52 protein-coding genes and 1 other RNA gene (2 of these 53 only partly in view) are annotated in these 57,671 nt (G+C 35.3%); 13 read left to right on the top strand and 40 right to left on the bottom strand.

Annotation, left to right across the window (positions count from 1 at the left end; all coding sequences use genetic code 11):
* Nucleotides 1-1,188, bottom strand: partial view of a protein translocase subunit SecDF gene (gene secDF, locus RM706_RS13625; protein WP_311352478.1) — the beginning only. 1,782 nt of this gene lie to the left of the window's left edge; 1,188 of the gene's 2,970 nt are visible here — the first part of the coding sequence; its start codon is at nucleotides 1,186-1,188; its stop codon lies off the left edge, out of view.
* Between the two features lie 207 nt (nucleotides 1,189-1,395).
* Entirely contained in the window at nucleotides 1,396-2,322 is a 927-nt protein-coding gene (mdh, locus tag RM706_RS13620; RefSeq protein ID WP_311352476.1) for a malate dehydrogenase, read from the bottom strand.
* Between the two features lie 237 nt (nucleotides 2,323-2,559).
* Between mdh and RM706_RS13615 the strand changes: the two genes are divergently transcribed.
* Complete coding sequence (locus RM706_RS13615) at nucleotides 2,560-2,931, top strand: hypothetical protein (RefSeq protein ID WP_311352474.1); 372 nt, start codon at nucleotides 2,560-2,562, stop codon at nucleotides 2,929-2,931.
* Nucleotides 2,932-3,010: 79 nt separating this feature from the next.
* On the opposite strand, the gene RM706_RS13610 is transcribed toward RM706_RS13615, so the two are convergent.
* The 3 genes from RM706_RS13610 to asnB all read right to left on the bottom strand — a co-directional run bounded on the left by RM706_RS13610 (nucleotide 3,011) and on the right by asnB (nucleotide 7,993).
* Entirely contained in the window at nucleotides 3,011-4,021 is a 1,011-nt protein-coding gene (locus tag RM706_RS13610; protein WP_311352472.1) for a DUF6588 family protein, read from the bottom strand.
* 84 nt (nucleotides 4,022-4,105) lie between these two features.
* Nucleotides 4,106-6,046 (bottom strand): DNA topoisomerase (ATP-hydrolyzing) subunit B, encoded by a 1,941-nt coding sequence (gene gyrB / locus RM706_RS13605; protein ID WP_311352470.1) that lies wholly within the window; start codon nucleotides 6,044-6,046, stop codon nucleotides 4,106-4,108.
* 276 nt (nucleotides 6,047-6,322) lie between these two features.
* The gene (gene asnB, locus RM706_RS13600) at nucleotides 6,323-7,993 is read right to left on the bottom strand and encodes an asparagine synthase B (RefSeq protein ID WP_311352467.1); all 1,671 of its coding nucleotides are present in this window, start codon (nucleotides 7,991-7,993) and stop codon (nucleotides 6,323-6,325) included.
* Nucleotides 7,994-8,234: 241 nt separating this feature from the next.
* On the opposite strand from asnB, the gene RM706_RS13595 reads away from it, so the two are divergent.
* Entirely contained in the window at nucleotides 8,235-8,774 is a 540-nt protein-coding gene (locus RM706_RS13595; RefSeq protein ID WP_311352465.1) for a DUF2911 domain-containing protein, read from the top strand.
* A 135-nt stretch (nucleotides 8,775-8,909) separates the two neighbouring features.
* Here RM706_RS13595 and RM706_RS13590 read toward each other — a convergent pair whose 3' ends face one another.
* Genes RM706_RS13590 through RM706_RS13580 form a run of 3 tightly spaced genes read right to left on the bottom strand, consistent with a single transcriptional unit; the run spans nucleotide 8,910 to nucleotide 13,028 of the window.
* Nucleotides 8,910-10,739 carry a DUF885 domain-containing protein gene (locus RM706_RS13590; protein ID WP_311352463.1) on the bottom strand — a complete coding sequence of 610 codons (1,830 nt, stop codon included), beginning with the start codon at nucleotides 10,737-10,739 and terminating at the stop codon, nucleotides 8,910-8,912.
* Nucleotides 10,740-10,789: 50 nt separating this feature from the next.
* Nucleotides 10,790-11,878: an OmpA family protein gene (locus tag RM706_RS13585; RefSeq protein ID WP_311352461.1), complete on the bottom strand. Its 1,089-nt coding sequence runs from the start codon at nucleotides 11,876-11,878 to the stop codon at nucleotides 10,790-10,792.
* A gap of 58 nt (nucleotides 11,879-11,936) precedes the next feature.
* Nucleotides 11,937-13,028: an OmpA family protein gene (locus tag RM706_RS13580; protein ID WP_311352459.1), complete on the bottom strand. Its 1,092-nt coding sequence runs from the start codon at nucleotides 13,026-13,028 to the stop codon at nucleotides 11,937-11,939.
* Nucleotides 13,029-13,177: 149 nt separating this feature from the next.
* Here RM706_RS13580 and RM706_RS13575 point away from each other — a divergent pair, with 149 nt between their 5' ends.
* Entirely contained in the window at nucleotides 13,178-13,603 is a 426-nt protein-coding gene (locus RM706_RS13575; protein WP_311352457.1) for a carboxypeptidase-like regulatory domain-containing protein, read from the top strand.
* Nucleotides 13,604-13,607: 4 nt separating this feature from the next.
* Here the strand turns inward: RM706_RS13575 and RM706_RS13570 are convergent, their stop codons facing one another.
* The 3 genes from RM706_RS13570 to RM706_RS13560 all read right to left on the bottom strand — a co-directional run bounded on the left by RM706_RS13570 (nucleotide 13,608) and on the right by RM706_RS13560 (nucleotide 19,540).
* A complete protein-coding gene (locus tag RM706_RS13570) occupies nucleotides 13,608-14,690 on the bottom strand; it encodes an OmpA family protein (protein ID WP_311352455.1) in 1,083 nt (360 codons plus the stop codon).
* A 67-nt stretch (nucleotides 14,691-14,757) separates the two neighbouring features.
* A complete protein-coding gene (locus RM706_RS13565) occupies nucleotides 14,758-16,506 on the bottom strand; it encodes a TonB-dependent receptor (RefSeq protein ID WP_311352453.1) in 1,749 nt (582 codons plus the stop codon).
* A 10-nt stretch (nucleotides 16,507-16,516) separates the two neighbouring features.
* Complete coding sequence (locus RM706_RS13560; RefSeq protein WP_311352451.1) at nucleotides 16,517-19,540, bottom strand: tetratricopeptide repeat protein; 3,024 nt, start codon at nucleotides 19,538-19,540, stop codon at nucleotides 16,517-16,519.
* 144 nt (nucleotides 19,541-19,684) lie between these two features.
* Here RM706_RS13560 and RM706_RS13555 point away from each other — a divergent pair, with 144 nt between their 5' ends.
* From RM706_RS13555 to ppgK, 3 genes are all read left to right on the top strand, one after another.
* Nucleotides 19,685-20,368: a cell division ATP-binding protein FtsE gene (locus RM706_RS13555; RefSeq protein ID WP_311352449.1), complete on the top strand. Its 684-nt coding sequence runs from the start codon at nucleotides 19,685-19,687 to the stop codon at nucleotides 20,366-20,368.
* A gap of 8 nt (nucleotides 20,369-20,376) precedes the next feature.
* Nucleotides 20,377-20,808 carry a hypothetical protein gene (locus RM706_RS13550; protein ID WP_311352447.1) on the top strand — a complete coding sequence of 144 codons (432 nt, stop codon included), beginning with the start codon at nucleotides 20,377-20,379 and terminating at the stop codon, nucleotides 20,806-20,808.
* Nucleotides 20,809-20,893: 85 nt separating this feature from the next.
* Nucleotides 20,894-21,652, top strand: coding sequence for a polyphosphate--glucose phosphotransferase (ppgK, locus tag RM706_RS13545; RefSeq protein ID WP_311352446.1), 759 nt, complete (start codon nucleotides 20,894-20,896; stop codon nucleotides 21,650-21,652).
* Nucleotides 21,653-21,730: 78 nt separating this feature from the next.
* Here the strand turns inward: ppgK and typA are convergent, their stop codons facing one another.
* Both typA and RM706_RS13535 read right to left on the bottom strand, forming a co-directional pair.
* Nucleotides 21,731-23,530, bottom strand: coding sequence for a translational GTPase TypA (typA, locus tag RM706_RS13540; protein ID WP_311352444.1), 1,800 nt, complete (start codon nucleotides 23,528-23,530; stop codon nucleotides 21,731-21,733).
* Nucleotides 23,531-23,627: 97 nt separating this feature from the next.
* The gene (locus RM706_RS13535; protein WP_311352442.1) at nucleotides 23,628-24,185 is read right to left on the bottom strand and encodes a hypothetical protein; all 558 of its coding nucleotides are present in this window, start codon (nucleotides 24,183-24,185) and stop codon (nucleotides 23,628-23,630) included.
* Between the two features lie 71 nt (nucleotides 24,186-24,256).
* Between RM706_RS13535 and kdsA the strand changes: the two genes are divergently transcribed.
* Complete coding sequence (gene kdsA / locus RM706_RS13530) at nucleotides 24,257-25,075, top strand: 3-deoxy-8-phosphooctulonate synthase (protein WP_311352440.1); 819 nt, start codon at nucleotides 24,257-24,259, stop codon at nucleotides 25,073-25,075.
* Here kdsA and RM706_RS13525 read toward each other — a convergent pair.
* The 3 genes from RM706_RS13525 to RM706_RS13515 all read right to left on the bottom strand — a co-directional run bounded on the left by RM706_RS13525 (nucleotide 25,072) and on the right by RM706_RS13515 (nucleotide 27,134).
* Complete coding sequence (locus RM706_RS13525; protein WP_311352437.1) at nucleotides 25,072-25,443, bottom strand: DUF1801 domain-containing protein; 372 nt, start codon at nucleotides 25,441-25,443, stop codon at nucleotides 25,072-25,074. The genes kdsA and RM706_RS13525 overlap by 4 nt on opposite strands.
* Nucleotides 25,444-25,572: 129 nt before the next feature.
* The gene (locus tag RM706_RS13520) at nucleotides 25,573-25,851 is read right to left on the bottom strand and encodes a hypothetical protein (protein ID WP_311352435.1); all 279 of its coding nucleotides are present in this window, start codon (nucleotides 25,849-25,851) and stop codon (nucleotides 25,573-25,575) included.
* An 86-nt stretch (nucleotides 25,852-25,937) separates the two neighbouring features.
* Nucleotides 25,938-27,134, bottom strand: a complete 1,197-nt coding sequence (locus RM706_RS13515; RefSeq protein WP_311352433.1) for an NAD(P)-dependent oxidoreductase — start codon at nucleotides 27,132-27,134, stop codon at nucleotides 25,938-25,940.
* Nucleotides 27,135-27,329: 195 nt separating this feature from the next.
* Here RM706_RS13515 and ssrA point away from each other — a divergent pair.
* Together ssrA and RM706_RS13505 are read left to right on the top strand one after the other, a co-directional pair.
* Nucleotides 27,330-27,728: a transfer-messenger RNA gene (gene ssrA, locus RM706_RS13510) on the top strand.
* 234 nt (nucleotides 27,729-27,962) lie between these two features.
* A complete protein-coding gene (locus RM706_RS13505) occupies nucleotides 27,963-29,213 on the top strand; it encodes a site-specific integrase (protein WP_311352431.1) in 1,251 nt (416 codons plus the stop codon).
* 9 nt (nucleotides 29,214-29,222) lie between these two features.
* On the opposite strand, the gene RM706_RS13500 is transcribed toward RM706_RS13505, so the two are convergent.
* From RM706_RS13500 to RM706_RS13435, 14 genes are all read right to left on the bottom strand, one after another.
* Entirely contained in the window at nucleotides 29,223-29,573 is a 351-nt protein-coding gene (locus RM706_RS13500) for a hypothetical protein (RefSeq protein WP_311352429.1), read from the bottom strand.
* A 278-nt stretch (nucleotides 29,574-29,851) separates the two neighbouring features.
* Nucleotides 29,852-30,469, bottom strand: coding sequence for a hypothetical protein (locus RM706_RS13495; protein WP_311352427.1), 618 nt, complete (start codon nucleotides 30,467-30,469; stop codon nucleotides 29,852-29,854).
* Nucleotides 30,470-30,796: 327 nt separating this feature from the next.
* Entirely contained in the window at nucleotides 30,797-31,237 is a 441-nt protein-coding gene (locus RM706_RS13490) for a hypothetical protein (protein WP_311352425.1), read from the bottom strand.
* Between the two features lie 20 nt (nucleotides 31,238-31,257).
* Nucleotides 31,258-31,908, bottom strand: coding sequence for a hypothetical protein (locus RM706_RS13485; protein WP_311352424.1), 651 nt, complete (start codon nucleotides 31,906-31,908; stop codon nucleotides 31,258-31,260).
* Nucleotides 31,909-31,923: 15 nt separating this feature from the next.
* Nucleotides 31,924-32,304 carry a hypothetical protein gene (locus tag RM706_RS13480; protein WP_311352422.1) on the bottom strand — a complete coding sequence of 127 codons (381 nt, stop codon included), beginning with the start codon at nucleotides 32,302-32,304 and terminating at the stop codon, nucleotides 31,924-31,926.
* A gap of 36 nt (nucleotides 32,305-32,340) precedes the next feature.
* Nucleotides 32,341-33,195: a BatD family protein gene (locus tag RM706_RS13475; protein WP_311352420.1), complete on the bottom strand. Its 855-nt coding sequence runs from the start codon at nucleotides 33,193-33,195 to the stop codon at nucleotides 32,341-32,343.
* Between the two features lie 30 nt (nucleotides 33,196-33,225).
* Nucleotides 33,226-33,414 carry a hypothetical protein gene (locus tag RM706_RS13470; protein ID WP_311352418.1) on the bottom strand — a complete coding sequence of 63 codons (189 nt, stop codon included), beginning with the start codon at nucleotides 33,412-33,414 and terminating at the stop codon, nucleotides 33,226-33,228.
* Between the two features lie 421 nt (nucleotides 33,415-33,835).
* Nucleotides 33,836-34,087 carry a hypothetical protein gene (locus RM706_RS13465; protein ID WP_311352416.1) on the bottom strand — a complete coding sequence of 84 codons (252 nt, stop codon included), beginning with the start codon at nucleotides 34,085-34,087 and terminating at the stop codon, nucleotides 33,836-33,838.
* A gap of 175 nt (nucleotides 34,088-34,262) precedes the next feature.
* A complete protein-coding gene (locus RM706_RS13460) occupies nucleotides 34,263-35,075 on the bottom strand; it encodes a hypothetical protein (RefSeq protein ID WP_311352414.1) in 813 nt (270 codons plus the stop codon).
* 68 nt (nucleotides 35,076-35,143) lie between these two features.
* The gene (locus tag RM706_RS13455) at nucleotides 35,144-35,707 is read right to left on the bottom strand and encodes a hypothetical protein (RefSeq protein ID WP_311352412.1); all 564 of its coding nucleotides are present in this window, start codon (nucleotides 35,705-35,707) and stop codon (nucleotides 35,144-35,146) included.
* Between the two features lie 89 nt (nucleotides 35,708-35,796).
* On the bottom strand, nucleotides 35,797-36,456 hold the full coding sequence (locus RM706_RS13450) for a DUF4304 domain-containing protein (RefSeq protein WP_311352410.1): 660 nt from the start codon (nucleotides 36,454-36,456) through the stop codon (nucleotides 35,797-35,799).
* Nucleotides 36,457-36,478: 22 nt separating this feature from the next.
* The gene (locus RM706_RS13445) at nucleotides 36,479-37,234 is read right to left on the bottom strand and encodes a glycoside hydrolase family 25 protein (protein WP_311352408.1); all 756 of its coding nucleotides are present in this window, start codon (nucleotides 37,232-37,234) and stop codon (nucleotides 36,479-36,481) included.
* A 129-nt stretch (nucleotides 37,235-37,363) separates the two neighbouring features.
* On the bottom strand, nucleotides 37,364-38,230 hold the full coding sequence (locus RM706_RS13440) for a hypothetical protein (RefSeq protein WP_311352406.1): 867 nt from the start codon (nucleotides 38,228-38,230) through the stop codon (nucleotides 37,364-37,366).
* Between the two features lie 38 nt (nucleotides 38,231-38,268).
* Nucleotides 38,269-38,892, bottom strand: coding sequence for a recombinase family protein (locus RM706_RS13435; protein ID WP_311352404.1), 624 nt, complete (start codon nucleotides 38,890-38,892; stop codon nucleotides 38,269-38,271).
* A 267-nt stretch (nucleotides 38,893-39,159) separates the two neighbouring features.
* Between RM706_RS13435 and RM706_RS13430 the strand changes: the two genes are divergently transcribed.
* The 4 genes from RM706_RS13430 to RM706_RS13415 all read left to right on the top strand — a co-directional run bounded on the left by RM706_RS13430 (nucleotide 39,160) and on the right by RM706_RS13415 (nucleotide 42,263).
* Nucleotides 39,160-39,504 (top strand): hypothetical protein, encoded by a 345-nt coding sequence (locus tag RM706_RS13430; protein ID WP_311352402.1) that lies wholly within the window; start codon nucleotides 39,160-39,162, stop codon nucleotides 39,502-39,504.
* A 1,247-nt stretch (nucleotides 39,505-40,751) separates the two neighbouring features.
* Nucleotides 40,752-40,979: a helix-turn-helix domain-containing protein gene (locus RM706_RS13425; RefSeq protein WP_311352400.1), complete on the top strand. Its 228-nt coding sequence runs from the start codon at nucleotides 40,752-40,754 to the stop codon at nucleotides 40,977-40,979.
* Complete coding sequence (locus RM706_RS13420; RefSeq protein ID WP_311352398.1) at nucleotides 40,976-41,311, top strand: HipA N-terminal domain-containing protein; 336 nt, start codon at nucleotides 40,976-40,978, stop codon at nucleotides 41,309-41,311. Before RM706_RS13425 ends, RM706_RS13420 begins: the two co-directional genes overlap by 4 nt.
* Nucleotides 41,301-42,263, top strand: a complete 963-nt coding sequence (locus RM706_RS13415; protein ID WP_311352396.1) for a HipA domain-containing protein — start codon at nucleotides 41,301-41,303, stop codon at nucleotides 42,261-42,263. The genes RM706_RS13420 and RM706_RS13415 overlap by 11 nt, the downstream gene beginning before the upstream one ends.
* A gap of 158 nt (nucleotides 42,264-42,421) precedes the next feature.
* Here the strand turns inward: RM706_RS13415 and RM706_RS13410 are convergent, their stop codons facing one another.
* From RM706_RS13410 to RM706_RS13365, 10 genes are all read right to left on the bottom strand, one after another.
* Nucleotides 42,422-42,991 carry a hypothetical protein gene (locus tag RM706_RS13410; RefSeq protein ID WP_311352394.1) on the bottom strand — a complete coding sequence of 190 codons (570 nt, stop codon included), beginning with the start codon at nucleotides 42,989-42,991 and terminating at the stop codon, nucleotides 42,422-42,424.
* Nucleotides 42,945-43,769, bottom strand: coding sequence for a hypothetical protein (locus tag RM706_RS13405; RefSeq protein WP_311352392.1), 825 nt, complete (start codon nucleotides 43,767-43,769; stop codon nucleotides 42,945-42,947). The genes RM706_RS13410 and RM706_RS13405 overlap by 47 nt, the downstream gene beginning before the upstream one ends.
* Nucleotides 43,766-47,698: a hypothetical protein gene (locus tag RM706_RS13400; protein WP_311352391.1), complete on the bottom strand. Its 3,933-nt coding sequence runs from the start codon at nucleotides 47,696-47,698 to the stop codon at nucleotides 43,766-43,768. Before RM706_RS13400 ends, RM706_RS13405 begins: the two co-directional genes overlap by 4 nt.
* Nucleotides 47,698-50,118: a hypothetical protein gene (locus tag RM706_RS13395; RefSeq protein ID WP_311352389.1), complete on the bottom strand. Its 2,421-nt coding sequence runs from the start codon at nucleotides 50,116-50,118 to the stop codon at nucleotides 47,698-47,700. The genes RM706_RS13400 and RM706_RS13395 overlap by 1 nt, the downstream gene beginning before the upstream one ends.
* A 193-nt stretch (nucleotides 50,119-50,311) precedes the next feature.
* Nucleotides 50,312-50,941: a hypothetical protein gene (locus RM706_RS13390; RefSeq protein ID WP_311352388.1), complete on the bottom strand. Its 630-nt coding sequence runs from the start codon at nucleotides 50,939-50,941 to the stop codon at nucleotides 50,312-50,314.
* 85 nt (nucleotides 50,942-51,026) lie between these two features.
* Entirely contained in the window at nucleotides 51,027-52,316 is a 1,290-nt protein-coding gene (locus tag RM706_RS13385; RefSeq protein ID WP_311352386.1) for a trypsin-like serine peptidase, read from the bottom strand.
* A gap of 4 nt (nucleotides 52,317-52,320) precedes the next feature.
* On the bottom strand, nucleotides 52,321-55,548 hold the full coding sequence (locus RM706_RS13380) for a hypothetical protein (RefSeq protein WP_311352384.1): 3,228 nt from the start codon (nucleotides 55,546-55,548) through the stop codon (nucleotides 52,321-52,323).
* A gap of 86 nt (nucleotides 55,549-55,634) precedes the next feature.
* Nucleotides 55,635-56,648, bottom strand: a complete 1,014-nt coding sequence (locus RM706_RS13375) for a hypothetical protein (protein ID WP_311352382.1) — start codon at nucleotides 56,646-56,648, stop codon at nucleotides 55,635-55,637.
* Nucleotides 56,649-57,033: 385 nt separating this feature from the next.
* Entirely contained in the window at nucleotides 57,034-57,381 is a 348-nt protein-coding gene (locus RM706_RS13370; RefSeq protein WP_311352380.1) for a hypothetical protein, read from the bottom strand.
* A gap of 1 nt (nucleotide 57,382) precedes the next feature.
* Nucleotides 57,383-57,671 carry the 3' portion of a hypothetical protein gene (locus RM706_RS13365; protein WP_311352378.1) on the bottom strand. 11 nt of this gene lie beyond the right edge of the window, so 289 of the gene's 300 nt are visible here — the last part of the coding sequence; its start codon lies beyond the right edge, outside the window; the stop codon is at nucleotides 57,383-57,385.

The raw sequence follows: 57,671 nt of genomic DNA, 5'->3' as shown, positions 1-57,671 counted from the left end.
CGGGTCAATTTCAGAAGCAGCATCAATGATGACATCGCCGCTCATTGCAGGTATCTTATCACGATTAGACTTAAGGGCAAATAAACCAACCAATTCAGAGTCACTGTCACGACTTAACCTTTCCCATGCAAACTTTACAAATTGCACATCAGTAGGCAAAAGTCTTCTAATCTCCGGCATTCTAAGGTACGAACCCACTTCTGCTGTATCGTTAACTGCCACCTGGGCAATTGCATTGTTACCTGCTGGTAACAGTTTACTTAACAGCGGATTTGATTCAGAAGCTAAGTCAAGTGAGTCTTTTGCTACATCAGAAAGCAACGAATCTATCTCTGATTCAGCAGAAGCCAAAGTGTCTTTGACCTCTTCCTTAGGTTCTAAAATATCGCGAAGACGTTCATTGGCACTAAATATAAATTGTGAAATACTCGGGCTAGTTTGAGGGTAGGTTTCCCAAAACTCTAATTGTGCAGTACTAGACAACAATTCTTGTGCTCGTCCTATATCTCTTGCCCCTGGAAGCTCAACCAAAATACGACCAGAGTTTCCTTCTCGTTGAATATTAGGTTGGGTAACCCCAAAACCATCAATACGTTCACGAAGTACTTCAAACGCTGATTCAATAGATTCATCAATCTTCGTTCTGATAATTGGTTTTACCTGATCATCTGACATTTGAAAATTAATAACATCGCTTAAGGTCTTATTCGCAAAAATGTCGGGTGACCCTAACTTGGTATTACCTTTTATATCATCGAAAGCATCAAAAAACAACTCCAAATAAGTGTCATCACTATTTTTAGAAGCTTCATCAGCATCTGCTAAGGCCTTATTAAAAATAGGGTTCTTCGTATTGTCGGCAAGACCCTTTAGAATGTCTTTCACCGAAATTTGAAGGGTAACGTTGATTCCCCCCTTAAGGTCAAGACCTTTGTTCAATTCCCACTTTTTAGCATCTTCATAGCTAGTATAGCCCAATATGGGGTTACCACCAACAGAATCTAAATACGACGTCTCTAAAGCCTCCCGCTTAGTCACATAATCTTCTTCAGCTTCCGAAATTTGATTTACGGCAAATTTTTCTGCATCATTTTCAATCTTCCCCGAAATGAATGTGAAGGATAATTGATAGATACTTACCAAACCAAAAAGGAGGGCAAATAGCTTTATAAGTCCTTTATTTTGCATTGTTTACTAAATTTTTAGAATTTTTCTCAAACAGCGTGCAAATATATCATTTCAAATAGGATTTGACAATAGAATATCTGCAATTATACTAAAGGGTAGGAAAAATAAAAATGCCATTTCGAGCCCAGTGAGTGAAAAATCTATCTTGAACATAGGTTTTTCATATAAAATCACTTTCGAAATGGCATTAAGATTATAACTATATGCCTAAAGATCTAAAAGACCGTTGGTCTTGGAAACACCTTCGGCACTTTCTTTCATTTTTGCTTTTTCAGCATCGCTAAGCTCGATATCAACTATCTTCTCAATCCCATTTTTTCCCAATACTACTGGCACTCCAATACAAAGATTATTCAGACCATATTCCCCTTCTAAATAAGTTGAACATGGAAAAATTTTCTTTTGGTCGCATGCAATGGACTGAACAAGTCCAGACACGGCAGCTCCAGGGGCGTACCACGCACTAGTGCCCAGTAATTTGGTCAACGTAGCTCCTCCAACTTTAGTGTCTTCAACTACTTGCTGCATACGGTCATTGCTTAAAAACTCAGATACCTTAACACTATTTCTAGCTGCATGGCTGATTAACGGCACCATACCTTTATCACTATGACCACCTATCACCATTCCATCAACGTCTGAAATAGGCGCACCTATGGCTTCAGCTAAACGATATTTAAAACGGGCACTATCTAATGCACCGCCCATACCTATTATCTTATGCTTTGGTAAATTGGTTGTTTTATGAACCAAATAGGTCATCGTATCCATAGGATTACTCACTACAATAAGAATTGCATTCGGAGAATGCTCCAATAAGCTCTTTGAAACTGTTTTCACAATACCTGCATTAATACCTATAAGTTCTTCTCGGGTCATTCCCGGTTTTCGAGGAATTCCAGAAGTAATTACAGCAATATCACTGTTTGCAGTTTTATAATAATCGCTGGTACTGCCTGTAATTTTAGTATCAAACCCATTTAATGATGCGGTCTGCATTAAGTCCATGGCCTTACCTTCGGCGTAGCCTTCTTTGATGTCCAACAAAACAACTTCAGAAGCAAAATCTTTAATAGCAATATATTCTGCACAGCTTGCCCCAACTGCTCCAGCCCCAACTACGGTTACTTTCATGTTATAGTATTTTTATAATTTTTATAAGAAGCCCAAAAATAATGATTTTTTAAGGCATTGTTTTATGAAAAATATCATATTTCAGGCAGATATAATTACATCAAAAAGTTGTCAAATGTTAAAAAATAGTGGTGTTCAACGAAGAAATCGACATTAAATGGTAATACATCGATTTTTTACAATAGCACCTTTATCAACACCGTTGTACATATCCCAAACCTTACGAATTACCTACTTATGAAAAAGTTCTTTTCATTGCTGGCTATTGTTACCCTGATTTCAGTAAGTAACTGTACCCGAATACCTGAAAATAATGATCCTGTTCTTGGAATATGGTCAAAGACCCAAATCAACTCGCTTGAGGGCAAGCAAGAATCCACTCAAAAGGAAGAATGGATTTTTAATGATGCCTACTTAGGACGTTACCATTTTTATTTAGGAGAATCCCTAACTTTTTATACTGACTTTCGTTGGTCTTCTGATGCAGGAGTATATTCAATTACTTATAATGAAGAAGAACTTCAAGATACAGAAGTGATTATGAATATATCTGAAGAGCACGAACAATTGGAGTTCGCTGATGGAGGGGTATTCGCTATAAGAGAATAGTTTAAAAATAGTGGTACTATATGAAAATAAAAAGCCTTGCTAATTAGCAAGGCTTTTTTTGTTGTTTATATAATTACATCTATCTAAAACCGAAGTTAATACCAGCTGTTAGTGTACTAAATTCAGCTATATTGTAATCTACGTTAATCCTAAAAAAGCTCAACTTAATCTTGGTACCCACATTTGCCGTAATACCGCTTACATCATTTGTGATTGAAAAAGGATCATTGTATACTATTGGAATCCCTGAGACCGTTGCAACTTCATATCTGCCTAAAAGGTCTGTCTCAGATTTACCTACGATATAACCCAGACCTCCGTAAAAGTTGATTACAGGAATTTTTCGCGTGGAAACAACTGCACTAAAATTCCAAGTACTGATGTTAGCATCTATTCTCTGATTTTCACCAGCTATCGCTTCTGTATCTGTAAAATCATATTCTCCATTCAGATTTGTATAACCGATTACAGCAGATATTGCCACCGGTAATAATTTATCTGCAGGAAGCATTTTGGTAAAGTCATATTGAAGTCCTGCTCCGAATAATCCAATCTGCACATCATCAGTATTGATCTTCGGTAAGAATCTAGCCTTGACCTCTAATCCTTTTATTAAGCCCACGCTTGCTTGAATATAACCGGTCGGTATAAAACTGATATCATCTGCCAAGCCAGTTGGCAATTCAAACTGCTCACTTACCAATTGCCCTTCAATATTGGCATTTACATTAACTATTACACCATCTATGTCACCCAAGGCAGTTGAAACTTGCCTTGAAGTACTGCCGTCATCAAAGGTTAAATTTTCATAATCGGCAGTATCTAAAATAAAAGCTTTTTTATCATTCTTATTTTTAAACCCAGTGATGTTTCCAACAATAGACACTTCAAATCCACCTAAAGGTTTTGCGTCAGCAGAATTATACCACCCATTAGATACACTATAAATTCCTGCCTCTGTCACCGGTGCCAAATAACTGTTTGCAAAGCGTTCAGCATCATTTAAACCGGCAACTAAAAGATCATTTAAATTTTGTGCGCTTGCCATAACCGAGCATAACAAAAACGCCATACATAACTTAATTCTCATATTGTACTAATTTTCTTTAAAACTAAAAAACCCGCTTTGTAAGAGCGAGTTTTTGTTGTGAAATTAAAGTTATGTATGATGAACCTACACATCAATGTTGGCATAGACCGCGTTTTTTTCGATAAACTCTCTTCTTGGAGGCACTTCATCACCCATTAACATAGAGAAAATACGATCCGTTTCGGTCGCATTATCAATTGTCACTTGTCTTAATGTTCTGAACTCAGGATTCATTGTAGTATCCCATAATTGCTCAGCGTTCATTTCACCCAAACCTTTATAGCGTTGAATGCCTGCGGCACCACCCATTGACTCAATAATATCGTCTCGTTCTTTATCGTCCCAAGCATATCGCTTTTTAGCGCCCTTCTTAACCAAATACAAAGGAGGTGTTGCAATATAAACATGTCCACCCTCTATCAATTCGCGCATATACCTAAAGAAAAAGGTAAGAATCAAAGTTTCAATATGACTACCATCTACATCGGCATCACACATAATAACTACCTTATGATAACGAAGTTTATCAAGATTCAAGGCCTTACTATCTTCTTCGGTGCCTATGGTTACACCAAGAGCTGTGTAGATATTCTTTATCTCTTCATTCTCAAAAACCTTATGCTGCATAGCTTTTTCTACGTTCAAAATTTTACCTCGCAGGGGTAGAATCGCTTGAAACATTCTATCTCGACCTTGCTTTGCTGTACCGCCTGCAGAATCACCCTCAACTAAGAATACTTCGCATTTTGTAGGATCTTGTTCAGAGCAATCAGAAAGTTTTCCGGGTAAACCACCAACGCTCATCGGGTTTTTACGCTGCACCATTTCACGCGCCTTAGCAGCAGCATGGCGCGCTTGGGCCGCAAGTTTCACTTTCTCTACGATTTGTTTGGCATCATCTGGATGCTCCTCTAAGTAATCAGTAAGCATTTCGGACACAGCTTGACTCACAGCACTTGTAGCTTCTCTATTTCCAAGCTTTGTTTTCGTCTGTCCTTCAAATTGTGGTTCTGCAACTTTAACTGAAACTATTGCGGTTAGTCCTTCGCGGAAATCATCTCCAGAAATTTCAAACTTCAACTTATCAAGCATTCCTGAATTATCAGCATACTTTTTTAAGGTACCTGTCAAACCTCTTCTAAACCCAGATAAATGTGTACCCCCTTCATGAGTATTGATATTATTTACATAAGAATGTAAATTTTCAGAATACCCAGTGTTGTAAATCATCGCAACTTCAACAGGAATTCCATTTTTCTCTCCTTCCATCGAGATTACGGTCTGAATAAGCGGATCCCTAGTTCCATCTAAAAAACGGATAAATTCTTTTAATCCTTCTTCAGAATGAAAGGTCTCAGAAATAAACTCTCCTTTTTCATCTTTATTTCTCTTATCGGTCAAGGTTATGGTAATACCTTTGTTCAAATACGAAAGCTCTCGCATTCTATTGGCCAAGGTATCGTAATTGTACTCCGTAGTTTGGGTAAAGATGGTATCATCAGGCGTAAAAGTCACTACAGTACCTGTTTCTTTACTCTCCCCAACACTTTTTACAGGATATTGGGTTTTTCCCCTTTCATATTCTTGCTCCCAAACTTTACCTTCTCTAAAAACCGTAGCCTTAAGATGGCTTGAGAGTGCATTTACACAAGAAACACCAACACCATGTAGACCGCCTGAAACTTTATAAGAATCCTTATCAAACTTGCCCCCTGCTCCAATTTTGGTCATTACCACTTCAAGAGCAGAAACTCCTTCTTTTTGGTGCATGCCAACAGGTATACCACGACCATTATCTTTTGTCGTTATGGAGTTGTCCTCGTTGATAATAACATCAATGGTATCGCAATACCCGCCCATAGCCTCATCGATAGAATTATCGACAACTTCATAAACTAAGTGATGCAACCCTCTTGTACCAACGTCACCAATGTACATTGAAGGGCGCATACGCACATGTTCCATACCCTCAAGGGCCTGAATACTATCAGCAGAATATTGATTTTTTTTAGCTTCCTCGCTCATATTTCTAACTAAATTATTTTGAAAATTTCAAATCTTACAAATATAAGCACTAGCTAGTGAAATTAGGGGTTTGAAGCACTTTATCCCCTTAAGTTATTAACAGGAGGTTGTGGAAAAGGTAAGCGTCATTTCTAAGCAACAAACAACTTGATTTAAACCGCCGGATTTTTCAAAAATTGAACTTCATTAAACTAGAGAAGCACCTATAAAGGTGCCTCTCACGGACTAATTAAAATGAATAAAAAATGCCTACCTATTTAAAAATAAGAACAAGCATTACTTTACATAGGCATCATCATGAACGTTCGCTACTGCCCTACCTGAAGGGTCGTTCATATTCTTAAATGCCTCGTCCCATTCTAATGCGATTTTTGTACTACAAGCCACTGAGGGCTCTTGTGGAACACTTAATGCTGCTGCATCTGACGGAAAGTGTTCTTCAAAAATAGAACGGTAATAATATTCTTCCTTACTTGTTGGAGTCTGTATTGGAAATCTAAAATTTGCGCTTTTTAGTTGTTCACTTGTCACAGCTTCATCAACTACTTCTTTTAAGGTATCTATCCAACTGTATCCAACCCCATCTGAAAATTGTTCTTTTTGTCTCCAAGCAACACTTTCTGGCAAGTAAGACTCAAACGCTTTACGTACGACCCATTTCTCCATACGTTCACCATTTATCATCTTATCTTTTGGGTTAACGCGCATCGCCACATCCATAAATTCTTTATCTAAGAATGGAACACGACCTTCGATTCCCCAAGCTGCCAATGACTTGTTTGCACGCAAGCAATCATACATATGAAGTTTATCTAATTTGCGCACTGTTTCTTCATGAAAATCCTTCGGGCTTGGTGCCTTATGAAAATATAAATACCCTCCAAACAATTCATCTGCCCCTTCTCCAGACAAGACCATCTTTATTCCCATTGATTTGATGACTCGAGCCATCAAATACATGGGCGTAGATGCTCGAATGGTAGTGATATCATACGTTTCTAAATTATAGATGACATCCCTGATAGCATCTAGACCTTCTTGTATGGTAAACTTAATTTCGTGGTGTACTGTGCCAATATGGTCAGCAACCTTTTGAGCTGCAGCTAAATCTGGCGAACCTTCCAATCCCACAGAAAAAGAATGTAATTGGGGCCACCAGGCATCTTTTGTATCACCAGATTCTATTCTTTTTTGTGAATACTTCTTTGCAATCGCAGAAGTTACCGAAGAATCCAATCCACCCGAAAGCAATACACCATAGGGAACATCTGACATTAATTGACGTTTTACCGCAGCTTCTAGCGCATCATGAATCTCGTCAATACTGGTCTGGTTTTCTTTTACTGCTTCATACTCCATCCAATCACGTTGGTACCAGCGCACAAATTCACCGGTAGAACTATGCAAATAATGCCCGGGAGGAAACAATTCAATTTTGGTACAAGTACCTTCCAATGCCTTCAATTCTGAAGCCACATAAAAGGTTCCGTTTTTGTCCCATCCTATGTAAAGTGGAATGATACCCATATGGTCACGGGCTATGAAGTACTCATCTTTTTCACTATCATAAATCGAAAAACCAAATATCCCGTTAAGCTCATCTATAAAATCAACACCTTTTTCTTGGTATAGTGCCAAAATTACTTCGCAATCAGACTGCGTTTTAAACTCATAAGAGCCTTTAAACTGTGTTCGAAGCTCACTGTGATTATATATTTCTCCATTTGCGGCCAATATTAATTTTCCATCAGGACTCAACAACGGCTGCTTACCCGAAGCTGGGTCAACAATTGCCAATCGTTCATGAGCCAAAATGGCTTTTTGACTAGCATAAATTCCACTCCAATCTGGACCACGATGTCTTACTTTCTTAGACATTTCCAATAATTGTGGTCTGAGTACCTCCGTACTTTCTTTTACATCAAACGCACATACAATTCCGCACATATCTTTTCTTTAATAACAATTATGAAACAAAAATGAATAATAAATATCAATAACTAAACAAAATATTCTTTATTGATTACATATTTAAATTTTTACATTCATTATTTTAAATATCTAAAACCTTTTTGTTATAAAATCATATAAATGATGAGAATATTGAAAGTTGGGCAAATTTTAACGACTCTTTAAAAATGTAGCGTACTTATACGAGCTACTTTTGAGTTCAACTAAAATTTGAAAAATGAAAAGAGTATTATTACCTGTATTATTTGCTTTTGCATTGGTTTTTACTACTGAAGCAACTGCCCAAAAATTTAGCGGAATGGATAAAAGTCCTGCTGATATAGCTTCTTTTCCATCTAGCTATAAAGAGTCAAGCAAGTCTGCCCGTGTTATCTACAGCAGACCTCAGTTAAAAGGACGTTCTATGGCTGATTTAGCTCCTAACGGAAAAGTATGGAGAACTGGTGCTAACGAAGCTCCTGAAATTACATTTTATCAAGATGTGACTTTTGGTGGTGAAAAAGTTGCTGCTGGTACTTATGCCTTATTCACTATACCTGGTGATGGGGAGTGGACGGTTATCTTAAATAAAAATTTGAACCAATGGGGCGCCTACTCTTATGATAATTCAGCCGATGTGGTTCGCGTAACTGCTAAAGCTTCAACTGACGGGGAATCTTTAGAGGCTTTCTCTATGGCTTTTAAAGAGGTTGATGGTGGGGCTCACCTTGTTATGGGATGGGGAACTACCAGAGTTGCTACTCCTGTAATGTTCTAAGACATTATTCTTTTGATAATAAAAACCCCCAAAGCCTATGCTTAGGGGGTTTTTTAATTTTAATAATATCCTAATCCGAAATGAAATATCAATATTTATAGAATCCTAAAATCTTAACGAAATTCATTAATGGAATTAATCAGACTCCTTTTTTTGCTCTATCCAAGTGTGAATTTTCTTTTCTAAAAGTATCAGCGGTAAGCTCCCTGAGTTTAACACCTGATCATGAAAATCGCCTACATTAAAATCAGCACCCAAAGCAGCTTCTGCTTTATTTCGTAATTCCCCAATCTTTAATTGCCCTATTTTATAAGATAGCGCTTGACCAGGGGTTGCCATATACCGTTCTATTTCGGCAGTAATGCCTGCTTCAGAATCCGCTTCATTCTCTAATGAGTATTGAATGGCTTGTTCTCTTGTCCAGCCTTTGGCATGCAAACCTGTATCAACCACCAATCTAATAGCTCGGTGCATTTCCATACTCAACATTCCAAAATATTGATAGGGGTCATCATATAGCCCCAATTCTTTGCCTAAAGATTCTGCATATAGGGCCCAACCCTCAACAAAAACACCCATGCTTTCTGGATGTAAAAACTCAGGTAAGTCAGCATTCTCTTGTTGTAATGATAATTGAAAATGATGCCCAGGCACCGCCTCGTGTAAAAACAAAGCTTCACTAGTCAATATATTAAATTCAGTTACATCAGGGATTGGAACATAAAAAACTCCAGGTCTACTAGCATCCTTTGAACCTGGAACATATTCCGCACTTGCCGATGCTTCTCTAAAAGTTTCTGTTCGGCGAACCTCAAAACCTGCTTTTGGTCTCAGGTTGAAAACCGAGTCTAGCTTCTCCTCTATTTTTTTTTCTATCAACTTAAAATGAGCGATAACTTCTTTAGGTTTTTTAAATGGCATTAACGATTTATTTGAGCGAACATGTTCAAAAAATGCCATTAAATCACCTTTAAAACCTATCTGGCTCATCGCCTCTTCCATTTCACCCCTTATTCTTACAACCTCGCTTTTACCCAATTCATGAATTTCATCGGCAGTCATGTTTGTTGTGGTATGTAACCGAATTAAATAATCGTAGGTTTCTTTACCATTAGCCAAAACATCAATACCTGAAGTTGCTCTAGCTTTTGGTAAATACTCTTCTTTTAAAAACGTCTTTAATTCGGCATACTTTGGAATAATCTTTTCTGAAATGATAGCGGTATAGGCAGATGAAAGTCTTTCTTGGGTTGCCTCACTAAAATCATCAGGTATATTTAAAATTGGTTGGTAAAATAGATGGTCTTCAATTGATGCCGAAACAAAATCTTCTAATTGCGGAATCATTTTTACTACCAATGCTTTTGGTAAAACGATGTCATTTTGAACACCTTCTTTCATTTTATCCATACTGGTATCCAAAAAGGCTAAATAGTCTTCAATTCGTCTTAACCAATCGTCATAATCTTTTTGAGTTATAAATGGATGCACGCTAGTACCACCTGCTAACTGAGCTACATACAAATGTAATGATTGAATTTGGCCTAAAGGAAAAAGCTCTAACGTTGGTAGGTTATAAATTGGAGAAGTAATTACAGTCAAAGGTGTTAAAAGTCCTTCTTTTTTAATATCGCAATCCCACTCCATAACACCTAATGCCAATTTTTGAGTTTGACCTAGACCATTAGTGTCCACTTCTTTGATTCGTTCTAAAAAGTTATTGTATTGACCTAAAAGATGGTTCTGATAATCATCTGAAATGTAATCGGCTACGGTATCGTTATATTTTGAATACCCTGCTTTTGAAGCTTCTATAGGATTTATTTCAAGTTTAAAGGTTTGGTAATCTGCAAACAGGGAATCTAAATTTTCAGTGAAAACAAGTTCAGAATTCTTTTCAGATTTTTTACATCCTACTAAAAAAACAAAACAGACTAAAACTGCGGTAATGAAACGATGAATCATTCTAAAGCTTTATCCCAAAAATACGGATTTGCTTTGAGCCTTTTTAGACTTTAGTGGTCTTCGAATTTTGTAATTACGAATTCAACTCTTCTATTGGCATTGCGCTCCTTATCAGAAGTACCTATGTGTAGTGGTGCTTTATCACCTTTGCCCTCCCAAGTGATACGTTCTTCGCTGAGTCCAAGTTCTTGCAAATACAAGGCTACTGACCTTGCCCTTCTTGAGGATAAGTATTTATTATAATTCTCTGAGCCCAAATCATCAGTATGCCCATAAATTTCTAATTGTACTTTTGGGTTTCTACGTAAATGAGCATATACTTTTTCAACTTCCGTTTTAGCCTTTTCAGTTAGCTTAAAATCATCAAACTCAAACTGTAATTGATTCAAGACAAATGGTTTGTTCAACTCAAATTGCTGCTTTTCACTTAAAGAAACAGATACATCATCAATATAATAGTACGATAATGCTTTTTGATTGTTTTCTTTTGTATCCAATCGAATTGTCCTAGAATATCGATCATCTTTGAAATTACCAAATGTTAAGTATTTTTCATAGCCTTTGGCCTCAAATTCTGCCTCCACCAGTGACCAAGCTTCGCTATCAAATATAGTTCTCGTTACTTTTAGCTTGACATATGAAAACTTTGCTACTTTGAACCTATCTAATCGTCTAGGTGACAAATTCTGATTTGTTTCAAGCTTTAATGCATCTTGGGTGAAAAGTACTGATGCCTCTTGTATGGCAAGTGTAGATATTTCAGCCAAACTCAATCGCAATGAAACTTTATAATATTTGCCTTTTTCAAGCTTTTCTTTAAGTTCGAACTGAATATATTCTCGATAATCATTCGGACTCAAAAGATAAAGCCCGGCATATGCTTTTCCCTCAAAAGTAGCTTGAGTTCCATTAAAATTCTTAGGAATACTTACCTCTTTTGCTCCACATATATTAAAATAGTCTGTAGAACCAATAGTGGGTGCCTTTAAATGTTTACTATCATTAGAAAGGTTTCCGATTGCTGAAGGACATGAATAGTATGCTTCAAAGCCACCATTGACCACTAGATTTTGGGCGGTTAAAGGTAAAATTGAAAAATAAAGAACTACTACTAAGACGAAAGGCATCCTTTCAGTCATAACTTTAGTTTATCAATAACACTTGATATTATACAAGTGATTGAAGTTGGTTTGGTATTTATTGGTTTTCGAAATTGGTCATTACAAATTCAACCTGACGCTTTTTTAGTTGATTTTCTTTCAATTTTCCGTTTCGGAGTGGTTTGGTTTCGCCGACGCCTTCCCAAACAATACGATTGTCCTCAACACCTAGCTTTTTGAGATAAAGGGCTACTGCTCGGGCTCTTAAAGATGAAACAAATTTGTTGTACTCAGGATTACCTGCATCATTTGAATGACCTGTGATTTTCATTTGCACATCGGCATTCTCTTTTAAAAATTTAAAAATCTTTTTAACGCTTGCTATGGCTTCAGCATCCAATTCGTAGCCTTTAGGTTCAAACGGTTTGCTTTCTAAAACATAGATTTTATCTTTTTCGTAGTTGATACGAGGTAACTCTTCTAGCTGAATATTATCTACGTAATAATAAGAGAAATCGCTCGGAATAATCGATCGTTCAGTTTTTAACAATTGGGTGTTTTCATTATCATTAAAATTGCCAATCATCATATGGTTCTCAAAACCTTTTGCATCAAACTCAGCTGATAATGTCACCCAGCCATCAGTTTTTGACAATGATTTGTCCGCTTTAAGTTTTACTTCATGAAACTCAATACCTTCTTGTAAATCCATTCGCGAACTTGTCAAAGCTGAACTATTGGGTACTTTTACCTTTGCATTCGTCATAAGAATTGACATATTCTTTAATGCTAAACTTGAATGCTCTGCAAGACTCAGTTGGAAAGAAATTTTATACGGATGCTTTTCCCTTAGTGTTTTTGCTGTATTTAATTGAAGATACTCTCTGTAATCATTTAAAGCGTAAAAATACAATCCAACGTAAGCTGCTCCTTCACTTGCCTGCTGCTCACCTTTAAAATTTAAGGGTACATTAAAGTCATTTGAAGCGCACTGATTAAAATAATCTCCAGAACTGGATGTTGGTAAAGAAATATCTTCTAAGAGGGCATCAAAATTGGCCATATTTGTCGGACACTCTTTGAAGTTCTCAAAACTTGGATTTAAGATTAGGTTTTGAGCCAATATGCTGCCAGTGAAAAAAAGGCCAAAAATAAATAATACGGTAACGCGAGAGTATAGTTTAATCATAGAATACTAAATTTTGGGCTCTCGCACTATTATAAACGGCATTCTTATTTCAATATTGTTTTGTAGATGATTTTTGAAAACAATACATTCATCGAAATGAAATACTATTTTTCAATCCGATTCGTTACAATAGTCCAAATCTTATTATAATGCGCATAGTAACCATTGTGCTCATATTGTTTATTGTACCGTTTTTTGGGCAAAGCCAAAATACGATTACAGGTAAGGTAACTGATGAACTTGGCTTGCCTATATACCTAGCATCCATTTCTATTGATGCTTCGGAAGATATTACCTATACAGACTATAATGGTGAATTCTCTCTCACTAGCGGGAAAGACTTCCACTGGAAAATCAGTATCAAATCTTCTGGTTATAAAACGGAATCTTTTTTTGTTTTAAGTGGTGGTAGTACTGAAAGTATCGTATTAGAATATAATGAAGAAATGAAGAAATTACTTGATGGGCATTCAAGTCTACTTCGAAAATTCTTTCCAAAGTCACCTTTTAAAGAAATACTGTTTGAAAACCTGGAAAACTCGCTGGTCACCAACTACAGTTTTTATAAACTTTAAAAGTTCATTCTGATTTAAATAAAAACTCAGCCCGTCTATTTTGGGCTCTTTCTTCGCCATTAAGGTTATCAAACAAAGGTTTGCTACTTCCATGTCCAAACCATGAAACTCGATTAGCTTCAATTCCTGACTTTATTAAATACATCGCAATAGTTTTTGCTCTCTTTTCTGAAAGTGCTTTGTTGTAGGCTTGGTTTCCGAAATTATCAGTATGTCCATGTATTTCGATTCGTAGTTCTGGGATATCCTGCATTTTCAGCTTAATGGCATCCAATTCACTTTTTGCCATTTTAGTTAGTGTAAAATGATCAAAGTCAAAATGAACATTTTTAAAAACGATTAGCAAATCACTTTGAACCTCATGTTCCATAGATTCACCGTCGTCTTTTTTTGTTAATGAAACCATATCAATGTAGTAATAGGCCCCTTTTTTTGTTTCTTTACGTTTGGTTTGAACTATGCGAGTGGTAGCATTCTTTCGAAGGTTTCCTAAAATCAAATAGCTTTCAAAACCCTTTGCTTCAAAGCTTGCAGTTACTTTCAGCCAGTCTGTCTTGTCTTCATGGAACTCAGGGTGATTTATTTCTATGGTTTGAAATTGATTTCTTTCTGTTCTGTACAATCTCCCTCTAGAAAGTTCTTTTTTTGTAGGTATTCCTAAAGGTTTATAACTCATTACAACCCCAAAATCCTTGACAGCAAAATCAGACCCCTCAGCAAGACTAACATAAAAACTTAGCGTATAGATCTCTCCCTTTCTAAGCATTCTTTTTAATGGTGCTTGAATATATTCTCTATAATCGGCAGGGGCGTAAAAATAAAGTCCAGCATAGGCATTTCCGTATTTAGGTTGCTGAATACCATTAAAATTCTCAGGTGCCCCCATGACTTTACTACAAGTATTAAAATAATCAGTTGTTCCATTGGTGGGAGTGGACCAATATGTCAGATCTTCATTAAAAGTCCCCAAAGAATTAGGGCATTTTTCAAAATCTTCAAAACTTGGGTTCTTTACAAGGTTTTGGCCATAGGCCTCTCCAACACTTATAAAAAAAATAAATAATATAAATTTCAGAACCACTCGCATGTAGTTCTAAGATAGTTAATTTGTGTTGATAGAGTTAAAATTTAGATTTTTGCTCTTTAATTAGCAATTAAAAATCAAACTTATAAGAAACCCCGGCGAGTGCTTGAAAACCCTGTACTCTAAAGTTGTACCAATTTTGATAGTTGTTATTGGCAATATTTGACAGCTTAGCAAACACCGATAATTGATCATTGAATCTGTATCCTAAATGTGCATTTGCATCAAAAAAAGAATCCAAAGTTACAATTGTAGAAGGAAATTCATTGGCTGGCAAATTCTGAACTGCTTGCGATTGCAAATCTTGACGTTCGCCCATATAAAACAAATTAGCACCTGCAAACCATTGGTCCGTAATTTGATAATCCATAAACAAAGATCCCTTTATTTCAGGTAAGTTCCATGCTGGATTATTTGTTTCGGTATTGTAGTTATAATATTCTGCATTCAATCCCATTGTAAAATTGCGGTTTACATCAACATTTAATTCAGCAAAAATGCCCATGGTTTTGATATCATCATAAAATACTTGAAAAGAATTACCATAGTTATAGCCTTGGTCATCTGTTCTAAATAAATTCTGCGGATTCAAAAAGAAAAGTGGCCTTCGATTCTCAGCCATGTAAGACCCCTTTATATTATATCCCACATTTGAAAACAACTGCCCTTTTATTCCCAAATACCCCTCATACTGCTGGTCAGTTGGTTGAATAAAGAGTGTAGGCGAAACATAGGGATTGTCATCCACAAAATCGTGATAAGAGTTTTGGCGTAAATCACCTTCTATTCCCCCATAGGCAATTACTTGGTCATCTAATAACCTATAGGATGCCGTTACCGCTGGATAAATATAAAAACTACCATTATTGCGCTCAATGTCCGAGCCGTAGACAAAATTTGCCCCTAGATTTAACGTCAATTCATCACGAAGTACCAAAAAACTGGGATTCACCCCTACTTGAAAATGACCATAGTCAATCTCACTATCATTAGTTGTATTATTAAGGTTATCATTTTTAAAATTACCACTTACATAATCGAATTTTGCTTTGACATTAACCAATTCATCCGTAATAGGTACTTCAATTTCAGATTGTAGCACAGCTCTATTCTCAGCAGATTCTGATGTGTCCCAAAATCTGCGCACCATCACATTTCCATTCTTAAAAAAAGAGTCTTCTACATTTAGGTTTGCTTTAACTTCTGCATTGAAGTAATTTTGTCTTTCATCAATAGCATCAACTTGGGTTTGCGTAAACGTACCACTCTCCAACCCATACCAATTGTACAATTGATGTTGTAAGCCAATAGCTGTACCCCAATTATAATCCCTATCCTTCTTAGCATATGAAATATCTAGTTTGGTATTATAGAGATCTGTTTCTAAAGGTGTACTGTTAATATCACCTCTAGAAGAATGGTGGGATAAACCAAAATCCAACAAATCTTCATCACGCCCTAATTCACGGCTTGTATAAAAATCGATCAAAGCATTGTTAAAGTTACCTAAGCCAACTGACGCGTATGAATTATATAAAATTGGAGGAGGCAGTTTTTCAACTGTAGCAGCTTTTGCCTTTGCAGGAGTAAAAGTTGATGCCACGGGCACAGAAAAAATGCTATACTCAATTTTCTTTTTTTGTAAAACGATAGAGTCATTTAAGTTCGGTACCGTCTTAATTTTAAAGGCGTCTGAAACGGTAGGGGAATACGGTTTTACAACAGTAACCGTTTCAGTGCCAATATTGTCGGTTTCTTGGGCCCGAACAAACCCAATTAGGCTCAAAAAAAGTATGGAAAATAAGATTTTTTTCTGCATCGACTCGTGATTAATTTCCGTTAGGATTGACTGATGAATTAATTTCTGCTTGCCGTGTTTTAATTAATGAAAGCTCTCCTTTTGCTTCTGCTACAATATCTTCGAATTCTGAAAAATTCTCGATAACACTTTCTAAGATATAAGTGGCTTGAAAAGCATCATCTAAGGCATAAAAGTTTTTGGCCATTAGCACTAAGCCTTTACCGCCCCATTCTTTGTATCCTGAATAGTCTTTGACCAGTTTTTGTACAGAAACATTTGAAGCACCATGCTCGTTTTTCTTATTCTTAAAATAAGCATCGTAATACCATGCCTCAGCAGCAACTTCACCAGAAGCAATTTTTTTCACCTCTGAAAAAGCAGTTTCTGCCAAGTGCTCATTACCAGTTTCAATAGCAGAACGCGCTATCATGATTTGGGCATCGCTTTTTATTCTATCATCTATGTTTGGTACTGCCAATACCTTTTCGGCATATGAAATAGTGCGTTGGTAGTCATTTTGTTCATAATATCCTTTCATCAAATTAGATTGGGCGAAAGTTCTATTTTGTGGTATTTCAGCTGTATTCTCTAAACGTTCCAAAAATGGAACTGCATTTTGATAGTCTTGCTTCGCCACATAAATCTCGCATACTCGTGTTAAGGCTTGCTCAGTATATTCGCTTGTACCACTATCGGCTACAGCAACATAATGTGGTAAAGCCTTCACCTTATCTCCTTTTGAAAAATAGAGCTGGGCCAAAGTAAAATTCGCCTGATTTGAATGCAACCCATTTGGAAATTGTTTCAGATAATCTTCAAAACTTCTTATTGCGGAATCCGTTTTTCCTTCTGCATATTTTCTATCGGCAGCTTCAAAACTAGCTTCATCCAATTCCGCATCAGTCACCTCAACAAAATCTAAGTTTCTCGCCCAAGCAGCATATTCGCTTACCCTCCCCATATCAACATAGACCAATTTAGCCGTAGCAACTGCTTGTTTTGCTTCTTGGGTATTGGAATAGTCTCTTACCACCCCTTTTAGTTTAGTTAAAGATTGTTCATTTCTTTCAGCATTATAGTGTACCAAACCCTGGCGTAACATTGCTCGAGGTGCAAATTTGCTAAGCGGAAACTTGGAAATCAACTGGTCGTATGTTCGTAATCCTAGAGATTCATTATTTCCTTTGATATACGTGTTTCCAAGTTCAAATAAGGCATCATCTCGTAAAGATGATTTTGGAAAACGGTCTACAAACCGCTCTAATTCATCAGTTTTTGTGACATTGTCGCCTAAAAACCCATTGCATAGTGCTTTTTGAAAAGTTGCATAATCCCGTTCGGGACCATTCACTTTAGAAGCCGTATTATAAGCTGAGATAGCCAAACGATAATTACTTGTTACAAAATAACTATCTCCCAAACGCATAAAAGCATCCGTTTTTTGTCCTTGAGAATCTTCATTTTGGTCAGTTACTTTTTTGAAATATGCTATTGCATTGCCATAGTCTTTAAGTTTAAAATAACTGTACCCAAGATTATAGTGCAATTGAGCAGCCTCCTCAATGTTTTTTGAGTAAGAATCGCCTTCAAATTCTTTAAAATCATTGAGAGCATCATCAAATCGATTTAAGCGATAAGCCGACTCCGCTTTCCAATATTGAGCTCTTGCTTCAAAACTGTCATTCTCCGGGTTCTTTAAAGACTTTGAAAATCGTTCTAAAGCACTTTCATAGCTACCATCAATGAAAAGTTCAACGCCACGATAAAAAGCCACTTTTTGATAGGTTTCTTTGCTTGCATACCCACTATTCTTTTCCAGCAAAGCCATTGCTCCTTCAAAATTCTTTGAAGTGATATATGAATCTACCAAAAGAGTTTGTAGTTCTCCTTGCCTTTCATCCTTTGGATATTTTTCTAAGTACGAACCAATAACTTGTGGGACGGGTTCATAGGCATTACCAATTTCATAACTTAATCTAGCGTAATTGAGTAATGCATCTTTCTCAATTTCTTCACTAAAGGTCATTTGTGAAGCGTTGCGAAAGGCATTTAAGGCTTCAGACTTTTTATCCAGCTTCAGATAACACTCGGCCAAATGATAGTATGCACTTTGGGCAACGCTATTGGTACCGCCAATAATTCTATTAAATTGACCAATAGCTGATTCAAAATCACCTTGTTTATAATAACTATAGCCCAATAAGTAAAAATCAGTATTGCTCCATCTTCCCCTTTTGCCCTTGTATTGTTTGAGATATGGTATGGCTTGATCATACCTTTCTAAATTAAAGTAGCTCTCACCAATAATTTTATTAAGCTCAGAAACTTCACGTCGATCAGATTTTGGCAACTGTTTTTCAGCCATTTCAATGGCTTTTTCAAAATTGCCCAATTTAAAGTTAAGGTCAGCTTGGTAATAGGAAAGCTTCTCTTCTAATACTTTAGGATCAGTAATCTCATCAAACCGTTCATTAGCTCTCTCGTAATCATCTTGTTCATAGGCAATGTACCCCATATAATACTTTGCTTGTGCGCCATATTTTTCGGAATCAAGAACTTTATTGAGATAGCGTTCTGCTTCATTGGCATTATTTGTAGCATAATAAGCATACCCGCTATTAAAATTGAATCGTTCTTTATCCCTTCTTGACATAACCCCTTGATCCACTTTTTTGTACCATTTTAGGGCATAAGGATATTTACCTGTTTCAAAATAATAATCTGCTACGTCTATAAAAGCCGAATTTCGCTTGGTAGAGGTCGGATAGCGCTCAACAAAGTTTTCCATTAACTTATCGGCACCGCGTTGATTTAGTCTGACTGCAGCATTTGCGGCATAGTAAACGCTGTTTGCTTCAGTTTCATAATCTGTGGTAGTTGTTTTGACCTTTTCAAACAATGCTTGAGCGGCTTGATATTGCTGATTATTATACAATGCCAAAGCATCTTGAAATTGTTTCTGGTCGTGAGAATAAATTTGGGTTTCTTGAGCTGAGCTGACGAATATAAAGCCCAATAAGAGTATTGAAAATACAGATGTGGTTCGATTCATAGTGTTCTACGCTGTTCTCGATTGATGAATCAATAACGTCAAAATCCGCGCCAAAGTATATTCAATTGCAAAGTCACCTTAATGAAACCATTAAATCTAAAGAATTTAGGAACTTAGTACCTTTATAACAATTAAAATAAAAAAATGCCTGAAACCATATTGAAATTACAAGACGTAGCTGTCTTTCAAAATGAAAATTTAATTCTTAACAATATCACCCTAGAAGTCAAAAAGGGTGAATTTGTTTATATCATAGGAAAAACAGGAAGCGGTAAAAGTAGTTTTATGAAAACTCTTTATGGTGATATTCCTTTACGGGAAGGTTATGGCTCAGTAGTTGATTTTAATCTAAAAACACTTCAAGAAAACGAAATCCCTTTTCTTCGTAGAAAGTTGGGTATTGTTTTTCAAGATTTCAAACTACTCTCAGACAGAAATATCAATAATAACCTCAGGTTTGTATTAAAAGCGACTGGCTGGACGGATAGTGCAAAAATGGACGCAAAAATAGAGGAAGTATTGGACAAGGTTGGTATGAAAACCAAAGGGTTCAAGTTCCCCCATGAACTTTCTGGTGGCGAACAACAACGAATTGCAATAGCTAGATCTTTATTGAATGACCCTGAACTAATTCTTGCTGATGAGCCTACGGGGAATCTTGACCCACAGACCAGCGTTGAAGTGATGAAGGTTCTGCAAGAAATCAATGATAGTGGGCGCACCATTATTATGGCAACCCACGATTATGCCCTTATTTTAAAGTATCCGCACAAGACCATAAAATGTGACGGAAATAAAATGTTTGAAGTCATACAAAAAGCAGTTTAAATTCAGTTATGATACTCCATAAAGAAGATTGCAAAAAAGACAAAAAGGCAAATCCATTTATCGGAATACTTCTTTTTTTAATTTCAATTCTATTATTGGCAATAACAGGCCCTATCGGATTTATTTTAGCTGTTTTAAAATTACTTTTTTCAAAAGGCTTAAAGGGATTAGGTACTTATGCCTTACAATTGGCTATTTCCATTGACCAATTGGGCAATGTTCTGATGCAGCATCTTTTTAATTCGCTTTGGATAATAAAAGGAGGTTATCTATTCGGTAATAGAGATGAAACTATTTCAAGTGCTTTAGGAAAAAACAAACAGCTTGGAACTCTTACAGGATTTGGCAAGGCAATAGATAAACTTTTAGATTTGATAGACCCAGGTCATTCTTTGGATTCTATAGACTATTACATTCAACCCACTAAAGAAAATGGTTAAAAAGTGTTTGATTTTGTTAAAAATGAGTTAACAATTGCCGAAAAGATTTTCGTTTCTTTGCGAAAACAAAATTTTCTTTCCTTTTATGGAACTTCTTGGAATTGATATTGGCGGAACTGGGATCAAAGGAGCCTTAGTGAATGCTGAAACTGGCGAAATGTTGACCGAAAGGTTTCGAATTCCCACCCCTAGCTCTAGAAAGCCAGCTGATATGGCTAAAGTCATTAAACAAATTGTCACTCATTTTGATTATAGTGGTCCCGTAGGTTGTGGATTTCCTACCATAGTAAAAAATGGTGTATGTATGTCACCAGGTAATCTTGATAAAAGCTGGCTTGGGGTCAATGTTGACGAAATGCTCACTTCAGTGACCGGACATGAATTTACCGTAGTCAATGATGCTGATGCCGCAGGCTATGCCTCAATGAATTATGGTGTTGGAAAAGATAAAAACGGGCTTGTTATAATGATTACCGTAGGTACTGGTTTAGGCAGTGGTGCCTTTTTTAATGGTGTTTTGTTGCCAAATTTTGAATTAGGCCAAATTCCTTACAAAGAGCATAAAAAAATAGAACTTTGGGCCGCCGCATCAGCCAAAGAACGTGAAGGACTTTCCTATGAAAAATGGGGGAAACGCTTCAATAAGTTTTTGAGGCTGGTAGAAGTTATCGTTGCTCCTGATCTTATTATTGTGGGTGGAGGCACCTCCAAAAAATGGAAAGAGTTTAATCAGTTCATTACCATAGAAACCGATGTAGTTAAAGCTGAATTAATGAATCATGCAGGAATCATTGGTGCCGCTATTTCTTGCTTAAAAGAACATCATCACGGGCAGTTGAGTTAGTCATAAAAACACATATTTGTATATAAAAAAGAGGCCAGACTTATTGAAATCTGGTCTCTTTTTTATGATACTGCTTATTTAAGTAATTTTATTTCGTTTACGATCTACCTCTTTCAAGTATATTTTACGAAGGCGCAAATGGTTGGGAGTAACCTCAACATATTCATCTTTCTGAATATATTCTAAAGCTTCTTCTAACGAGAATTTTATTGCAGGTACTATTTTGGCTTTGTCATCAGCTCCAGATGAACGTACATTAGATAGTTTTTTTGTCTTAGTAACGTTTACTGTCATATCATCTTGACGTGAGTTTTCTCCGATAACTTGTCCCTCATAAATATCTTCTCCTGGATCAATAAAGAATTTACCGCGGTCTTGAAGTTTATCAATCGAATATGGAATTGCGGTTCCGTTTTCCATAGAAACCAATGAACCATTCAAGCGTTGGGCTATATCTCCTTTTAACGGTTGATACTCTAAAAAGCGGTGCGCCATAATAGCCTCACCTGCCGTTGCAGTCAATAATTGGTTTCGTAATCCTATAATACCCCTTGAAGGAATTATGAACTCGCAAAGCATTCTAGAGCCCTTAGCTTCCATGCTGGTCATTTCACCTTTACGAATAGAAACCATTTCAACGGCCTTTCCAGAGACCTCTTCGGGTAAATCAATCGTTAAATGTTCAACTGGCTCACATTTTACTCCATCAACTTCTTTAATAATAACCTGAGGTTGACCAATTTGTAATTCATATCCTTCGCGACGCATTGTTTCAATCAATACAGAAAGATGCAACACCCCACGGCCAAATACCATAAACTTATCAGCACTATCCGTTTCATTTACGCGAAGGGCCAAATTCTTTTCCAACTCTTTTTCAAGTCTTTCTTTGATATGGCGCGAAGTAACAAACTTACCGTCCTTTCCGAAAAATGGGCTATCGTTAATAGTGAATAACATACTCATGGTAGGTTCATCAATAGCAATAGTCTTTAATTTCTCAGGATTTTCAATATCTGCAACGGTATCACCAATTTCAAAACCTTCCATACCAACAACAGCGCAGATATCTCCTGTTTTGACCTCAGTTACTTTTTGACGACCCAAGCCTTCAAAAGTAAACAGCTCCTTTATTTTTGATTTTACTAAAGTACCATCACGTTTAACAAGAGAAACTTGTTGTCCTTCTTTTAAAGAACCACGCGTTAATCTGCCAATAGCTATTCGCCCAGTAAAAGAAGAAAAATCCAAAGATGTAATTAACATCTGCGTAGAACCACCTTCAGGTTTAAACTCAGGCACATGATCAATGACCATATCTAATAATGGCTCAATGTTTGACGTTGGCTTTTGCCAATCTTCACTCATCCAGTTTTGCTTGGCAGAACCATATACTGTCGGAAAATCTAACTGCCACTCTTCCGCCCCAAGCTCAAACATCAGGTCAAATACTTTTTCATGTACTTCTTCTGGTGTACAGTTTTCTTTGTCAACTTTATTGATTACCACACATGGCTTTAAACCTAAATCAATAGCTTTTTGCAATACAAAACGGGTTTGCGGCATTGGTCCTTCAAAAGCATCTACCAATAATAAAACCCCATCGGCCATATTAAGCACACGTTCTACTTCTCCACCAAAATCCGCGTGACCAGGAGTGTCAATAATATTAATCTTTGTGTCTTTATAAACTACTGAAACGTTTTTAGAAACGATAGTAATTCCGCGTTCTCGTTCTAAGTCGTTATTATCTAGAATTAAATCACCTTTATTCTCGTTTTCTCGAAACAGTTGACAATGGTACATGATTTTATCAACCAAAGTAGTTTTACCGTGGTCAACGTGTGCAATAATGGCAATATTCTTAATTTTAGACATAACCTTGTTTTTGAGCGTGCAAAGATACTGCTAATTCTTACAGCGAAGCATAAAGGAATGTTATTTTTATCTTATTGATTTTGAAGGGGTTTTGCTTTCATTTCCCCATACACCAACGCTTTTCACTTACTATCCATCCTATACTTAAGTTGACCACTGGATAGATACCTCGTTTAAAAGAACCAACATAATACGCTGCACCCGCATCAATTGAAAAACTCAAACCTGAATTATAACTCCGTTGAATACCATAAACAAGACCTCCATAACCATACAGACCATCAACAATTTCATTATCAACCACTCTTGCATCAGGTGATAAAATAGCTACTGTAGGAGCGAAATAATCTGCAGAATTACCGTAAATCTGTCTCCGCTTTCTTGCTCGTTTTTCGAAATTGTAGTAAAATCTGGTTTGAACAGTAATCGCGGGAAAGAAATCTAATTCTTTATATGGGTCAGCCATTGCTAGATCTAGTGCCAATTGCCAAGCTGCTCTTACGTTGAGAGTTTGGTTAACACCAATACCCTTTTCATATTCAAGACCCGGGTTTACAATGTTTATTTTCCACTGTCGAATCTCACAATTTTTACCGTATTGAGCAGTAGTTCCAATAGAAAACAGCAAAAAAATTAAAAGTGTAATTTTTCGCATTGTAGGTTAATTCGGGTAGTATACTAACAGATACTTTTTCAAAATAGTATTTTTGCCTAAAACATATACTTATGGAGTTAAGTCTGATTCCTCAGCTAAAACATACAAAAAGCAATAATTTTTTTCTTTTAGCTGGTCCCTGCGCTATTGAAGGTGAAGAAATGGCCATGCGAATTGCAGAAAAGGTAGTTACGATAACGGACGAGCTTAAAATACCATATGTGTTTAAAGGAAGTTTTAAAAAGGCCAATCGAAGCAGGCTAGATTCTTTTACCGGAATAGGAGATGAAAAAGCACTAAAAATACTTAGAAAAGTATCTGAGACTTTTCAAATACCGACCGTTACCGACATTCACACTGAACAAGATGCGGGTATGGCAGCAGCATATGTTGATGTACTTCAAATTCCAGCTTTTCTGGCTCGCCAAACTGATTTAGTGGTTGCAGCTGCTAAAACAGGAAAAACGGTTAACATCAAAAAGGGACAGTTTATGAGTCCTGAAAGTATGAAGCATGCTGTGACCAAAGTTACTGAGACTGGAAATGAACAAGCTATTATCACCGATCGTGGAACCATGTTTGGCTATCAGGATATGGTTGTTGATTTTAGGGGGGTTCCGACCATGAAACATTATGCGCCGGTCGTACTTGATGTAACGCACTCTTTGCAACAACCCAATCAATCTTCGGGAGTCACCGGTGGACGCCCAGCATTGATTGGAACTATGGCAAAAGCTGGTATTGCAGCTGGTGTAGACGGGCTTTTTATAGAAACTCACTTTGATCCCGCAAATGCTAAAAGTGATGGAGCGAATATGTTGGATTTAAGTTTGCTCGAAAAGCTGCTTACAGATTTGGTGACTTTACGTAAAGTTGTCAATACTTTTTAATTTTTTTTATAAAAACCCTTAGCTCTTAAAGCGTAAGATTCTTCCAAAACGTCAATTAATATCGTATCCTTGATTTCTTCAAGAGAGCTGTATCGTAAAGATTTGACCACCTTTCGGTCTTGACTTACCATAAGTGCTATATGTTTTGTCAAATAGGCTGAATTCCAAAATGCCATATCCACATATTTACCCTTATAGGAAGCATTCAAATAACAAATAGGCTGCTTACCTGCATAAAAACAGGGAATGTTCCATTTATATTTCATATCAACTTCAGGAATAACCGTTTCAATTACAGCTTTCAGGTGCAGTAAAATGCTTCGATAAGGTTCATCTCTGCTTAGTATGTATTCTTCTGCTGGATTCATATTTCAAGAATTGGAAAAGCAATTGAATCTACGTACTCTTCATATTGCAATTAAAGTTAATTGAATCTTATATAACTTTAAAAATGACTTGCCTCAAATAAATAATCCTAAGTCTCCTTTAAATGAGAATTAACCTACGGAAGAAAAATTTTGAGAACCATTGATTTCAATATCAAAATCCCGTCTAATTTTAGTCAAATAGTTTTTAGGGGTTTTTTCAGAAATCCAAACCCATTTCGTATTCATATCAAAATCAAAATGGAAACAGGAAAAGTCACCACAACATTCTTGTTCTAAATGCTCCATTAAAAACTTGGTGATTTTGGGTCTTAGTTGATATTCAAGCTCAATTATTTGTTTTTGTCGGTTTTGAGCCTCTTTTTTAGAGAAAATCCAGTTAAATTTCACTTGGTTGGTTGAAAGTTAAGTCACGTAATATACAAAAAAGCGTATAACCTTGACATATTGTGCAGGCAAACTCGACCATTGGATATTTAACCCACATAATCTTCTAAATATTCATAGTATTTTGTCAATTTCCCATTCTGGGTCATTCTAGCACGTTCTAAAATTCCATCTTTATCTCCATTAAAAAAAGCAGGAATGACGAATTTCGAAAATGCCTCACCAAATCCATCACTGGCATCCCTTGGTAATTCCGCGGGTAGATTATCTACTGCCATGACAGCAATGGCCTTAGCATCTTTATAATCGATTTCAGATTCTGAAAGTGGTTCATAACCATAAATAGGTTCGGCAATAGTAGAAGGTTTAATGGTAGTAGCCACAGGCCCATCAATATCACAACTCACATCGGCAACCACTTTTATTTTAAAATCGGGATGCTTTGCATCTTCCCTCGTATATAAAAATGGAGCACCATCTCCATAAAAATGACCAGCTATGTAAAAGTCGGTCACTTTGGTAAATCTGAAGAAATTAGATTTATATTCTTGGGGATTGGCAAAAAAATCTGCTTTGTTTCCACGAACCCCATCTTTACGCTTATTATATTCTGAAGCATCAATCTGGCAATACACTGGTTGATTAAACTCTTCGTTGAGATAGTCCGCAACATTAACTTTTTTCAAGTTCATGGCATCTAACATTTCTTTTGCTCCATTACCCACACGACCTTTGCCTGTAAGCAATATTTTAATATTTGGGAGTTGAATTTTGTTGAGTTTCGTAATCAGGGCTTTCTGGTCTTTTAACTCTTCTGCTTTGGGCAGAATAAACAAATTGTATTTGAGTCCATATGCCCGGACTCCGTTATATGCACCAACAATTCCTGCGTAACGACCAAAAGCCACCAGACGTTGTCCATTTTGATTTATGATGACTTCATGATCGTACAATTCGATATTCTTAGCTAAAATAGCTCTTAGTAAATCTCGATTGTAAGGTTGCTTCTTTATCGTATGTGAAAAGAAAAAGTATTTTTTATTGGGAATAAGTGCTTCAATCGGTACTTCTTTCACTCCTAAAAGAACATCGCACGAATCCATTTCTTCAGCCACTTTGATGCCCGCTTCACTATATTCTTCATCCGAAAATATACGTATGGGAGAAGGTTCAATAACCAATTCAGCGTTAGTATGTTTTTCTAAAACGTTTTGACAGAGTAAAGGCGACAATACAACTCGCCTATCAGGTGGGTTTTTGCGTTCTCTGATGATTCCGAACTTCATAAATCTTGGTATAATTATTGACCTAATTTAAGTGGATTGAAAAGGGTACGCAAACTTTTAGTTAACTTTGCCATCCTTTTTAAAATAGTTCATTGACAAAAATCATGAGAGAATATAGCTCTAGATACAGTCCCTTCGACTGCGTTCAGGGTTCAATTCGTTTACAGGTAAGCGAAGCTTACCTAACTCATTGAAGGGGCCGACTGGTTTTGACAGCGAGACCAATTGGAACGTAAGCATGCCGAGCTATGGAAGTAACGCTCGTTAAACTCTATTCCACACTTTTAATTGGCGATAATAACTACGCTCTTGCCGCTTAATCTGAATTATAGTAAGATTAGCCTCGTCGCTACTAGGTAGCGAAGCGAGATGTCTCAGAATAGCCCTTGTTGATGGCGATTCGTTTTGAGGCACCATAAAAGTCAACATAAGGCTTTTGTTTGCTTTGACATTAGCACTAAAACTTTAAGAAGCTAAGCGTACGATAGGCGGTTTTTGGTCGGTCTTGCGTCGAAAATCGAACAAAAACTAAGCATGTAGAAAGCTTTTTAATTGCTTGTTTGGACGGGAGTTCGATTCTCCCCGGCTCCACTTTTAGAACACCAAATTAATACAAAATCCTGTAAACATCTGATTTACAGGATTTTTTAATTTTATATGTATTCAAATATAGTCAAATAATACCATTCTAAAAGTTACCTATTCGGTGAGCATATATAACAAATAATTAACTCACCGATTTCCTTGTAATTTACTGATTTTATGTTAATTACAAAAATGATATTTTTATTTTTTGTATATTGTTTCATGTCCAAATAAGAACGAAAAATGAATACATCCTTCGCACAGCTATTTTACTTAAAAGGAAAACACTTTGAAAAACACGTGAAAGTCCCAATATACTTGCGTTTGACCGTAAATAGCAAACGAAGTGAATTGAGTATTTCTCGCAAAGTTGACCCTGAAAAATGGAATGCTCGGACGGGAAGAATGCGCGGTTCCGGCATGGAAGCTGTGCAACTTAATCAATATCTCGACATGGTTCGGGCTAAAGTAAATAAGATTCAATTTGAATTGGTAGAGGAAGGAAATCCTTTTACAGCTATAGACATTAAGAATATTTATCAAGGTAAGGATAGAGAGGTAAAAATGCTTTTGGAAGTATTTGACGAACATAACCGTCAAATGAAAAAACTAGTAGATAAGGAATTTGCCATCGGAACCTGGAAGCGCTATTTCACCACTAGAAATCATATCGCAGAATTCATCCAACATGATTACAAGAGAGAGGATTTACCGGTAAGAAGTGTGGACTTAAAATTTATAACTCGGTTTGACTACTTCATGAAGTCAATTAAAAATTGCAACCATAATAGTGCTTTAAAGTATATTAATAACTTTAAAAAGATTGTTCGGTTGAGTGTAGCGAACGGATGGATTGATAGTGATCCTTTTTATAATTTCAAAGCTAAGTTTAAATGGGTAGACCGTGAATTTCTATCCGCAGAAGAACTACAACGCTTGGTAGACCTTGAAATCAAATGGCCACGAATTGCCATGGTTAGGGATATGTTCGTGTTCTGTTGTTACACTGGGTTAGCCTATATTGATGTGAAGAAGTTGAACCCGGATAATTTGGTCATGAATATCGATGGAGAACTTTGGATTGAGGCAAAGCGCACCAAAACCAATGCAAAATTTAGCATTCCCTTACTCCCGACCGCACTAGCTATATTAGAAAAGTACAAAGACCACCCAAAAGTGATAGATGGAGAATGCGTACTTCCCGTTCTAAGCAATCAGAAAGCCAATGCTTATCTAAAGGAAATTGGCGACCTCTGTGGCATTAAAAAGAACTTGACCACACATTTGGCACGGCATACATTTGCCACAACAGTAACACTTTCCAATGGGGTGCCTATCGAAACTGTCGGTAAAATGTTAGGGCATAAAGATTTACGAACTACACAGCATTATGCTCAAATCATTACTAAAAAGGTTAGTGATGATATGTCGGTTTTGAAGGAGAAGTTGGCAGGGATTAAGGATAAGGAAGGTAATAAGAAGTCAAAAAATTAAACAATCGTTTTATTGAACTTTACGGTAAAAGTACCCTAAATCATAATTCAAAACTATTTGAGGTGGTCCAATAAAGTAAGGACGACTAAAAGAACTGTAGTAATTCATTTCTCCATGCGGATATTGAATGATAAAATGTATTTCGCTACCATTGATTTCATAGTTCCCTTCTCCCCATGTCCGATTTTCGTATTTTCCATTTTCGAGAAGAACCAGTGTATCAATACCTTTTGGGCCTTCTAATAGCGGTTCCATATTATTACTGACATAAGTACCCGCTACTAAGGTTTTCGGAAAAAAGCTATTCCAAAATATTAGGGATAAAATAATAATGATGAATACAAGAATAATCTTTTTCATTTAAAACATCGAACAATCGTTTATTTAAACTTTATTTATTCACCTATACTTTCTGAGAGTACTTTTTAATGAAATAGCCAGTAAATATCAAAAAGACTACGCAGAAAATTATGGCACCGGTAATCTTGTTATAAATACTATATGCAAGAAATCCTAGTAAAACAAAAAAACCAAGTTTCCAACCAATTAGGACTAATCGAAGGAAGGTATTCTTATTGGATTCTGTCATCGTTTATTTGAACTTTGGTTTCAGCTCAATTCTTTGTCGTAACACTTTTTTATTTTTTGAATTTTGAATTTTTCCAAGCTTTTAACAGTTCGTTTTTGTCGGATTCATTGTTGTAATTAATGTTTATTCCAAAGTCTAATCCATTTATCAATCTACTATACATTAGTTGATTTAGGATTACATTTCCTTTAGGGTCATAAATGGTAAATTGGTACTTATGAAATTTAAGTTCATCTATTTCTACAATCTTGGTCTCCGTTGAATCTGTTTTTATTCCTTTGTGTAGATAAGTACCATAAACCAGTTCTTTTAATGCCGCATTATTTTCTTCCCACTCTCCTTCATACTCTAGTTCGAATGGTTCAGAAGATGATTGAAATCCATTGAATTGATCTTTTTGTAGATTTAGAAGCTGTTTTAGTCCATTAATATCATAGTCCGCATCAACAGATTCATTTATAGCATCTAGTCCAATTTTATTTCTTTTATCTAAAACATTTCTGTGTGTTACATTCCAACCTTTTGGAATTTTCATCGTCCATCCAATTTCAGGGCTATGATAAACTTCATTCTCTATCTTTCCTTCATCAATTTGTTCATTTGGGTCAGTCCTACAAGATAAAAAGAGTGATAAGATGATATAAATTATAAACTTGGATTTAATCATTTTTTTTTTAAATGTGTTACAACGGTTGAGCTCTTATGTTTAATTATCGTTTTATTGAACTATTAATTGAAGTTGTTTAAAACCAACCATCGATAAAGAGGACAATTAAAAATAAAACTATCCCAAATAGCATGTTATATGGATGTACGAATATTTTCAGCATTTCATTCTTGGACCATAAATCCTTGTAACTCTTGGTGCCTTTTATTTGAAACAATGCGATTACATTAAAACCAATAAATCTAATAATTGCAATAGGCAGGCCTAGAACTGAATATAAAATTACTAGATATATATTATCAAGGTTGGCCATCGTTTTAATGAACTTTATTTATCGTATATACTATCTAATTCATGCAAGAAATCAATATAATCCCAACTGTTCTTTATGTTTGAAAAGTTAAGCCTAATCATGGTGTCTAGTTCGTTTCTTTTTAATCTCATGTCCAAGGTTTTCTTCTCCTTGGTAACCGAGTCACCTACTTTTATGAACTTAAATAGTTCCATCCACTCATAATCCAACCTTATCTCTCTTGTTTCGGATTGATTCACAAGAATTACTTTTTTAAATCCATGCTGCTCCCAATCAATAAACTTTTTAGATACAACCCCACTAAAACTATCATTGTAATATGTGTTTGCAACTTTTATGAAGAACTCATCATTAAGTCCTACGGCTTCATCGACCTTTTTTTTCATTAAGTAAAATCCAAAAATCCATCCGACAACAACCAGAACCACTATTACTAAAATCTTTAAACTCTTCACAATCCTTTATTTAAACTTTACTACCAAATTAATTTAGGGTTTGGCCTATCAACCATATATTTTCTTTCATTAATCTCCGAGAATTCAATTCCAGTAACTTCTTCCTTGATTAAGCTTTCCTTTAATCTTTCAGACACGTAAGTCATCCAAGATAGCCTAATTTCAAAAAGGTCCAATGAATGGTCGAAATTGTTTTTAAAGAATACTTCATCCGATTTGTCAATACCCATAGAATCCTTGGTGATTGAAGTTCTGTCAAAATCGATACAATTATCCAAATTTGAGATATGGAAGCTGTCATAACAAAAAGCGTAATATGGGTTTTTAATTTCTTTTTTGGTTTTAAAAATCCCTAAGTACTTCCTTGGCTCTAAAACTTTAACTGGATAGTATCTATGTTTCGGAAGATTAAAAGTGTTTAGTATTCTTTTTACCTTTTCCGAAATGCAGAAGGTTTTTATCGGACCAAATATGAAGTCGTTTATTTTATTGAATTCAGAGTCATCATAAATCTCCAATTCCAGATTTGGGGTAAAGGAGGGAAATTCTTTATGATCCCTAATGTATTTTCGAAGTTTTGATGGAGCATATGGATTATCCCAATCGTATGAATCTGGATATTCACCAGCACTTTCATCCTTCACATGAATTACATAGTATTTGGTCATCATTTATTTGAACTTTACTCACTTCTTATGAAGTAAAGAATTTTTTATGTTATTCCTATCAAGAGAAAACTCATCCCTTTCATCGTCCAGATAACTTACTAATTGCATTATGGTGTTTTCTAGCCTTTCCGGTGTATTAGTTTTGTCTTCAAGCATTTCGTTATAAAGATGTACTATAAGCCGGTCCAAATTCTTGGTATCAATATTCTTTAATTTAATGAGCAGTTTTGAAAATGGCAACTCCAGGGTTTCCTTAACGGAAAGATTACCTTGAGTCATTAATATTTTTTCCAACTCCTTTTCACTAGGCTCATTGTTGCTATTTCCCTCAAAAAGTCTTTGTAGAAATTCTGAAAATGATTCTATAAGAACTCCCAACCCTCTTTCAACTGAACCCATTTATTAATCGTTTTTTTGAACTTTGAATAAACCCCTCTATTTTGGAATTGAATCTAAATGAAAATAAAGAGATTCGTAAATTCTACTCCCATTTAAATCTAACTCAAAGGTAGGAACTTCAAAAAACAACTCTATAGATAATGGCTCTATTTCAAATTCTTGATTCTTTGAACTCGGAATAACAAAACTTTTTAAAACAATACTTCTATAGTTTTTTCCATCATGATTTTCATTTTTGGGTTCGTATTCTGAAATTGGCACATCAACTCCATTAAATTTACTGTAGTCTGGAATTTTTAAGAACCCAAATCTTTGCAAACCGATGGAAAAAGGAAAGAATAACTTATAAACCACATTTAGAGAATCTTTGTGGGTGGAATTATAAATTACTTCAGCAGTTAATTGAATTTCTTCTTGTGCAGTTATCATACCACTGGTTACGTAATCTACAATTTCAACACTATCAGTTACCTTAATGTCTATTGGTTGGGCTTCGTATAACTTTTCCTTAAACTCCATTTGTTCAGCCCTAATATTTAGATTCCCCTTTCTTTCCGGCATTAGAATGTAATAGTAAGATTTGAGTAAGGAACCGGCACTTTCCTTTTTTACTCTTTTTCCAGTTTCTTTGTCAGTGTAAGTTGAAGGGGTTGGGCCGCTTATAATTTTGAAGTCTTCGAAAGGGAGGTCACTGATGCCTTCGAAATCTACATTGCCGGTGAATTTGATTTTTACTAATTCATTTATTCCTATGACCCCATCATCTCCTACCAATTCAGAACTGAAGACGACTTCTTTGTTTTGGGTATAACTGTGGTAAAAACTAAATATAAAAGAGAGAAGAAATAAATACTTCTTGATATAGTTCATATCTGATTTTCGGTATTTCAAGTGAATCGTTTATTTGAACTTTTTTTAAACCTATAATATTTTAGACAGCTCTCGGGCGATAAAATATAATCCCATGATAAACAGAATTACCGGTAGGATAATGCCCTTTACTGTTAAGTGATTCAATTCTCCTTCATTTATTCTTTTTCTGGCGAATGGAAATATCCAAATAGCTACAATCCAACCGAGAGTACCAAGAATTAAGAATTTGTAATTCATTGCAAAAACTAAGTTTACGAATCCTTTTATTGAACTCTTGTTTTTTGATAAATTACAAATTCTTAATGCAATTCATCATGACATGACTTACAAATTGAAACCAACCATTTAATAGGTTCTTTTCCAATATTTTTCTTCGCGTACCTTTTATGATGAACTTGTGTAGCTCTTTTGCCGCAATAAACACATTTCCAATTATCTCGTTTTAGTACAACATAACGTTTTCTTTTCCATGCATCCGATTTTAAATAGGTATTGCGATAATAGTTTCGACGACTTTTTTTCTTTAAATTAAATCTCCAACGTTTAATTAGCCAAAGAATTATTCCAACTCCTAGAAGTAGGAATAAGGGTATAATATCTACATCAATATCCTTGGACATAAAAAAATTGTCTTGGCATCCTTTATTTGAACTTTTGACTATAATGATTTGGCGACAATTATTGCACCTGCAATACCAATTGCGAATATTCCAATTAATTTGTTATTCAATTCATGTGCATTCTTGTCATAGTAATCATTAGTACCTTTTGGCCCATATAGATATTCTTTAAAAGTAAATTTGGGTTTGTTGAACAGAGTTCTCCAAACAGAACCATAAATCCATCTTATTGAGGCCCCAATAAAATTAAATATAATACCCCCGAAAATTATTTGGAAAAAGCGAATCATTTAATTCTCAGTTTATCGTTTAATTGAACTTTGATTTTTTCATCGATTCCTAGAACGATGTATTAATATAATAAATAAGACTAAAAGTACCACTAGTACTATGCCAATGTAAATTGGGATACTATCCTTGTGGCGTTTCCAAAAGGGTAGAAATGACCATAATGGAAGTGTTCAATCAGCTACTTCGCATGTTCTCAAAATGGAATTTTACCATATCCACATAACTCAATCCCAACAAACCAAAAAACAGTGTAATCATACAAATAAAGATAGTCCCTAAGGAGATAATGGTAAGATTTTTCATGAGATTATCCAGTCCACCAAAAATCCATAATAATACAATAGCAGCGGTCGTAAATAACAGCAGCCACTTTACAATAAACAGAAATCCAACACTTCCATAAATCTCAATTCCTAATTTCCACAATACAATTCCCAAAAGCACTTCCGCTGTGCCAACTATCAAGCAAAATATGTTGAATCCGTATTCAACATGAACTAGTTTCTTGAAAAACTTTTTGATAACATACCAAACTTTTCCAACCCAAGTGGACTTAAAAAGTTCGTTTAGTTTATCACCATAAACAAAGTCGATAAAAAAAGGAATGCCGATAAAAATTAAAACAAAAAGAATAATCTTAAGACTCAGTCTATTGGCTTCTTTACATGGCACACCATGTATTTTAAGACATTCGTTTCTTGCCGATTCCCTAGATATAGTATCGCCTATTTTTAAAAACTCAAAGTCATGAACTGTTACTAAATTAGTACAGGTATCACCATTGAACATTTCACAATCAATAAAATAGCGGGTTTCTCCACCAGGGCTGTCTGTATATTTGAGATTCACAATGGCCTTTTGTCCTTCAGGGATACATTGTCCTATATCATCTCGATAACTGTTTTTTATTTGTTCGTCACAAGAATGAACAAGTACTATGCACCCAAAAAGGAAAATACTGCGTAAGAATCGAATTATCAATCTCATTGAAGAAATTGTAGATTAAAATTTAGGTTTAAACATTAAATAGAAAAATGTAATGGTTTATTGTTTAATTATACTTTGGCCTTATCGGCGATTACTTGATTTAAAGGTTCTAGTGCTCTTAAAATAACTCGCCCAATTGATTTAATTTGATTAGCTGCCGCAGCTATGTTTCCAAACTTTATGCTAATGGTTTCCATGATTTCATGATTTGTATTTTTAGCCTTTCCAGCATGAACCCCACCCATAACATTTGCCGCGTACGTAATGACATCTTTTACACTCAAATACTCACTATTATGAATCAATATGATATTAGACAAGAAATCATCCAATGTTCCATCAATGATTTCACCTCTTGTGATTAAAGTTTCTGGATCTAGCCCATCTTGAAGTGACCATGATAAGGGGTTCGTTGCGATTATTGCCGCCGAGTATCCTGCCTTAGTGTTATTGTAGCGAAAACTTAACTTAAGATTGTAAGGCTTTTTAACTACTAACGCTAGAGAAACATCACCGTCAACCAAAAGCTGTCTAATAAGTGCTGACGCCCTTAGTAGTTGGTACTCATCTTCACTTTCAATTTTAGATTGCAAGTCTTTAATCGTTCTTTGATAAAACTCTTCATTAGTCATTGAGTTGTTTTTTAGCTTTTGGTTTTTTTAATAGATGATAAATACTAATTACCAAGAGTTATCGGTCAAATGTAGTTTTCTTTAAAATTTCATTTCAATCGAAGATTTTCAATTTCAATTCTAAAAGTTTCTTCAGTTAAGCGATAGGTTTTAGTTTTTCTCCCAACCAACATTTCTTTTGCGAGTTCATTTACTCGTTCAATTCCATATTCCGAAAAATCTTTGGCTTTATCAATATTCCCAAGAAACAGGTGAATGTCTTTCATTAACCGTGCAAAAATCCGCATGTTGAATATCTCATATTTACCAAGTAACTTATAGTGCCTCTCATTCCTAAGGTGCTCAACAGAAATCTTATCAAAAGGGGCTGGAAAATTCTCGAAATCTGAATAAAATTTAGAGCTGTCCCTTAAAAAAGTTTCGAGTATATTTTCAACCTGTTTTATGTTCCTTACCTCCTCTGAGTAAAACTCCCAAGTTCCTGTTGAGAGTCGTTCTCTAAATAAACACTCGGTAACACTCTTTTTTTCAATTGTTTTATCATGTTGATAAAGGGGTAAAAAATCAAAATGAATCCCAGTTTCACAGTAAATCCTACCTCCCATCCAGCTACCGTACATCCCAAAATAATCTATCACATGATTCTCATTAGTTCTTCTATAGTTGAAACCGCTTCCAACCCAGCCAATTTGCTTGATTCTTGGAGCAAAATGTTTGTTTACTAGTCTTTTGAATATAGATGAATTCATTTATGAAATTTACTTGGGGCTATTATTGAGCTTTTCCATGCCAAATTAGAGTTAATTCCTTTTTTGTGCCGGCAAATACATTTACATCTATATCGTATCTAGTCCCAGGGACATTGTAATGACAATCACCATTCTTTTTACAATTCAATTCGGAACTAAACTGCCAAAGAAAATATGAATTCCAAATGTCAGATTTAAACTGTTCGGATGGAATGTTCTTCCTAAAGCGTGCATACCACAAGGGACATTTACTAAAAACACTCGTTTTATTGTACTTGTCATTAAGTTCTTTGTACACCTGGTGATTTACATATAAAACAGGGTACTGATTTGTTTTTTTGTGAATGTATTCTATAAAAACAATTGCTTCCTCTAAACTCATATAATTGCTAGTTAGTCCTTCCAAGTCTAACGCAAGAATTTCATTTTCATAGTTTCCAATTGTTTTAAGGTAGAATTTTGCTTGCTTCTTGGGATTTCCAGCTAAACCAAGATGATAGGAACCAAAAAGTAGATTATGCTGTTTGGCTAAACTACGACGTTCATAGAATTTGTCATCACTAGTGAACCCCTGAGATGCTTTGTGGATAAGTCCAACTACTTTATTATCAGAGCTGATTTTCTGAAAATCTATTATGTTTGGACCGTAGGCATCAATGACAATTACATTGTGTTCGTTTTTCCAAGGTTCTGATAGTTTATCTGTTTGTGCTAGGCAATCGTATTCAAAATAGTTCAGTACTATGACCAAAACACATAATTTCCATTTTAAGAGCATTGTCTTATCGTTTTATTGAATTTTCAACTTTATTTTATCCTTGTAATTACAACGAACATATTATCCTGGGCATCTATCATAAATGGTCTAACTCCAAGTACAATTATTTCCTATATTTTATTTCCAACCTTACGAATCAAATTCCTCATCCTTAAATGAGTATAGTTCTTGAAATTCTGGAAAGTTACGGTATACAACACTGGAAGTATACCACATATTATTTCGTTTCTTTAATCTTATTATTTGAGAGTGAAACCCGTTTCTTGCAGAAAATTCAACTTGAATAGTTAAGCTGTCTTTACTTAAATCTAACCTTGGAGTAGGAATTCTTTTGCCTGACATAGGTTTAAGGACACCAATGTTATAAGTTCTGCTAGAATCATCCAAAGCATTCAAATCCAAGTCAGATGTGTTTATTAAATTCAACTTTGATATATCTCTAATTGTCATAGTAACATCATACATCGGAAATTTTTGCTGATTAAATACAGTAGCAAATTCAAGTCTATGCGTCAAGTTTTTTAGGGACAAAAAACAATACGAATCACCCCCAGTGATATTGTTCAATAACGATTCGTAAGATTCAATCAATTTATTAGATAACCTGCCGTTTTGATTTTGAATTTTGAATAAATTGTTCTTTAAAATTGTATTGTTGTGTACTAAGGAGTCTATTTGAAGACTAAATTTTTTGTTTATGGTATTTAAGGAATCCATACTTTGATTTAAATCAAGAGATAAAAGTGAATCTCTTTCATGAACTACGGAAAGAAAGTTTTTTGTTGATTGTTTTTGAGCATAACCATTGTTTGCTTCTTGACCGATTAAAGCAACAGTTATTAGGATTAAGATAACAATTACCAATTTCCCCCTGTTATTAAGCTTTTTTAAAAATCCTCTTTTCCTTCTATCCACTAGATTACCCCGTGTTGTCAAAAAGGTTAATATTCCTGTTAAAATGCCGAGAACAATAATAAAGAGAAAGTTGGGAATCATATTTATATTAAGACTAGCTTGCTAGAATAAAATTGGTTTCAATCATTAATAGTTTGTTTAGAATAAGATCTTAGTTCTCCTGAAAGCCCGCGGAATTTCAAATATTTATAATAGGTAGCCCTGGAAATATCAAGACGTTCACAGATTTCGGAAACAGTCAATTTTCCTTCTGTAAAGTACTCCTCACAAAGTACGGCTTTCTGTTGATTTTTCTTACTAATTCCTTTTGGAGCTCCCAGAACTTTTCCACGTCGTCTAGCCGATTCCAAACCAGCTTTAGTTCGTTCAATGATAATGTCCCGTTCCAGTTGAGCCAAAGCTGCAAATATGTTAATTATAAACTCAGAATGAGAAGACCTCTCAGTAGTGTCAATAAAAGGTTCCGTAATGCTTTTGAACTTTACTCTCTTCTGGTCCAGCTCGGACATCAACTTAGTAAAGTGAATTAAACTCCTGGCCAATCTCTCAAGTTTCCAAACTACAATAGTGTCACCCTCCCTAACATAGTTTAACAACTTTGCTAAACTTTTTCGTTCTTCTTTGGTGCTTGAAACTTTGTCAGTGTAAATATTCTTTTGCTCAATACCCTCTTTTAAAAGTGCATCTAATTGTAAATCGAGACTCTGTTCAGCCGTACTTACCCTTGCATATCCAAATACCATTGTAATAGTTTAATTATATGTCAAAAATTAAACTAATTAATTAGTACGATGAAATAAACTTTTAAGAAGTAATGAACACAGAAAGTCCAATAAGTTCAATAAAACGGTGGGATTGGTAAACCTTAAATGTCCAAAAAAAGCTAAAGTATTTATAGTCTCAAAATACTGTGTCATTTATCGAAAAAGTCCTAAATGATTACTGTTCATCGAAAACTCCTCTAATAAGATGATATATTTTACGTAATTGAGCATCCCAAACCTTTACTCATGTTACAATTTAAGGCCATTTTCCTTTGTGGTATCTTTGTTATAATCAACTTAACAACACTTAACGCACAACGTATTACATCAAATTTAAAAGAGGGATTTAAGTATGTATCTGTACATGGAAAAAAGATGATTTTTTATATGCTTGAAGACCAACGTTATGCTTTAGTGACTGATGGTATTCCATTGGAAAGCCTTGATTATGAAGTTGAAAAAGACACACTGATTATCAATTTACCTGAGGATTATAATAGGACAAAAAATAGTTTGGTTCTTTTGTATCCAAAAGGTAATCAAGTTCCAAGGGTGTTGGAGTCTTCAGAAAATGTGCTCGTTCAATTGTGAATTAGCACTATTCCAAATGCTATTTAGACTTTTTAACATGAATCTTTTCCGTTTTGCCGAACTTTATTAAAGTTTAGGGAAAGATCATTTTTATTGCTGCTATTTGGTGGTCAAAGTAAACTTAAACGACCGATTAAATTTACTCTTTACATTATACCTTTTGAATATGGTTTCAGAATCGCCGTTAAACTCAGTGAAATATTACTCAAAAAAGAAAACTCTTTACAAAATCCGCTTATTGTAAAGAGTCTAATACCAACAATATATTATTTTTTGGAATAGTCCATAAGTTCAAGCAAACACCGTGAATTTTTCTTAGAAGCGTAGCCCCCGAATCTTACCATAACTAACCTGCGTCGGATCCTGTTTTGATTTTATAGCGTGCAGACAGCTAAGGGTATAATAAAATCAAAATAGGGCGCACTTGCTATGGCAAATGGTTATAAAAAACACTAAATTTTATTGAAAGATTTGGCCACTTCAAATCGAGGTAAATTGCTTCATTTTCTATTGAAAATCACATTTTTTACGAAAAATTTCGCCGTAAAATGGGGCTTCCCAAGGTTTTTTACTAAAAAATGATTTTTATCCGAAACCACCAAAAATATAATTATTTGATTGTTAGGTATTTACAAAACAACATTTTTTCAGTTGTGACAATTTTACAGTAAACTTTTTCAGCGTTTATAGGGGTTAGCAGCGTTTTTACAGTAAATTTGCTACAATAATAAATTTAAATATATATTTAAATATCTGAAAATCAATTAATTAAAATACGTAACATCGCTTTAGCGTGTTACCCTCTTGCTTTACATTCTTCGTCCTGCTGGCAGGACAAAAAATGTAAACGCTGTCCGCCTGTAAACTATACCAAATTCAAGCAATAAAAATTGAGCCCTATTTACCTGTTATATCCAGTTCATATTTTCTTTTTTGAAATAACATATTAAAACAATTACCCTTAAATGTGATGGATTTGTTGGTGAAATTCATCTTTGCCTAAAGGTGAGGCGAACTACATTCATTTTATATTTCTTAAAATGGATGGTGTTCAAGACTTTTTAAACGATACGCTTTGTCCAAAATGAAATGGAGGGCAATGGGTGGAGTTTATTTTATGCAGAATGGCTAATTGAAATAAATCTCTTATGTATGCAAAAGCATATAATTATGGGTTTAAAATATATTTTATATGCTTTTACGTATATTTTTGTATATTTGCCATATTTTATATTTAAAAGCATATAATGAAAGAGTTGTCCGAATTTGTGAAAGTTCGTCGTAAAGCCGTTAATCTTACCCAAAAAGAGTTTGCGGAACGTGCAGGTGTAGCGCTTACCGTTGTTCGTAAAATAGAGCAAGGTAAAACCAACTTGAATATGGATAAAGTAAATCTTGTATTAAGTATGTTTGGGCATACCCTGGCAGCAGTGAGTACTAAGGAGTTTAGGAATAGAAATAATACCGACCTATGAGAAAGGCAACTATAGTATATAACGACATAAAGGCCGGAGAACTTATTGAGACCGACGACGGCGATTACATATTCCAATACAACACCGACTACATAAAGAACTATCCAAAACAGTTTATAACCTTCTCCATGCCCGTAAGAAAAGAAGCTTACACAGAAAATAGATTGTTTCCTTTTTTTGAAGGTCTTATTCCAGAAGGTTGGTTATTGAACATCGCCACCAAAAATTGGAAGCTGAACCCAAATGATCGCATGGGATTATTATTGGCCTGTTGCCAAAATTGTATTGGTGCTGTTAGTGTACAATCCGTAATAGCAAATGATGAAAAATAAGTGTTTATATTGTTATGAAGATTTGGGGGCAAAGCAAGATTTTCATGAGTCTTGTAGTCTGGATTTTTTTGGAACCAAGGAACCCCCAAAATTGGAGTATTCGTTAGAACAGATGTCAGAACTGGCAAAAAATATCGTGGAAAGAAGCGTATCTGTTCCAGGGGTACAACCCAAGTTATCTATGTCACTTATAAACGAAGTGCAAGGAGTTGGTAATTTCAGACTAACTGTTGTTGGCGCTCTAGGTGGTAATTATATCTTTAAACCTCCATCGTTGGATTATCCCGAAATGCCACAAAACGAACATGTGACCATGCGTATTGCTGAATCCTTTGGTATTCAAACGGTACCTTCAAGTTTAATTCGATTACAATCCGGTGAACTGTCCTATATTACAAAACGAATTGATAGAACTGAAGATGGTCAGAAAATCCATATGCTCGATATGTTCCAGATTACGGAAGCTTTTGATAAATACAAAAGCTCCATGGAGAAAATTGGGAAAGCCTTACATACTTATTCAGATAACACCCTTTTGGATAAAATCTTCTTTTCTGAATTGACCTTATTTAGTTTCCTCACAGGAAACAATGATATGCATTTAAAAAATTTCTCAATGATCAAGTCAACCTCTGGTTGGTTACTGTCACCTGCCTATGATTTATTGAATGTGGCTATTGTGAATCCCAATGACAAAGAAGAGTTAGCCCTTACCTTAGAAGGAAAGAAAAGTAAGCTGAAACGCGATGATTTTGAATCATTGGGGAAAGGGTTGGGCTTAACCGACAAGCAAATTCAAGGAGTGTTCAATCGCTTTTACAAAAAGAAGGTCGATGCAATGAACTGGATAAATGCTTCTTTTCTATCTGTTGAAATGAAAGAAAAATATACAGCTTTACTACTGGAACGTTATGAAAGAATTTACAACACTTCATCAGCTTTAGACAACTGAACATTGTTATTACAATACAAAAGTCACCTATTCGGTGAGCATTAATTTTAGAGTCCCTGAAAAGGCCTATACACAGGTTATTTGAGCTCAAGGTTCTGGTCTTTATACGTCCTTCACAATCAGTTTATCATCATTTTCAGTGCCAGAGACAAAACCAACTACTTTATTCCCTTAAGGGAATCAATAACGGATGTTTGTTTTTTGATGATTACATTTAATGAGGAAATAGAATCACCTAAGTCCTTTTTTTGATCAATTAGTAGTCTTATTTCTTCAGATTTATTCAAAATTAATTCTGTTTTCTTTTCAGTTCTATCGATAGCAATACCAATCTTCTGAATTTTATCTGGAGTGTTTAAATCTTGATAAATTGTTAAACCCAACATTACCATAGATCCAATTAAAAAAACATAAAATAGTAATTGATAGACCTTATCCCGAATATTCTGTCTATCTGCATAAAAATTTCGGAAATCTCCACTTCCACCATCTCCTTTAAACTCCGCTAAGTAATAGCCATACCTGTCCATTAGCCCCGTCACAGTAATTAATCCCGAGATTAAAAAGAAGATATTTACCAAATAAAAAACGAAAATATTGGTTTCAATTCCGCTCTTAATATGGTCAATTAGTGCTATTATTACGGTACCAAAAAGAGCAGACAAAAAGTTTTGAATCCAGCTAAGCTTCTTTCCAGTATAGGAGGTCAGGTTTATTAAGTATTTCATCACACAATTTTATAAATTTATCAGAAGCTATTCCATTCCTTATTAAAACTTCTAAAAGTTCAGTTAGATCGCCCAAATTGTTAACTTCCTCCTTGTGCACATTTAACCAATCAATTAGTAATTTTAACTTTTTTTGTCCCTTTATAGCGTCAGAATGTCTCTCATCTGAGATATTAGAATAGAACTCATGCTTATCATTCAACTTTTCAATTATTTCATATTTTTCATCATTAATAGTCTTTTCTGCATGCAACTTCAAAATATCCCTTAATCTTGGTATTATTTCTTTTGTAAAATACTCTCCTTCTAGTATGGCTTTACCTGCAAAACCCTTATAAATCCAAATTTTAAATCCTGAAATTTTAGGGTATTTGCTAATAACATTTGCTGTTTTCATTTCGCTATTGCTCAAAAAAACAATTGGTTGGGAAAACCCAAGTTCTCGAAGCTTTAAAGCCAAATGCACCCCAGTTTCACCGTAATAATTGCCAACCAGGACATAATCTATGATGAAAAGGTCAGGATTGAAAGTATTTATTTTTTTTTTCAGCTTTTCAAGGGCATGTTGCCTGGTTTTCCTAGTATACCTCGGATTCAGATATATCCGTACCAAATCTATTGTCTCCTTAAATGTTTCTTGCTTTTTGTCAGTACTCCAACTTGGATTAATGACATATTTTTCTTCGTTTAATCGTTGCCAAATCTCCTTGAAATGGTAATACTGATTTTCTATCAGAAAGACTTTCTTCGATGCAATATTTTGTTGGTTGTCAATCATAGTAATTTACCAGGCTTCATCGGTTTCAACTCTAACATGACTGAAATAATACCAAAATAATCATTGTTTAACGTACTTGTTTCTAAGAACCAAAGCTCTCCCAATTTAAATTCTTTTAAGAGGGCCTTAATCAGTTCTATTCCAGAAGAACTTTGATCATCTTTAAGCGGGGTACCATTGTTCAACTCATTACCCTTGAAACCTAAACACGGTCCCGTATTCCGAATTATTAATTCTAGATTTTTACCATTCATATTAGCTTCAATACCTAGGTAATTCTTAGTATAAATCTTCCCATCAAAATCCTTGACTTCTTCATTTTCTAAAAATATCCAACGGTTTTTTTTCGCGTTTAAAAAAAGTTCAAAGCAAATCATTCGCAAAATGTCCCCACTAAACTCAAAATTGAGTTTATCCAATTGGTTCTCCTCAGTTATTACAGCTGAATCAACCTCTTCATGATTCTCTATTTTATCCAGCATAAATATTGAATCTGCCAGTTCTTTAAGATCGTTTTCTATAAATGCCTTGTTTATTCGAAATCCATCATTAATAACGCGGGCGCTGAAATGTTCGTGAAAAATCTTAGAAACCTGGCTATTATTTTCCCCAACTATTTTTGTTTCGTCTTTTTTGTCAATGACAAACCTCTGCACCAGTAATAACGTTTCTACGATTCCTCTAAATTCAGGTTTACCAGGAGCCAACCGCATCAACATCTCTCTACCATGTCCTGTGAGCAGCGAAGTTCGTTGCTTTATGTTAGCAATTTGCCAATCCCTGAATTCATCATTTTCATGGTGCCTTGAGATAAAAGCGCTTAAAGCGTTTCTGAGCAAAAGGAGGTACTGCACCAAATACGGGCTTAACAAGTCCTCTCCATTTAAGCTATAATAAAAACCCAGCAAACCTTGAGATCTTAGTTTGACATCTTCAGAATCCTTTGGTCTGGCAATTTGAATCAATAGCAAACGATTATATTTTCTTCCTGTAATTCTAGGCAATAGACCTTGTTCCAATAAAATATCCTCACTCGTAAAAGGTGTTTTATATAAATTTTCCCATCCTTTCTCGGCTAGCTCCAATTCTGCTATTGTCTTGCGGTAAAAACCAATGTTCAACCTTCCATTTTCATCTGTACCAGGATTCCCTGATAAAAAGCTATCTAAAAACAGATTGCCATCCTTCAAAAGGTTATTTATGTCAATTCCTCTAAAACCGTCACAATCCTTGTTAAATGCTACGAAAGGCTCACTTTTTTCAGACAATGGTGACAAACCAGCTGAACTTAGCTCTTTGTTATTTAAAATCACGAAAAAAGCTCCTATCTTCTCTATATTGTTAACCTTGAACATGTCAAAAAACTTAGAGAAAATATGTTCCGTTTTCTCAATAAGCTGGAAAGGTTTTTTGTGCTCGTGTTCAAAAAAATTCTCTAACCATAAAAAGTTCTTAAGTGTCTCGTTTCTAACTATTGGTTGTTGTTCGGTAACTTGGAAATATTCATCTAGAGCTACAAACCGTGGGTGGTTCTTTACAATTTCCATTTTAAGTATTTCCTCAATCTTCTTGTTAGAATAATAGTCGCCTTCTGGATTGTCTTCTTTATACACATTTTTCCATCTCTCCAGCTGTCCCAAATATTTATAAGCTTGCATCAGGGCCACATTTTCCTCTATCAAGATTCTAGTCAACTGTTTTATAAATGGGTTGCTATTGTCCTTTATTTCGAGCAGATTAGTTTCCAATACCAAACTCCGATATTCATTTTTGTGTAAAAGCTCCTTTATTTGTACCACATAATAGATAAAGAAGGTTTTAAGCTTGTTAATCTCTTCCAACTTCTCCGGTTTCTCCTCTTCCCCTAAGGTCTCCAGAAAGTTCTCTGTTTTTCCCACCATATCCGGAATACCATGCTTGCCGTACAACCGTGCCACAAACTTCAAAAATTTAGAGGATATTAAGGCATTGGAATTGAGGAGACAAGCTCTTCGCATCAAGAACCTTAGAGTATCAAACTGCTCATAAGTGAGTACATTATTTCTCAAAGTCGCTGTTATTTCATAGATCAAATTATCAAGTAATTCGAGTGTCCATCTAAAAACCACATCTCTTAGGGGCTTATACTGATTAAATGGCAATTGTGTCAAGGCTTTGAGGAAGGATTTGGCAAAGTTATCTTCTATGCTGTCTATATCAGATGGCACGAGATAATCTTCAATCTGATTTTCTTGATTTTCAATGAGATGGTTCATAAAATCATAAAATCCCGTAAGACGTGGCTCATCCACCCTTGTAAAGTATTCTACAATTTTGTGTGATGCAATCACCAACAACCGCTGTTTTTTCTTCTTTTTTTTATCTCTTTCCTTATCTTCCTTACTCAGCTCTACCGCTCTAATTTTATTGACTTTTTCAGCAAAACGCACTTTAAGGACATCTAGGCTCGAGCTTTTCCGCAACTCTTTGTACCTTTCCTTTTCTAGTAAAATTGGAGGATGTTCGTAATCTTTGATTGCATTGTAAAAGTGCAGGTTGGCAAATCCAGAAAATATGGTTTTTCTAGTTCCTGTATTTTTTGCAAAATCAAATTCCTTGGGCAACAAGTTATTGATATGGTTCCAGACATGGGGCTGTGATTTATTTAATAGAACAATTACCCCACTTACCGGATAATTTGTTGTACCTCTGGGCATTACAGACTCTATAAACCTGAAGATTTTATAAAAAGCACTTCCTGATTTGAGTGAATCATCAACAAAGAACACCCATTGAGCCTCCTTGATTTCCTTTCCATAAATCAAATCAAAATTTTGTATATACTCATTGGTAGAGTCATAATGCAAAATATTGCCCGATCCGTTGAAAAGAGTCTCATTCACCATTCCAATAAATTTTGCATTTGAATAGTGACTAGGAGAAATCAAAATTACCTTATCTGTTTCCCTATATCCCTTATTATTGACAAGCTGATCTTTTAAATCATCTAACCATATACCCACCTCTTTCCGATTAGCTTGAAGAAAACGCTCAGAATCAATTGAGGATAGAAAATGAGCATGATTTCGCTTGTGGTAGCCATAATAAATCATGTCCTCCGAGAGTCTGTAAATTCTTCCCACTTCATCCTCATCAAACTTTCTACCCCTGGGGAATCCAAAAATCACAGCTGGTGTCACATTGGTTTTATCAGTATCATAAAGGGGTTTCTCTAGACTAAGTTCTTCTCTATCTCCAGGGTGGCATAACTCACAACTCTTGATATCATGCCACTGAGAGGGTATGGACAAAAGATACCTTTGATTTCGACCTTCACCATTATAATCGTAGATACTCTTCATTCTTATAAGTCTGTCACTAGTTCTTTTTTCTTCCCAGCCAAATTTATTTTCCAAATCGCTCATTGTATCTACAACAGGGCCGTCAGATATGTATAAAACATTGAATAAAGGACTCAGTACTTCATAGTTGACTGAGGCTTCAATTCTAAGTTGATTCTCTATTTTTGGTGCTGTCCCAAATGTTGTAGCAATTGGCACAACAATGATTACATAGGGATGGATTTCGGCTTTTTTAATAAGCCTGAGTTCAGGAGCATCTTCGTATAAATTGTGATTGAGTTTTTCCTCATCCAAATTCCATAACTTTCGGAGCATTCCTTTAAGCATACTTAGTAATACTTCGGAATACATTTCATAGCCAAGAATAGTAAGTCCTTTTTCCTTAATTCTAATCAAAAGGTCGTCATTGATTGTTTCACAAATTTCTTGTGCAAGAAGAAATGCCATTCTACTTGAGAAAAAGCCATTCTGAAAAAATCGCTTGGCGTAATAAAAGTGGGATACATGAATCTTGGAACCAATTCTAAAATGAGAATCTTCAATCTTATACCCTGGGATATTTTGTATGTTTTTTTCTAGAATACCCATTACTCAGCTTTTAAGCGGTTTTGAAGGAGCACAGTGGCGTTTTTTTCAAAATAGGTATGCCCATCACCATCTTTAAGGATAAGGTCAAAAGGAAGTGGGAGGTTCTTGTTGTAAAACAAAAGTGGGCTATCCGGATTTAGGCGCTCTAAGTTATTTTCCTGCAATTCCTTTTCTTTACTTCTTATCCAATCGGGGTTACTTCCAAGAAATAGAGAATTAAAAGATACTTGCTCTGCCATTTTATTGATGGCTATAAAGTCTTTTTCTTCCTTTCCCCATAGTACATCAATTAAGTAAAAAGTATCTCCCATTATTTTTGTACTACTGTAAACCAGGGTGGCCATATTTTCATTCCAAAATGATACGCCGTTTGGTTTTTCTGAGTTAAACACCTCATTAACCCTAATTAACTTTATAAATAATTGATTTGTAAGCCCACAGACTATTAGAGGAACGGAGGAAAAGACAAGACTCATTTTACCCAAAAGTCGAAACAAATGGCTTTCATCCAAGTCTTTTGAATTCTCAAAATTTAGGAGAAATACAAATTTTCCTGAAATTTTTAATACCGGCAATAAATCAATTTGGTCTTGAATCCTCTCAAACCAAAGCTCTTCGTCCTCTCTCCCACTAATAGCTTGGGAAATTTCTGTGAAAATTTGAATAATGTAAATCTTATTGGGGTCTACTTTATAATCCCTTCCAAATTCTTCAGGCTGAATTATTTCATATTTAAATAAAGCTTCAATCCCTTTAATTTCCATTGCTGTGGTTTCTGATGGAACTTTTAATCTTGTTGGTAAGTCCGATCTCAAGGTTTCTCCAGTCTTAATGGGTAAGCTTATATTGAAAATAGTTCCCTTTTCGATAGGAAATTCTACATCGTTCGTGATAGCGGCAGTACTAGCCGTCCTTCTATCTTTTGAATCATTATGACCATAGGAAGCAACAGAGAGTATACCCTGGTTTTCTCCAATCAATTTTGATAAAATCAATAAACCAAGATGGGCCATTGACCTTTTGACTTGAAAATTGAGATGGTTAGAGCGCAAATCTATTAAGTCTTTCAAACTTACCTCACCGCGTTCGAGCCTATTTCGATCCTTCTCTAAAGGCGCTCTGAATGCAGAGTTGGATTCGTACTTTTTATATAACCTCTGGGTATCCGTGATGAGTTTCTTCATCACTCCTATTTCACCTAAATCGAAGGCGTTGACCTCCAGAATGCCCTTGACCTCAGATTCGAATGTGAATGCGTAGTTCTTATAAAATTTATCAGCGCTCCTAAGTTGGTTCCAATCACCCTTACTATATCTCCTAATGGACAGCGCACCAGGTCTAGCCTGGTTTCCAGAGGCATCCGTACTATGCTCCGAAATGTTTTTTGCCATCTCCTTTAGACACACACAGACGTCCGCGGTATACTTCCACAAACCAATAATTTTATCTGTAAAGTCTTTTTTTGTGTCTTTTGTAAGTGCATCCCGACCCCCTTTTGATTTCAACATCACAGTGCTAAGAACAGTACTATAAATAATCTGATGTAGAATAGAACTTTTGGCTAACTCTTCAAAAACTCCTTTTATATTATCATAATAGTCCTTTATCTCCTCTAAATTTTTTATGTTCCCGGCCTGTAACCCTTTCAATTTAGTTTTATAATTTTCGTCATTCCAGTCCCGTTTGAAGTAAAGGTGTGCAATCTTTGCTTCTTCCAAGGCATAATTAAAATACATCCTAGCTAAACCAATCATTGAAGCTCTTCTGTCCTTAGCATTGACTTTTGAAATAATGCTACGATTGTACTCTTTAATCATTTTCTCACCACTCCGATACCAAGAGACATCTGCAGGCAATTCGTTCAACTTTTTTATTCCCAACTGTTTGAAATTCTCAGGGCCATCAATAAGTGCTTCCAGGCTTTTTGTGAAAAGCAGTTCAAAATCAAGAACTCTCCTGTTATTTCTTGTGCCATATATAAATAGAAGTGGAAAAATGCTCCTAGAGGCAACGTATGTATTATTGACAAACTTCCCTCCCCATATGATATTACAGGTTTGACCACCAAACTGTAGTTCCGGATAGACTCCCGTGCTGATGTAGGCATACACACAATATTGTCGCATTTGAAATATGAAGCTATTTTCGTCCTTGATTTTATAATTAGGATTTTTAGAAAAATTAATGGTAATGCTGATATCTTTTTCACGTTGTAGAAACAGTGTTAAATAGCCTATTAGTAGTGGGTCAAACTCGCGAATTTTTTTTTCCACAAGAATTCTAAAAGATTTTATCTTATCCTTTCCTTCTTTAATTTTTTGATTTTGGCTTAAACAAGATTCGATTTGTCCTATACACATCTGAACATCTGCAATACCGACATACTCGTCGAATAGTTTTATAACTTCAACTTTTTCCATAAAAGTTTATAATTTCTAAGGTTTAATTATAGATAATAACAACTGTTTTAAATCTAAATCAATCAAATGCGTACTCATAGAATATCCTTTCTTGAACCCTTTGTTTTACATGTTGTTCGTTTGATAAGTTGTGTATGAAGAATCATATTGAAGTATAATAATTAGTTATCCGTTGTTAAGTCTATCCGACAATTTATAAATAGTTCTCTAGCATTTTCCCGTAAAAGGGCAATTGTATTAATTCAAACCTACTCGAATTAACGCATAAATCCTCTTCTCCTATCACATTCAACCCCAAATATTTTCTGGCAATCTTTCCTATGGCATTTGGCACATAATAACCGTTGCACAAAAGTTTGTTCTTTTCAACACTATTACTAATATGTTTAAATCCTAAAACATGTATTTCCTCGTGTAATATATGGGCAGCATAAACGCCCTGTTCTTTCTTTATTGTTTTTCTTCGAACCGAGGAAATTAACAAAGTACATCCAGAGGTTTTGCCTTTGGTGGGCCCAATTAATTTATTGTACAGTTTCAATTTGAGATTAATAATGCTGTCTTTGGGGTTACCAACTTCGTCATCACCACTTCTGAGCAAATCATGAATTTCTTTGGATGAATATAATTTCGTGTCTTTTGGCTCTTGTCTTTCATACGGACATTTACCTTTCCTACTCGTCGTCTTAAGTATTCTCTTATCAGCACATTTATAGGTGCAATTCCTTACATCATTCCAAAACTGTGTGTTATTCAGTACTCTATTTTGCAATAAATCAAGTTCCTTCTGAAGTCTTTTGGTGTCTTTTTTCCTAAAATTCACAGTTTTCTCAACCTTAATGCTAGGATACTGGGGAAAAATGCTGTAGCTCGTGAGTAATACGCACAATAAAAAAAGTTGTTTCAAATTATTTCGATTTTAAGATGTTTTCAATTCGGATTACCTTTTCACCTTCACAGTTTTTTGGGTCACAAATATTTGATTTGTAACAGTTGCCATTGTATTTAAAATCCAATTGACCGGAAACCAGAATCCCGATAACCTTATGGGTGTTAAAATGAAAAACCGGAGAGCCCGAATTGCCCTGAAAACTATCCAATGAAGTATAGAAGTATTGCGGATGTGAATTGTCAATTATATCTGCATTCAGTGCTATTTTTTTAGGCAATCCCAAGGGATGCCCAATCATATATATTTCAGCACCATTTTTCAGGTTACTTGAAGATTCCCAAGCCAATGGAACTTCTTTAATGGGTCTATCCAATTCAACTAAACTCGTATCATATGCTTTTGAGGTCTTCTTAATATTGACTGGGAAATGCAAATCCCGGGCATGCACAACGGTTTCAACAACGCCCGTTTGTTCGTTGGCTACTTCAAATCCAAAAACTATGGCATACTTATCTAAGGTTTTGGTGAACACGTGCCTTGCTGTAAGCATGGTCCTATCATCAATTACAAATGCCGTTCCCACGCCAATAGCTGGCTGTTCTTGAAAAGGTTCGCTTTGGCATAAGTTTAGATAGTCACCGAGCTTCCTTGTGATTTTAAATTGATAAATACTATCCGTTATTTTTTTTAGCTGGTTTTTTTCAATTACCATACCAACGGATCGAGTTCGATTTTGAATGAAAAATTGCCAGTAAATATTGGGGTTAAGCTTTCTTACTTCAATACGACTATCATATTGCGAAGGTCCCTGAATTCTTTGGGTGTTTCTTTCTTTTGATGAGTTGGAGATACTTTTCAGCCCAACACGGGATTGTTTTGAATTTTCACTATCTGGAGTATCATTGCCTTCATCGTCAACATTTTTGCCATTATTATCTTCTCCCTTTCCTAGGCTTAGCGATTCTTGTGATAAAATTAGTACCTCTTCCTGCTGTAGTTGAATTTCCGCCTGAACTGGTCGGACTTGTTGTATTTCTAATACTTGTTCCAAATCACGTGCCTTCTGGGCTTCAAAAAGCTGTATTCCCCGCTTTGTCGTCTTCCTATCAAATGCTTCGGCCTTTTTGATTTGTTCCCTAAAGACCTTTTTATTTTGAAGTTCCTTGGTTAAATCGGCGTCTAGTGTCTTAATCGAATCGAGGGGAATTACAATACGATCTGCAACTTTAATCGTATCCTTTACGTCCGATTCTTGTGCTTTGGCACTAAACAACGCTAGCAAAGCTAAAAAACAACAACACCTCATCAGTTTAGCGTTTTCTAGCATAAAGCGTAACCAAGGGAATATCTATGGTAACTCCCAAACCATAACGGACGGACTCTTCCAAACGTGAACTTATTATGGGTTCTTGCATCTCACCTTGGGGTTGTTTCTCAATTATTTCCGCCAATTCCGGGGCAAATTGAAATCCTGCACTTAGGGTAAAGGGAGATTCCCCAAATCGATACGTTAAATATAACCCTGGTGCAAGAATATTTTCAAAAGAAAATTCAGAAAGGGCTTTGGTATCATTTTTGCCATCCAATCGAAAACGGACCGGTGCGGCTATATCAATGATTGGAACAAATAGCCCCAATCTTTCGCAAATCTTGGTGGACAAACCAATTGGTGCCGTAAAACCAAGTGCAAAATCTGCAGATGCATCCGTTGGTTTTTCCCAACCCGCTAAAATTCCAGGAAAGGAATTAATAGCCACAAAATGGCCTCTGTCATTCTTAAGCGAAAAACTGCCCGAAGGTAGGGCAAAGGCGTCTATGGCAGCTTCCACATCTTCATCATTATCAGCCAAAGCTATATCGTTCACAAAGTGAATAACCTTTATTAGATTCTCATCTTTTACGCGCAACAGATAAGTTGTCAGTTGGGGTAGGACACCTTGTATATTTTCAACCATTTCTTGTCTGGCAGCAACCACCTCCTCAGCAGTATTCAATTTTTTAAGATCGAACTCCTTGTTTATTAAGGCTTTGGACAGTAAACTAGAGGTGTATTTATTAATTGAGTTAGTTAAATCTGCCCTTCTGTATTCCGGAATTCCGGCTTTTAAAACCAATCTTTCCAAAGGTGTTAGAACTAATTGAGAAATATTGAATTCTATAATTTCATTAACAACTAATTCCACGTTTCCAATCTTCTTTAGATCTCTTATCAAACTAGTACGTTGATTACCATAAGTAGTCATCTCCTCATTTTCTATAGCATTTACTATCGGGGCAAAAAGACTATTCAAATCAGAACAGCTAAAATCATCATTCAATAAAATCTCCTTTAAAGCATTTTTTAATTTTTGAAAAACTTCTGGTACTTTTAAATCCTTTAAGATACTATCGTTGTCCAGAGTACGTGGTGGTAAAAAATGCTTCACCGATACCCAGATGGGGTCACCCTTGTTATTATCAAATTGATTTTTCAAGCTTTTTATTGCATTGATTATTTTGGTGTCGTCATTGGTTTTGACCGCTTCTTTCAAGGGGGCCAAATCGTCTATTACGCCACATACTTCATAACCCGTTAGTTTTTTTATCTGATCTTTTAACAGTCTTAATCTATTCAACCTTACTGTATCTTTCGGAATACTGGAATAACTCAAGAATTCCGAAACCAAAACTGCATTTGGGGCGTTTTGGATATGACTTGGGATATCCAGTATTCGTTCAAGGGATACCCCATCATTTTTTAGGGATGAGGTAAGTTCTATTCCTTTAATTATGGCATTACTGAACTTTTTTTCATGTAAGTCCAGTACAATCTCATTTGACTTTTTTGCGATATTTAAATAGGGGGTCAGTTTTGAGTTCAGGTCAATTTTAAGGTCCTTGATATTCGTCTTACCCAAAATGTTATCCGCACTTAGTGACATTTGTTCTAGCATGTCAATAAGACTGGTAGCAAACTCTGCTACTTTCTGAAAATCTACTTTTTCTTCACCGTCTTTGGCCTTTCTAATGGCAAGTGCCGCCGTATAAACCTTGTTTGAGTTTTCTGAAATTTTCCCAAGCTCATCTAAAAACAGATCCTTGGATTCCTTTAGCATTTCTAAATTTCCTATGGGCACCTCGGTCATGATATGCTCAAAATCCAACTCACCATCATCACTCGCTATATCGAAATCAATGTTATAATATTTGATGTTCTGTTGATGCAAGAAACCCACATATAAAAGATAAAAATCCAATTCGGAGGCATAGTCCGAAATAACATCGGTAGTAACAAATTTGGTCTCTCCGTTGTCAATATAAGTGATGCTATGGGCCAACATGCTCACCAACCGAACCCCATTGGCCAATTGGAATTTTGCCTGTTTATTTTTTTCAGTGTCCACATCTTTCAAAGTGGCCCACCTGGCAATATTTCGGCTATTGGACAGATAATCGAAATAATCGGTAGGCGCTTTTAATTTGGATAGTTGAGGTATCAATTCTAAGGCCTCAAAGGCAAAATCAAAATCGGGGTTATTCTCTATGAGTTTTTTAAAACGCGGTGTAGCACGTAGATTGCCCGCATTTTCCAAGAGATGGTTAAAGTCATCCTCAATATACTGTTTGATTTCGTCAACAAAATTCAATACCTGATTGGCTTCAAATCCCCTTAAATAATCTGCTGTTCTCGGTAATAAAACAATAAGTTCGTTTAAATAACTCTGTGGGTTTGGGGCGTTAAGATTCTCCTGGATCTCTTTGATGACATAAACCGTTAGTTCTTCCTTGATGCGTTTGGCCAAAAACCTGCTCAAACCATCAATGACTGCCTCGAAAGCCAAATCTCCACCTAAAAAAGGAATGCTCTTTTGAATGGAAGATTGGTAATTGGGTTCGGCATATTCATCCAAAACACCCACTCTAATGTCACCATATTTACTGAGAAATTTCTCAAGAAGTTTGGACAGATACGTATTAGTGTCATCATAGTAGATTTTATAAATAAATATCAAATCACTATACTCTTTAAAAAATCTAGACTCGATATATTCTTTTTGCGCTAATTCAAAAGCATTTAGAGCACTATTATATAAAGCTGGCAAGGTTTCATTGGATAAAATCTCATCACCAATTCTTTTAAGCTCTTCTAATTTATCCTTTGCTTCATTAAAGGCCGCCAATTTATTTAAGTAGTCAATATTTTTGAATTCAGATTTTTTAAGTTTTTTTGAACTATGATTGAAATAATTCCCAAGGAATTTATTATCATCGGAATTTAGTTTAGTCAAAAGGTCATTAAACCAATCTGATGAAGAAAGCTCATTTTTTTTTTGGCTTTCAGAAAGATATGACTTAAAAATATTGATGACCCTGGACCTGTCCGTGGATAGTACTTCTTCCAAGTTGTCTGGATTTACAGTGGAATAATCCTTTTTTAGCAAATCAATTAAAGTAGCGGCATCACCAGCAACGGGTGCTGATTTTTGTGCCCTAAGCAAGTTTAACGACACTAAGCCTATTGCTATGATTATGACTATTTGCTTGTTATTGATTGACATAGTATTTAGTTTGAAAATGATTATTATTGTAGATTTCTTTCTTACAAAGAATTGTGAATTACAGAAACTAAAAGCTTTACATTTAACTATTCATTTCTAACAGAAATATGTAAATGGTTGTAATGAGGTCTAATTATTCTTGAATAGGAATCGACCATAGATGTAGTAATCTTTGTCTTAAAATCAGTTTTGTCGTTAAATGAAGGTCCATAACATTCACGAATATATTTGTGAAGGTTAAAAGCATTTTGTAGTTCAAATATGTATCGACGAGTCTTCTTTTTTGTTGTGTAGTTAATGCTTATGCCATTAATAGCTGATATATCAATAGCTGTACCACTGTGATGGTTACTCTTTCTTTGCTTTGGTGAACAATGGCCATTAGTAGTGCTTGTTATGGTAATATTATTTATTCTTTCGAAGCCAAGTTTTGTAAGGTTATCATTTGCTTGTTTTAGACAATCCCTTAAAGTCTCAATTAATATATCGGCAACAGGCTGATTCGCTCTTCTATTATCACAAGTAGTTTCTCTAAATTCGAAATCTATGCTTGTATTATCCGATAAAATCAAGGGGTTTGGTATATTTAGTTTTGTACCTCCATACTCATATCTAAAAACATTCTCTTCAAATGGATATTCATAAAACATATTTTGAAAGTCCACGTAGGCTGATTCGTTAGTAGCATGTTCTGAAATATAGTATTGCACAATTTCATTGGTCACCCTAAATTCTTCGCTATATTTTTGAACTTGAGTAATGATTTCTGGTTCATCCAAAGTAGCAGGTAAGAACTCGTATTCTAAATCAAATTTTTTATGAAATACAAGGGACTTTGAGAGTAATTGACCTTCAGAAGTAAGATTTTCTTCGTTGGCCCTAAGCATTTGAATAATTTTGGCAACGTCCTGTGAAGAATTGATTGTCTCAAATTTTTCATCGCCTTGCTCAACTATTATAATTTCCTTAATATTTTTGTCTAATAATTTCTCGGGAGTCTTCAATTCCGGTACCTCCAACATTACATGGAATTGCGCTATTAAAGGGTTAGAGGTAGAAAACATAAACAAAAAGCACGGAATAAATATGATTCTTTTCATTAAACTTGGTTTTGGTTATAATAATCCCAAGGCAATAGTAGTTAGACGAAAAATGGATAAATCCTTTTGTATTAATAAGCCTGATAATATGGGGAGGGGAATGAAAGCTGAAAGCTATCAAAAAAAACAAAAAAATAATTACACAAAAACCTTAAAAAAACTGGGGTTTTCCTGCAAAAACAGGTTAAGTTTTTGTAAAGTCACCTATTCGGTGAGCATGAATTAATGAAATTTTGAAATAGCCATATTTATTGGGCTTTTGAACATTAGGTTCTAGTCTCCCCGGCTCCACTTTGTATTTCTGAATCCTTTGTTATCATTGAGTTGGCAAAGGATTTTTTATTTAGTTGACAATCTGGTTAGTAGTTTTAATCAAAAATAAGGATTAGCCGATTGCTATGCACCAAGCTTCATAAATTTTGCTTGCAATAAAATCTGCGCTCCGATCATGAATTTTGTAATGCTCCCAGTTTGTATGGTAATCGTAGATATTGCCCATCATCTCCCATTTCTCTTGTTCACCGCTAAAATCGACGCCTGTTAGATCAATTGCATCTGCTAAAGGATTTATATTTTCAGTAGGTTGAAAATGACCACCTTTTTTGTCAAATGCAACACAAGCAGCTGATAAAGATTCCCCAATCCTTTCGGTTACGATGTTTTGAGTTAGAAGGTTTACAATTAGCTTTCTTCTTTTCTCCCCCAATAATAAATAATCTTGTTTTAGTTCCATTTTAATCTATTTTAATATTTGAAGTGTATAATTTCAGGTTTTCATAAAGCAGTTTTGCTTTTTCATAGACACTAGCATTCATAAGCTGAGCGCTCTTTAAGAGCTCATAATACTTTTGTAGCTCAGGGTTTGTCCCTTCAACCAAATTTGTATTGAATACTGCATCGACTAGCGGAATATAGTCTGGCTCAAGTTCGCTACAATCTCCGACAATGTTGTTTAGGCCATCGCAAATAATACTGTGTCTGATAAAATTTTCAAACACTACCAGCCCGTTCTTTTTTGACATT

Origin of the sequence: Croceitalea rosinachiae (assembly GCF_031846445.1) — a bacterium.
Taxonomy (GTDB): domain Bacteria; phylum Bacteroidota; class Bacteroidia; order Flavobacteriales; family Flavobacteriaceae; genus Croceitalea; species Croceitalea rosinachiae.
The sequence above is the reverse complement of the archived record's forward strand: the minus strand, read 5'-3'. Positions and strand labels throughout refer to the sequence as shown.

Coding starts and splice junctions, on each gene's coding strand:
- mdh (WP_311352476.1), bottom strand. CDS start 2,322: ATGAAAGTAACCGTAGTTGGGGCTGGAGCAGTTGGGGCAAGCTGTGCA.
- RM706_RS13615 (WP_311352474.1), top strand. CDS start 2,560: ATGAAAAAGTTCTTTTCATTGCTGGCTATTGTTACCCTGATTTCAGTA.
- RM706_RS13610 (WP_311352472.1), bottom strand. CDS start 4,021: ATGAGAATTAAGTTATGTATGGCGTTTTTGTTATGCTCGGTTATGGCA.
- gyrB (WP_311352470.1), bottom strand. CDS start 6,046: ATGAGCGAGGAAGCTAAAAAAAATCAATATTCTGCTGATAGTATTCAG.
- asnB (WP_311352467.1), bottom strand. CDS start 7,993: ATGTGCGGAATTGTATGTGCGTTTGATGTAAAAGAAAGTACGGAGGTA.
- RM706_RS13595 (WP_311352465.1), top strand. CDS start 8,235: ATGAAAAGAGTATTATTACCTGTATTATTTGCTTTTGCATTGGTTTTT.
- RM706_RS13590 (WP_311352463.1), bottom strand. CDS start 10,739: ATGATTCATCGTTTCATTACCGCAGTTTTAGTCTGTTTTGTTTTTTTA.
- RM706_RS13585 (WP_311352461.1), bottom strand. CDS start 11,878: ATGACTGAAAGGATGCCTTTCGTCTTAGTAGTAGTTCTTTATTTTTCA.
- RM706_RS13580 (WP_311352459.1), bottom strand. CDS start 13,028: ATGATTAAACTATACTCTCGCGTTACCGTATTATTTATTTTTGGCCTT.
- RM706_RS13575 (WP_311352457.1), top strand. CDS start 13,178: ATGCGCATAGTAACCATTGTGCTCATATTGTTTATTGTACCGTTTTTT.
- RM706_RS13570 (WP_311352455.1), bottom strand. CDS start 14,690: ATGCGAGTGGTTCTGAAATTTATATTATTTATTTTTTTTATAAGTGTT.
- RM706_RS13565 (WP_311352453.1), bottom strand. CDS start 16,506: ATGCAGAAAAAAATCTTATTTTCCATACTTTTTTTGAGCCTAATTGGG.
- RM706_RS13560 (WP_311352451.1), bottom strand. CDS start 19,540: ATGAATCGAACCACATCTGTATTTTCAATACTCTTATTGGGCTTTATA.
- RM706_RS13555 (WP_311352449.1), top strand. CDS start 19,685: ATGCCTGAAACCATATTGAAATTACAAGACGTAGCTGTCTTTCAAAAT.
- RM706_RS13550 (WP_311352447.1), top strand. CDS start 20,377: ATGATACTCCATAAAGAAGATTGCAAAAAAGACAAAAAGGCAAATCCA.
- ppgK (WP_311352446.1), top strand. CDS start 20,894: ATGGAACTTCTTGGAATTGATATTGGCGGAACTGGGATCAAAGGAGCC.
- typA (WP_311352444.1), bottom strand. CDS start 23,530: ATGTCTAAAATTAAGAATATTGCCATTATTGCACACGTTGACCACGGT.
- RM706_RS13535 (WP_311352442.1), bottom strand. CDS start 24,185: ATGCGAAAAATTACACTTTTAATTTTTTTGCTGTTTTCTATTGGAACT.
- kdsA (WP_311352440.1), top strand. CDS start 24,257: ATGGAGTTAAGTCTGATTCCTCAGCTAAAACATACAAAAAGCAATAAT.
- RM706_RS13525 (WP_311352437.1), bottom strand. CDS start 25,443: ATGAATCCAGCAGAAGAATACATACTAAGCAGAGATGAACCTTATCGA.
- RM706_RS13515 (WP_311352433.1), bottom strand. CDS start 27,134: ATGAAGTTCGGAATCATCAGAGAACGCAAAAACCCACCTGATAGGCGA.
- RM706_RS13505 (WP_311352431.1), top strand. CDS start 27,963: ATGAATACATCCTTCGCACAGCTATTTTACTTAAAAGGAAAACACTTT.
- RM706_RS13500 (WP_311352429.1), bottom strand. CDS start 29,573: ATGAAAAAGATTATTCTTGTATTCATCATTATTATTTTATCCCTAATA.
- RM706_RS13495 (WP_311352427.1), bottom strand. CDS start 30,469: ATGATTAAATCCAAGTTTATAATTTATATCATCTTATCACTCTTTTTA.
- RM706_RS13485 (WP_311352424.1), bottom strand. CDS start 31,908: ATGATGACCAAATACTATGTAATTCATGTGAAGGATGAAAGTGCTGGT.
- RM706_RS13480 (WP_311352422.1), bottom strand. CDS start 32,304: ATGGGTTCAGTTGAAAGAGGGTTGGGAGTTCTTATAGAATCATTTTCA.
- RM706_RS13470 (WP_311352418.1), bottom strand. CDS start 33,414: ATGAATTACAAATTCTTAATTCTTGGTACTCTCGGTTGGATTGTAGCT.
- RM706_RS13465 (WP_311352416.1), bottom strand. CDS start 34,087: ATGATTCGCTTTTTCCAAATAATTTTCGGGGGTATTATATTTAATTTT.
- RM706_RS13460 (WP_311352414.1), bottom strand. CDS start 35,075: ATGAGATTGATAATTCGATTCTTACGCAGTATTTTCCTTTTTGGGTGC.
- RM706_RS13455 (WP_311352412.1), bottom strand. CDS start 35,707: ATGACTAATGAAGAGTTTTATCAAAGAACGATTAAAGACTTGCAATCT.
- RM706_RS13450 (WP_311352410.1), bottom strand. CDS start 36,456: ATGAATTCATCTATATTCAAAAGACTAGTAAACAAACATTTTGCTCCA.
- RM706_RS13445 (WP_311352408.1), bottom strand. CDS start 37,234: ATGCTCTTAAAATGGAAATTATGTGTTTTGGTCATAGTACTGAACTAT.
- RM706_RS13440 (WP_311352406.1), bottom strand. CDS start 38,230: ATGATTCCCAACTTTCTCTTTATTATTGTTCTCGGCATTTTAACAGGA.
- RM706_RS13435 (WP_311352404.1), bottom strand. CDS start 38,892: ATGGTATTTGGATATGCAAGGGTAAGTACGGCTGAACAGAGTCTCGAT.
- RM706_RS13430 (WP_311352402.1), top strand. CDS start 39,160: ATGTTACAATTTAAGGCCATTTTCCTTTGTGGTATCTTTGTTATAATC.
- RM706_RS13425 (WP_311352400.1), top strand. CDS start 40,752: ATGAAAGAGTTGTCCGAATTTGTGAAAGTTCGTCGTAAAGCCGTTAAT.
- RM706_RS13420 (WP_311352398.1), top strand. CDS start 40,976: ATGAGAAAGGCAACTATAGTATATAACGACATAAAGGCCGGAGAACTT.
- RM706_RS13415 (WP_311352396.1), top strand. CDS start 41,301: ATGAAAAATAAGTGTTTATATTGTTATGAAGATTTGGGGGCAAAGCAA.
- RM706_RS13410 (WP_311352394.1), bottom strand. CDS start 42,991: ATGAAATACTTAATAAACCTGACCTCCTATACTGGAAAGAAGCTTAGC.
- RM706_RS13405 (WP_311352392.1), bottom strand. CDS start 43,769: ATGATTGACAACCAACAAAATATTGCATCGAAGAAAGTCTTTCTGATA.
- RM706_RS13400 (WP_311352391.1), bottom strand. CDS start 47,698: ATGGGTATTCTAGAAAAAAACATACAAAATATCCCAGGGTATAAGATT.
- RM706_RS13395 (WP_311352389.1), bottom strand. CDS start 50,118: ATGGAAAAAGTTGAAGTTATAAAACTATTCGACGAGTATGTCGGTATT.
- RM706_RS13385 (WP_311352386.1), bottom strand. CDS start 52,316: ATGAGGTGTTGTTGTTTTTTAGCTTTGCTAGCGTTGTTTAGTGCCAAA.
- RM706_RS13380 (WP_311352384.1), bottom strand. CDS start 55,548: ATGTCAATCAATAACAAGCAAATAGTCATAATCATAGCAATAGGCTTA.
- RM706_RS13375 (WP_311352382.1), bottom strand. CDS start 56,648: ATGAAAAGAATCATATTTATTCCGTGCTTTTTGTTTATGTTTTCTACC.
- RM706_RS13370 (WP_311352380.1), bottom strand. CDS start 57,381: ATGGAACTAAAACAAGATTATTTATTATTGGGGGAGAAAAGAAGAAAG.